Raw genomic sequence first — 57671 nt, 5'->3', positions numbered from 1 at the left:
CTTTAATGATTTTAGCCATTACACTTCATAATATCCCTGAAGGACTTGCGGTAGGTGTTCTTTTCGGGAGTGTTGCTGCAGGGATTCCAGAAGCGACAATTGCTGGGGCTGTCATCTTGGCGACTGGAATAGGTTTACAAAATTTCCCTGAAGGTATAGCAGTCGCAATGCCACTAAGAAGAATGGGAATGAGCAGACGAAAAAGTTTTTTCTACGGACAAGCATCCGCAATTGTAGAACCAATTGCCGGTGTTTTGGGAGCAATGGCAGTAGTTACTTTTACACCCATACTTCCTTATGCACTAGCATTTGCGGCCGGAGCCATGATCTTTGTAGTCGTAGAAGAAGTTATACCTGAAGCGCAACAAAATAAAAATTCAGACATCGCAACAATCGGATTTATAGGAGGTTTCATTTTAATGATGACTTTAGATGTAGCCCTAGGATAAAATTCAATTAAGCATAAAAAAGGATCAAAATAATAAATTTTGATCCTTTTTTATTGTCGCACCGGAAATCTCAAAGAAAATAGGATAAAATAACCCACAGCTAAGCTAAAGATCATCGGTTAATTAAATAATCAAATTTTGAATATAATCTACGGTAAAAGAATTCACAGTTAAACATGACTCTCAATTATTATACAAAAGCACTAAAACCTGTAATGCTACGTCCTACAATCAATGAATTAATTTCTTTAGTCCCCTCATATGAGTAAATAGCTTCCGCATCTGCTAAAAATCGAGCAACATTATATTCAAGTAAAATTCCATTTCCCCCCATCACCTCTCTAGCTTTAGACACAATATCACGTGTTCTTAATGAGCAAAAAACTTTTGCAAGTGATGCGTGCTCATCTTTTAAGTCGCCGTTATCCTGCATTTCAGATAAACGATAAACCAACGTCTGCATAGCCGTTAAATTAGATAGCATTTCAACCAAATGATTTTGAATCAACTGAAAAGATGCAATAGGTTTTCCAAATTGCTCTCGCTTTCGGGTATAATCAAGCGCATTTTCATAAGCTCCTCGTGCACAACCTACCGCCATCCAGGCAACTCCAGCACGTGTCATCTGCAACACTTTAGCAGTATCTTTGAAACTATTAGCATGCTGCAATCGGTCCGATTCAGGAACGACACAATCCGTCAATGTAATCAAACCATTCTGAACGATTCGCAAAGCCATCTTTCCTTTTATTTTTTCGACAGCAAAACCTGGATTTTCCCTTCGCACGATAAAGCCCTTCACTTGTCCATCATCCAGATCTCTAGCCCAAATTATCGTAATATCTGAAAAAGTACTATTTCCTATCCATTTCTTTTGACCATTCAAAACCCAGCCAGATTCAGTTTTTTTACAAGTACAAGTCAATCCCCCCGCAGCTCCGGATCCTACTTCAGGTTCGGTCAGTCCAAAAGCTCCGATCACCTTCATCTGCTGCATACGTGGTAACCATTCCTGCTTTTGCTCATCAGATCCACATATATATATTGACCCCATTGCCAATCCACTCTGTACCCCAAAAAATGTCGCAATTGAAGCATCGACCCGGGCAATCTCTGCTGCAATAACGCCCTCCATCAAAGAACTTCCTCCAGCACAGCCATATCCATCATAAGTATATCCGCATATATTTAAAGCTGCAAACTTTTCAATAATTTCAAAAGGAAACTCATCCCGTAACCAATAGTTATTAACAATAGGACTGATCTCCTTCTCCATAAAATCACGAACTTTCAATTGCGTAATCTTATCAGCGGTCGACAATTTTTCTTCAATATGATAAAAATCTCCATTGATCGGAGGCAACTCCTTTTTCTTGCTTGTTGCCGTCAGTAATTTCATAGCACTCTTCAATTGATTATCATCCATTTTCGAAACAGCATTCAATACCTGACCCAAGTCAATTTTTTGAGAAATCTTTTGCAATTGTTCTAAATCAACAGCTTTTAGCAGATCTAGTATATTTTTCATTTTATCAAACATAGCATCATTCTTTTAGTAACAGTTGTCTACAATTTGTCTTTTCAATATACACTATTTAAAACAGAATGTTCTATAACATCGAAAAAGACCAAATAATAATTAAAAATAAAAAACTGATTTACAAGTCATTACATAATTTTAAAAAAATAATATTTTTTTCAGGTTACCTTTTAACTTTCTAAGTATTAATGTTTAAATAACAATTTTGTTTCCATTAATTTAGAAAAATCAAAATGAAAAATTCATTCAAATTCGCTTTCTTAGGATTAGCTTTAACTGTAGCTTTCGCTTCTTGTGGTGGTGCTGAAACTAAAACTAATGCTACTGCTGACTCAGCTGCTGCTTTAGTTGATTCTGCTGCTACTGTTTTAGATTCTGCAGCTAACAAAGTTGACTCTGCTGCTGCAAAAGTTGATTCTGCTGCTGCGAAAGTTGATTCTGCTGTTACTAAAAAATAATTTTAGTACTGTCCGAAGACATAAAAGCTTGCATTTTAACGATGTAAGCTTTCTTTTAAAAAAAAGATAAAATAAACGGGTTACCTTTTCAATTTTAAGGTATAAACCTTTAAATAAAGAAATTTTAATAAAATTTAATAAAATCAAAATGAAAAATTCATTCAAATTCGCTTTCTTAGGATTAGCTTTAACTGTAGCTTTCGCTTCTTGTAATGGTACTGCAAACAAATCAGAAACTGCTTCTGATTCAACTGCTATCGATTCAGCTAACACAGTTATCGATTCAGCTAACACAGCTATTGATTCAGCTAAAACTGTAGTTGATTCAGCTAAAGTTGCTATTGATTCAGCAAAAGCTGCTCACTAATTTCAGGGAACTGATTTTAAAAATATAAAAAGCCCCACATGTTGGGGCTTTTTTTGTTATATACCTCGCATTTAAATTGATAAGCTCCTCTCATTTTTTTACCTTTGCACAAACAAAAATGTATTATGGCCTTATCATCACTTACCGCCGTATCTCCAGTAGACGGTCGCTATCATAACGCAACGCAAGAATTAGGCGCTTATTTTTCAGAATTTGCCTTAATTAAATATCGGGTTTTAGTAGAAGTTGAATATTTCATCGCTCTTTCTCAATCAGGAATTGAACAATTAAGTCATTTTGACGGCTCGTTGAATGAAAAATTACGTGATCTATATAGAAACTTTACTGAAGAAGATGCTATTTGGATAAAGAATACTGAAAAAGTAACGAACCATGATGTCAAAGCAGTTGAATACTTTTTAAAGGATCAATTTGAAAAACTTGGCCTACATGACTCTTTAGAATTTATTCATTTTGGCTTAACCTCTCAAGATATAAACAACACGGCTATTCCATACTCATGGAAAGATGCGATCGCAGCTGTCTATACACCAGCGATAGAAGAGTTGATCCAAGAATTAACAACATTATCTAGTGATTGGTCCAATGTATCCATGTTAGCACGTACACACGGCCAACCCGCGTCCCCAACACGTTTAGGAAAAGAAATCAAAGTTTTCGTGGAACGTATCCAACGCCAATTTGATCAATTAAAAGCGGTGCCTTACTCCGCAAAATTTGGTGGAGCTACTGGTAATTTCAATGCACATCATGTTGCATACCCACAGACAGACTGGGTAGCCTTTGGAAATAAATTTGTTAATGAATCTCTGGGCCTAAGTCGTTCACAAACAACCACCCAAATTGAACATTACGACAATTTTGCAGCAAGCTGTGATGCTTTCAAACGCATTAACACGATATTAATTGATTTGTGCCGCGACATCTGGACTTATGTGTCAATGGAATATTTCAAACAAAAAATTACTGCTGGTCAAATAGGATCCTCAGCAATGCCACATAAAGTAAATCCGATTGATTTTGAAAATGCAGAAGGAAATTTAGGAATTGCAAATGCATTATTTGAACACTTAGCAGCAAAATTACCTATTTCTCGTTTACAGAGGGATTTAACAGATTCAACAGTATTGCGTAATATCGGCGTTCCTTTTGCGCATACACTAATTGCAATCAAATCTACTTTAAGAGGTTTACGAAAATTGATATTAAATGAGCAGGCATTGCAAGCAGATCTAAATAATAACTGGGCAGTTGTTGCAGAGGCAATTCAAACAGTATTAAGAAGAGAGGGCTACCCTAAACCATACGAAGCTCTAAAAGATTTAACACGTACAAACACGCATGTAACGGAAGAAACAATTGCTGAATTTGTGGACAATTTAAATGTTACAGATAAAGTTAAGGCTGAACTAAAATCAATAAGCCCTTCTAGTTACACAGGTGTAAGTCTATAAGCTTTTACGCTTTAATGACTAACATCACCTGATTTTTAACTTATATTTGTCATTCGAAATAGACAAAGATTAATATGGCAACAATTAACGTATATACTGAATCCACTCCGAATCCATCGACGATGAAATTTTTGGTCAATAAGTTATTGATCAACGGCAGCTTGGATTATGCGGATAAGGATAAAGCACAAGAATCAGCTTTTGCAAAAGAATTATTCAAATTTAATTTTGTAAACGGTGTATTTTTCGCAAGCAACTTTGTTACAGTAACCAAGAGTGAAGATGCTGAGTGGACTGATATTGAAGCATTATTAAAAGACTTTATAAAAGGTGCAGTAGAGTCTGAACTTGCAGTAAAACCTATTGAACATACCGAAGATGTAGCTTTTGAAGGTTCTGATATTGAAATTAAAATTCAACAGGTATTACATGACTATGTACGTCCTGCCGTTGAACAAGATGGTGGTGCTATCGCTTATAAATCATTTAGTGATGGCGTTGTAACTGTTGAGTTACGCGGATCTTGCAGTGGCTGTCCGTCATCAAGTATCACCTTAAAATCTGGGATCGAAGGCTTACTAAAACGTATGGTTCCTGAAGTCGAAGAAGTTGTAGCTGAATCGATGTAAAAGATACAGTTATCTAAAGTAAAAAGCCGTTCTATTATGAACGGCTTTTTTTTTGAATTCTTAATTTATAAACGTGATATTCATATCCATAAAATATGCATGCGATATAATTCTTGCTTATAAAAAAATGAACCATAGCCACCATACAATCAAGCTGATAACTATTATAACACACATACATAATTGGATAAGTTCATTATTTATGACTCATGAGTTAAATAAAAAACACATCTTCTAAATAGAACAAACTAGAAGACAATTTTGAATCGTTATTTTGTCCCTAAAATTTACAATTTATAACCCCTACTCTATTAAAAATGACTAACTTTACGGCTAATTGTGAAATCAATATATTAAAATGAGTGCAGATATCAATAAACTAGAACAAATTGCATCACAAGTAAGACGTGACATCGTACGTATGGTACATGCTTGCCAATCTGGCCACCCAGGTGGATCATTAGGTTGTACGGACTACTTAGTTGCTCTTTATTTCAATGCAATGAAACGTAATCCATCTTTCGATATGGATGGCATCGGTGAAGATTTATTTTTCTTATCAAATGGCCACATTTCGCCAGTTTTCTACAGTACACTTGCACGAGCAGGATACTTTGAAGTAAGCGAATTAGCTACTTTCAGAAAAATCAATTCTCGTCTTCAAGGACACCCGACTACACACGAAGGTCTTCCTGGAATTCGTATTGCATCTGGTTCACTAGGCCAAGGACTTTCTGCTGCAATTGGTGCTGCTCAAGCTAAAAAATTAAACAAAGACACAAATTTAGTCTATGTTTTAATGGGTGATGGTGAATTGCAAGAAGGTCAAGTTTGGGAAGCAGCAATGTATGCTCCTCATAATAAAGTAGACAATCTGATTGCAGCGGTTGATTATAACCGTGCTCAAATTGATGGTTCTACAGATCAAGTTCTTTCATTAGGCGATCTTCGCGCTAAATGGGAAGCTTTTGGATGGGATGTATTAGAAGTAGCAAAAGGTAATGATATGACCTCCGTAGTTGCTGGACTTGAAGAAGCAAAATCTCATACAGGTAAAGGTAAACCAGTAATTATATTATTACATACTGAAATGGGGAATGGTGTTGATTTCATGATGGGATCTCACAAATGGCACGGTGTTGCTCCAAATAATGATCAATTAGCTTCGGCTTTAGGTCAGTTAACAGAAACTTTGGGCGATTATTAATTATATTAGATATTAGTATTTAAAACATTAGTATTTAGAAATTGACCCACAAACGTCATTTGAAGAAATCTAAGTACGAGCTATTCTATACTAACTACTCCATACTAGTAAAAAATGAAAAAATATACTTTCACAGAATCAAAAGATACCCGTTCAGGATTTGGTGCTGGATTATTAGAAGCAGGTAAACAAGACGAAAATGTTGTTGCTTTATGTGCTGATTTAATCGGATCATTAAAAATGAATGATTTTATAAATGAATTTCCAGAACGTTTCTTCCAAATTGGTATTGCTGAAGCAAATATGATGGGAATCGCAGCTGGTTTGACAATTGGTGGTAAAATTCCTTTTACAGGAACATTTGCGAACTTCTCAACGGGTCGTGTTTACGATCAAATTCGCCAATCTATCGCCTATTCTGACAAAAATGTTAAAATTGCTGCTTCACACGCTGGATTAACATTAGGTGAAGATGGTGCTACACACCAAATCTTAGAAGATATTGGTTTGATGAAAATGTTACCTGGAATGACAGTTATCAATCCTTGTGATTTCAATCAAACTAAAGCTGCAACAATTGCTGCAGCAAAATTTGAAGGTCCTGTTTACTTACGTTTTGGACGTCCGGTAGTTCCTAACTTCACTCCTGCTGACCAAGAATTTGTAATTGGAAAAGCAGTAACACTAAACGAAGGAACTGATGTAACAATTATCGCAACAGGACATTTGGTATGGGAGGCTATCCAGGCTGGTGAGCAATTAGCAGCGTTGGGCATTGATGCTGAAATCATCAACATCCACACCATTAAACCTTTAGACGAAGAAGCTATTTTAAAATCAGTTGCTAAAACAAAATGTGTAGTAACTGCAGAAGAACACAATCGTTTAGGCGGTTTGGGAGATAGTGTAGCTCAAGTTTTAGCTAAAAACTTACCAACTCCCCAAGAATTTGTAGCAGTAGATGATAGCTTCGGCGAATCAGGTACTCCTGCTCAATTAATGGAAAAATATGGTTTGAATGCGGCAGCAATTGTTGCGGCAGCACAACGTGTTATTAACAGAAAATAAAAAAACAAACATCACAACGTCAATATATGGAAGATGCTTTAATTATTTCAAAATTTGCTAACGAAAGTACGCGCGAAGAAGCATTTAATCAGCTGCTGACCAAATATCAGCAAAAAATATATTGGCATGTGAGAAGAATGGTCATTGATCATGATGATGCAGATGATGTTGTCCAAGACATATTCATTAAAGTATGGCGAAATCTGGCGAACTTCCGTGAGGATTCCCAATTATATACTTGGCTGTACCGCATTGCGACCAATGAATGTATTACATTCTTGAATAAGAAAAAACTTAAGCAGAACGTATCGTTGGATGACGATAGTTCTGCTTATTTAGCAGACTCTTTATCAAGTGGTAGTTACTTTAGTGGTGATAAAGCACAAATGAAATTACAACAGGCTTTATTAACACTTCCAGAAAAACAAAAACTTGTTTTTAACATGAAATACTTTGATGATATGAAATATGATGAAATCTCAGAAGTACTAGGAACAAGTGTTGGTGCCTTGAAAGCATCATATCATTTAGCTGTAAAAAAAATAGAAGCTTTTTTTCATAACAACGATTAAACCTTTTTTGATTTAGGTACTCTAATGATTTATAATGAAGGAAAATAACACATATCATGAGGGAATGGAAGCTAATAATCTACCCGATTCACTGCGTGTAAATCCTTTTGACGTGCCCAAAGATTACTTCAAAGATTTAAATGAATCTTTGATTGCTCAAGTCAAATTGGAATCATCACCAAAAGAAATCCGAGATGTACCCGTTGGCTATTTTGAAAAACTTCAACAAAATATCTTAGGCAAAGTAGCTGAAGAAAAGCTAAAAGATCAGATTAAAACCGATGGCTTTAGTCATCCAGATGATTACTTTTCGTCTTTACAAAATAATATATTACTAAAAGTAACGGAAGATAATTTAAAATCTAAAGTGACTCAAGATGGATTTGAAACCCCATCTTTATATTTCAATGAATTTAACGAGCAGATAGCCGCAAAAATAATTACGGACAATTTAAAACAAGTAGTTATTACAGATGGTTTTGAAGCTCCTAATAAATATTTTGAATCATTAACGGCTAAAATTACTAAATCGATTCATGCAGGCTTGCCATCAGATCTTCCAGCTGAAGTTCCTATTCATTCTATTAAAAGGAAAATTCCTTGGAATAAATATGCTGTAGCAGCATCTCTAGTGGCCATTTTGGGTATTGGAAGTTATTTTGGATTCCAAAATAGCACTCAAGAACAGAAGAATCTTACACATGTGTCAGACCAGGAAATCATTAATTACCTAGCACAAACAGGAAATAGTGATGATTTATTATATGTTGCAAAATATATCGATGATGAAGACATAGTAGGAACAAATGGTAAAATTAAGGACAAAGATATTGAGGATTATCTTAAATACACGTTATAATGATGTCAAAGATTAAGAATATAATTATCATATTTTGTTTCTGTATTGTAGGTCTATCAACCACTTATGCACAGGACAATGAACGTTTTCAAATCATTGAAAATGAAAAAATTGCTTTTATTACAAGAGAATTAAATCTATCACGAAAAGAAGCTCAAGATTTTTTTCCTATTTATAATGAATATTCAAAGGAAATGTGGAATGTTAAAAAAGCTAAAACAGGAAATAGTCCTTCGAGAAATAATCTCCGTGGAAATTCTCGCGATGTTATCGCTTATGATGCAAAAGAACTAGAGATCAAGAAAAATTATCGTGAAAAATTTTCCAAAGTTATTGGAACTTCACGCTCCTCTCAATTTTTTCAAGTCGAACAGGAGTTTCGAGAATACTTGATTAAATCGCTCAATAATCGAAAAAACAATAATTAATACGCATATAAGAAGAAGTCCAAAAGACTTCTTCTTTTTTTTAAACAACTAATAAGATGCTAAATAATCGGGAACTTTTTCTGCTAAATACGGCTCAAACATCAAATTCACCAAGGATGATTGAAATAGCAAAAGCAGAAGGAGTCTATTTATATGGACCAAATGGTGAAGAATATATGGATTTGGTTTCAGGATTCAATGTCAGTAATATTGGGCATAGAAATCCAAAAGTTATCCAGGCAATCAAAGATCAGCTTGAAAAATACTTACATGTTACTGTATATGGTGAATTTGTACAAGCTCCACAAGTTGAATTTGCAACTGACTTATTAGCTGTACTTCCAAAACAATTTGAATCAGTCTATTTTACCAATTCAGGCGCAGAGGCCGTCGAAGGAAGTATGAAGGTAGCAAAGCGCTTTACTGGAAGAAGACAGATTATAGCAGCGAAAAAAGCATATCACGGCAGTACACAGGGAGCATTAAGCCTTATCGGAAATGAAGAATATCATACTGCATACGCACCATTACTTCCCGAAATAGAATTCATAACATTCAATAATAGTGATGACTTATCGCTGATCACAGAAAAGACTGCAGCTGTAATTATTGAAGCTATACAAGGAGAAGCTGGAGTACGTGTTCCTGATATTTCATATATGCAGGCTTTACGTAAACGTTGTAATGAAACAGGAACATTGCTAGTCTTTGATGAGATTCAAACAGGCTTTGGTAGAACTGGAAAGTTATTTGCATTCGAACATTATGATATCGTACCTGATATTCTCATGCTTGCCAAAGGTATCGGTGGCGGTATGCCTTTAGGAGCATTCGTTGCATCGAAGCAAGTGATGGATGTAATCAAAGACAATCCGATGCTCGGTCATATCACGACTTTTGGCGGACATCCTGTTAGTTGTGCGGCCGCAAAAGCATCTTTAGAATTCATCAGAGAAAATCAATTGGTAGAACAAGTTGCTGAGAAAGAACAACTATTCAGAACACTATTACAACATCCTAAAATTATAGAAATTAGAGGAAAAGGATTGATGATGTGTCTACAGCTTGAAACTTTTGACCAGGTTTATAATGTGAGTAATTATTGCGCACAACAAGGAATCATGATTGATTGGTATTTACATTGTGAAACAGCATTGCGTGTAGCTCCTCCTTTGACCATCACAAACGATGAAATTGAAAAAGCTTGTAAAATTATCCTTGATGGTATAGAAAAATATACTTAGTTTTTTTATATTTAGTCTATCAACGTATAACTAAATATGAAAACGAATCGCAGATCATTTATTACAAAAAGTATTATTGGCGCTAGTTTATTAACTAACGCCAATTTATTTTCTGCTCAGGCTGAAAGCCTGGACAACCTAAATAAATCAAAAAGAATAAGTATAAGCAAAGACGATGTAATCTTATTTCAAGGAGACTCAATCACGGATAATGGTCGGGATAGAAAAAATAAAAATGCAAATGACAACTGGGCGTTAGGTTCTGGTTATGCAAATCTAGCCGCCGCGGTGCTGTTAGAAAAATATGCCGATAAAAATCTCAAGATATACAATCGCGGTATCAGTGGAAATCGAATACCAGATTTGCAAAATAGATGGCAAGAAGATACCATCGATATTCAACCCACTATTCTAAGTATTCTGATCGGTGTAAACGATTTTTGGAGAACAAAGGATAGTGGTGCAACAAATACACCAGAACAGTTTAAGAAACAATACCAGACTTTATTACAGCAGACGCTATCAAAATTACCGAACGTAAAGCTGATTATAGGAGAGCCATTCGGCGTTAAAAATGTACAACATGTTACAGAGGACTGGTTTCCCGACTTCGCAGGTTACCAACAAGCTTGTGTTGATATCTCAAAAGAATTTAATGCTTCATTAATTCCATATCAATCAATATTTGATAATGCCGAACAAAAGGCCTCAGGCTCTTATTGGACAACAGATGGAGTTCACACTTCGTTAGCTGGAGCCAGTTTAATGGCAAAAGGATGGCTCGATGTTATAAAATAAATAAAGCGCTCCATGGAGCACTTTATTTATTTTATGTAAAGCAAAGAAGATTTACATCACATCTTTATAAGGTGTTTTTTGTAGATTCGGCAAGAAATATGCAACGACGCCAATAAGCGGTAGATAAGAACATACATGATAAATAAACTCAATCGATGTATGGTCCGCCTGCCAGCCTAATAACGCTGATCCCAAACCACCCATACCAAATGCGAAACCATAGAATAAGCCAGAAACCATACCTAATTTTTTAGGCAACAGCTCCTGTGCATAAACAATGATAGCTGGGAATGCCGATGATAAGATTAAACCTATAATAACCACTAATACACCAGTCATGGTATAATCTGCATAGGGCAATAGTAAAGAAAAAGGCGCGACTCCCAAAACTGAAAACCAAATCACATACTTTCTTCCGAAACGGTCACCAAAAATTCCACCTAACAATGTGCCCGCCGCAACAGCAATTAAGAAGTAAAATAGATACACTTGCGCTTGAATTTCCGTTAAACCAAACTTCTCCATGGTATAAAACTGAAAATAATTAGTAATACTAGCAATGTAAAAGTACTTCGAGATAATTAATAGCATCAGGACAACAACCGTTAGCACTACACGAGCTTCCGATAGATCCGGTATACGCATACCAGCACTTGCATTTTTAGCTCTATTTTTAAGCTTTTCACTATACCAACTGCCAATATAATAAGAAACAATCTGCCCTATGATTCCAATAACACAAAACCAGGCAATAGATGATTGTCCTTTCGGTAAAACAAGATATGCGACGATAATTGGAGCCAGCGCAGTACCTGCATTACCTCCGATCTGAAAAATAGATTGTGCCATACTTCGTTTTCCGCCAGATGCCATATAAGCAACTCGGGAAGATTCAGGATGAAATATCGAAGAACCTATCCCAACCAAAAATACAGCACACAAAATCAAAGCATAACTTGGCGCATAAGCAAAAAGTGCCATGCCCGAAATCGAAAAAGTCATACCGATAATCTGCGAATAAGGCATTGGTCGCTTATCTGTAAACGAACCTACAACAGGTTGAAAAATAGATGCCGCGATCTGATATACAAGCGTTATAATTCCAATCTGAGAAAAACTCAAATGATGTTCTTCTTTTAATAAAGGATAAACTGACGGAATAACACCCTGAATCATATCATTTAATAAATGAGCGAAACTAACTGCGAGTAAAATAGAAAACTCGGGCCTAATCTTATTATTTTGTACTTCCATAACGTAAAAAAGAGGTTCCCCACATTTAGAAACCTCTTTTATTTTTTTAAATAACTCTTACTAATAATCCTTTTAAATATTCCCCTTCTGGGAATGATGCTCTTACCGGATGGTCATCTGGTTGATGAAATTGTCTAATAAACTGTATTTCTTTGCCGGCATCCAATGCTGCCCATGCCAATACTTGCTTAAAAGTGTCAATGTCCATAGCAGAAGAACATGAAAAAGTAGCCAATAAACCTCCCGATTCCAAAAGCAATAATCCTCTTCTATTCAGATCCTTATATGCACGTGAAGCACGTTCTAACGAAGATCTTGAAGGAGCATACTTTGGTGGATCTAATACAATGACATCAAATTTTTGCTGCTCTTCAGCAAATACCTTCAATTGCTTATTCACATCAGATTGGATAGCAACATGTGCTTCTTCACTATATCCATTTAACAGAATATTACGTCTCAACGTTTCAATTGCTAAAGCAGAACTGTCCACAGAAGTAACGCTTGCCGCCCCTTCATGGAAAGCATTTAAAGTAAAACCGCCAGAATAACAAAAGCAATCCAGCACCTTTTTACCCTTCACATATTGAGCTGTTAAAGCTCTATTCTCTCTTTGATCACAATAAAAGCCTGATTTTTGGCCATCTATAATATTCACCTGATAACGAATACCATTTTCAATAATCTCAACAAACTCAGGTGGAAGTTCTCCAAAAAGTAAACCGTTTGTATCCGGCAATCCCTCATGCTCGCGTGATTTAAGATCTGAACGCTCATAAATCCCCTTAGGACTTAATAATTTGTTCAGCTCATCAATAACCACATCCTTGATTCTTTCAACCCCTGCAGCATGAACTTGTATTGAGATATAATCAGCATACTTATCCACAATCAATCCAGGAACAAAATCTGCCTCAGCAAAAATCAACCTTGCAGTATCATTCTTTCCTTCAATCAATAAATGACGGCGTGCTTCAACAGCCTTTTGAATACGCTTGCGCCACCATTGTTCGTTGATCTGTTGATCAGGATGCCATTCTAATAAACGAACAGCTACACGAGATGAATCGTGAAAAAGTCCGAAAGCAATAAACTCATTTTCTGCATTAAAAACAGTAACAACATCCCCGTTATCGGGTGCACCATCTATACGCTTTATTGCACCAGAAAAGACCCAAGGATGAAGTTGCCAAGCTGCCTTATCTTTTCCTTTATTCAGAATAATTTTTTTCATCGGAACAAAAGTACAGGTTTTCAACTTATTTGAAACATCTTGCCACCTAAATTTATCATAAGTTTAAATCTCGATGTTTATCTAAAACTCTTCAAAAAAAGAATATAAATTAAATAGGCCCATTTAAATGAGCCTATTCAACTATTTATGCGTGATTAAGTAATTTTTAAAAACAGCATAATCAACAGGAAAAGCTTCTACAACCTTATCTTTATTGTGTAATTGTTCAACGCCTAAAGGCAATTTAATTTTACTGAATACCTGCTCCGAAATAGCATCCGGAAATTTACAAGGGTGTGCTGTAGATAAAAATACAGATCCATAAGAACCTGGATGTTCACCACGGTAAGCCTGTGATCCCAACCAAGCAATAGCCGTATGCGGACAAGCCACATAATGATAAGTATGGTGCAACTGTTCCATCGCTGCCCGAGTTTCCTTATCTGTATACGTGTATGTGGTGATCATGCCTTTTAAATTATCCAGATTATAATCAAATAAATCTTGAATACGAACCCAGTTACTCGGATCCCCGACATCCATCGCATTTGCTAAAGTTTGTACAGATGGCTTGGGTTCATATTTTCCAGATTTAATAAAACGTGGAACAGTATCATTTGCATTTGTAGCCGCAACAAACTGCTCTACAGGAAGTCCCATTTTGAAAGCCAATAAGCCGGCACCGATATTACCAAAATTACCACTTGGCACCGTAAACACAACTCTGTCCGAGCCTTGCGCTTTCAATTGTGCATAAGCATAGAAATAATAAAATGTCTGCGGGATCAGACGTGCAATATTAATGGAATTAGCCGATGTTAATCTCAGTTGTTCATTAAGCTCCGGATCATTGAAAGCTCGTTTAACCAATGCTTGACAATCATCAAAAGTTCCATCAATTTCAATGGCTCTTATATTTTGGCCATTAGTAGTTAATTGTAACTCCTGAATATCAGACACTTTACCTTTTGGATACAAAATGGTAACACGTGTACCTGCAACACCCAAGAAACCCAAAGCAACTGCTCCGCCCGTATCTCCAGATGTCGCAACCAGTACATCCAATAACTTATCATCTGCACCCGAAAAATACGCCATAACACGACTCATAAAGCGCGCACCAAAATCTTTAAAGGCATAAGAAGGCCCATGAAATAATTCTAATACCGCAGTATCAGAACTCAAAAACTTAACAGGAGCATCAAAATTAATAGCATCGGCTATAATATTTCTAAGCACATCAGCAGGGATATCATCTTCAATAAAAGCTTGAGCTATTGTAAATGCAATTTCTTGAAGCGAATATTGTTGTATATTTTTGATAAAATAGGGATCCAATTGTGGAATCTCCAGAGGCATATAAAGTCCTTTATCTGCAGGTAGTGAATTAAAAACTGCATCTTTAAAAGAAACACGTAATGCTTTATTATTGGTACTGTAAAATTTCATAATAATCTTAATTTAATACTTTAGGTCCATCAACATTAACACCCGATACATATCCATAACTTTCAATCTCTGATTCAGCTAGATGAGCCTTGATCTGTTCAACGATCTGCTTCGCCATAGCCTTATCCCTTGTGATTGCCACAACAGAAGGACCTGAGCCAGAAATGCCAAAACTCAATGCACCATTTTCTAATGCAATTTGCTTCATTTCATAAAACTGAGGAATCAAAATGGCCCGAGTCGGTTCGATCAATACATCCTGCATACTTCGCGATATGAGATCATAATCATTTTTAAAGAGCCCTGCTACAAGTCCTGCAATATTCCCCCATTGAATTACGGCATCTTTTAACAACACCTTTTCTTTAATCAATTGGCGTGCGTCACGGGTAGGAACATCAACCTGTGGAAATACCACAGCAGCAACTAATTCTTCCGGTACAGGCAAAGGAATGAGATCCAGAGGATCATGTCCTCTAATCAAGGTAATACCGCCAAATAAAGAAGGAGCAACATTATCAGCATGACCATGTCCACATGCTAATCGTTCGCCTTCCACACAAAAAGGTAATAGTTCTTCTTTAGAAAGGGGATCGCCCAGCATTTTATTAATAGCAAATAGACCTGCCACAGTACTCGCAGCACTTGATCCCAAACCTGATCCAATAGGCATATGCTTATGTAATTCAATTTCGACTCCCACTCGATCTTCTAAACCCAGATGCTGCAATAGAAACTGTACACAAGCGGACACCGTATTTTTGTCGGCATCCATCGGAAGACGTCCATCATCACCTGTGATTTTAGTGATCACAACTCCTGGTACACTCGTTTTTCGCATGATTACTTCATCTCCTGGTTCTTCTAAAGCAAAGCCCAAAATATCAAAACCACAAATCATATTCGCGACTGTCGCCGGAGCGAAAACATGAATGTGATCCAACATATTATCCAGATTTATCTTTTTCTTCGATAGAGAAGTTTTCATATTTAATATTTATTACTGTTATCCAATGCAATAACAGGTCTAGTGAAACTTTTGATTATGCGCCAACATTTACTAAATCCGCAAATACTCCTGCAGCTGTTACTTCAGCTCCGGCACCAGGTCCTTTGACCACCAGTGGTCTTTCCTTATAACGTTCTGTCGTGAATGAGATAATATTATCACTTCCAGACAGTGCATAAAAAGGATGCTTGTCGTCTACAATCTGTACAGAAATAGAAACAATTCCATCTTCTAATTTTCCAATATAACGGATCACTTTATTTTCAAGACGAGCCTTTTCTTTTAATGCTTCAAAATAACTGTTCTCGTTTTTAAGCTCTTCATAAAAAGACTCCACTGAATCTGCTTTCAAGCATGGTTCAGGTAATATTGCGCCTAAATTGACATCTTCAGCTTCGATTGGATAACCTGCATCACGTGCTAAAATCAACATTTTACGCATAAAATCAACTCCACCTAGATCATCACGAGGATCCGGCTCAGTATAACCTAGAGCCTGCGCTTGTTTTACCACATCATAAAAAGATGCCTCATCTTTAAAATTATTAAAGATGTAAGAGATTGTTCCAGAAAGTATCGCTTCGATTTTAACAATACGGTCACCACTTAACATCAGGTCTTTCAAAACACGCACAATCGGAAGACCGGCACCAACGTTGGTCTCATAGAAGAAATCAACACCATGCTTATGAGCCGTCTCCCGCAATGTTTTGTATTGTTCATATTTTCCTGAATTAGCAATTTTATTACAGGTAACAATTGAAATATTAGATTGGAAAATACCCTCATAATAACTAGAAGGCAATCGACTAGCAGTATTATCTATAAATACACAATTAGGAAGATTGAAACCTTTCATACGTTCCACAAATACCGCTAAATCCGCATCCTCGCCCTGTTCCAAAAGTTCACTGTCCCAATTTGCCAAATCAATACCATCTAGATTAAACAACATTTTCTTACTGTTTGAAATACCAACCACCTTGATTTCAAGATCATTTTTACTAAGTAAGAAATCGTATTGACTCTCCAATTGCTTGAATAAAGTAGAACCAATATTTCCAGTTCCCAGATTAAAAACATAAAGTGTCTTCTTAAGTTCAGCAAAAAAAGCATCGTGAACAGCATTCAGGGCTTTTGATAAATCATTCTTCGAAATAATAACAGATATATTATATTCCGAAGATCCTTGTGCAATTGCACGCACATTAATTCCATTGCGGCCCAATGAAGAAAATAATCTTCCTGACATACCTGGAGTTTTCTTCATATTCTCACCAACAATAGCCAATACAGACAGGTCATTTTCGATTTCCGGATTGATTAATTTATTAGCCTGTATTTCAAGTTCAAATTCATTTTCAATTAAACTCTTAGCACGTAATGCATCTTCTGGATTGACCGCAAAAGTGATACTATGTTCGGAAGAAGACTGGGTGATTAAGACCACATTAATCTGCTCTCTCGCTAATAAAGTAAATAACCTGCCACTAAATCCAGATTTACCGATCATTCCCGAACCGCTCAGGTTAATAACAGATATTTCTCCTATCGAAGAAATACCTTTAATTGGTAAAGTTGTTTTTCCACTTTCAAACTGAATAAAAGTACCTGCGAAATCTGGCTCAAACGTATTACGGATCACAATAGGTATCTTCTTTAGAAAAGCAGGAATCATCGTTGGCGGATAGATGACCTTGGCGCCGAAATAAGAAAGCTCCATAGCTTCTGTATAAGAAAGAACAGGCAACGAAAATGCTTTTTTTACAATCCGTGGATCCGCAGTCAGCATACCATTAACATCTGTCCATATCTCGATTGCAGTAGCATTCAAAATAGAACCAAAAATAGCGGCAGTATAATCTGATCCTCCCCTACCTAAGGTTGTCATACGTCCGTTCTCATTAGAAGCTATAAATCCAGTGACGAACATAAGTTTATCATTGTTTGTTAAATACAATGACTTAACAAGTTGTTCTGTCAACTGATCGTTAACATGAGCATGTCCAAAATGAGAATCTGTTTTAATATAATGAGATGCATCAACAAATAAAGATGCTTCTAAATCCTGTTCCGAAATTTTAGATACCATGAAGGTAGAGCAACGTTCACCATAACTTACAATCAAATCCTTACTTTGCTCACTTAACTCTCTTAATGCATAGATGCCCTGCAATAATTCTTCGATCTCGTTGAAAAACAATTTGAGTTTAGTAAAAACAGGATTTTGGTGTCGCACAACTATTAATGCCTTAATAACATCGAAATGCTTAGTTTCTATCAAAGCTAAATCTTCTTGGAAAGACTTGCCTTCAGAAGCATCAATAGCCATTTTACAAAGTAAATTAGTAACTCCTGACATGGCAGACAAGACGACCAACGGTTGCTCTCCGGAGTTGTACGATTTCTTCACAATGCTAAGTACTGCTTTGATACTAGCTGCAGAGCCCACCGACGTTCCTCCAAATTTTAAAATCTTCATAATATATACTGTTTGTTTGTTTGTTTGTTTGTTTGTTTGTTTGTTTTAAGCATAAAAAAAAACGCCTTCACTCTGAGAGGAAGGCGTTTATGAAATATCTTGTCTACATTTCTATACAACGAAACTACCTCCTCCTAAGTTTTATCCCGGTGGTAATAATAATCGATGTAATAATTATAGAATTTTTCATTGCTGTTGCTTTACTTTCGTAAATATAATGCATTATTTATCAACTATCAAAATAAAATCTCATTTTTTTGATATAAATTTAATAAAACACCTTCTTATATATGAATAACACATTACTACAACAAATCTAGGCACGTATCATTTATCATCACTGTAGTTTAAAGTTTACAATTTACCCATCGGAGTTAAATTGCATCTCAATAAATAAAGTGTTAAAAACGTTAAAAATTCGTTAAATACATGTCATTTTTTTTGCAAAGTAAGATGAGTTGTATTATATTCGCAACAGTGATGTCCAAAATAGTTAACATCCAACAACAAAAAAGAATAAGTTTAAAGTTGTACAAAAAAGCGATTTAATGAAAACAAAGAAAATATTAGCAACAATGCTATTTATAGGCTTATGTCTAGTGTCGCAGGCACAATCAACCAAAACCCAATCTAAACCGGAATCAGACCCGGACAATCTAGCTAAAGAATACTTCTCCCAAATAATGGGTGTTGCGGTTTCAGCAACTACAAATACAAAATTATATCAGTTTGTTTATGAATGGTTAGGAACTCCCTACCGATTAGGAGGTGACTCCAAAAGAGGAATCGATTGTTCTAAATTCTCATTTGAATTATACGAAAAAGTATTCAATACAACATTAGGATATAACAGCCGTAACCAATACTCTCAAATTAAACCTGTTAAGAAAGATGATCTAAAAGCAGGAGATTTAGTATTCTTTAAAATCCGAAGTAAAAGCATTACACATGTTGGAGTTTATATTGGCGATAACAAATTCGCACATGCTTCTTCGAGCAAAGGTGTAATGATAAGTAATTTAGGAGAGGCATATTGGAGACGTTATTACTATGATGGTGGTAGACTACCTGATGACAACAAATCGCTTACAGCCGAAATTATAAATGCTGAGAAATCTGAAAAATTTAATTAATAAATTTTTCTAAATAATATTTTCAAGAGTCCGAATGTCATGACATTCGGACTTTTTTTTGCAAAGAATTTAGTACTTTTACCCGTATATAAATTTAGTACCACTATGTCGTCAAAGAAAACGCTCATATTAGATAAAGAACAGATTAAACAAAAATCGATACGTATCGCTTATCAGATTTTAGAAGATAATTTTGAAGAAAATACGCTTGTATTGGTCGGTATTGCTGATAGAGGTTATGTTTTTGCACAGAGACTGCAAAAGATTCTAGAAGAAATATCGGATAAAGATATTGAGTTACTTAAAGTGACGATGAGCAAAACAAGCCGTTCCCTAAAAGCTGAAACAGATCAACCCATCGAAAATGTTAAAAATAAAACGTTAATACTAGTTGATGATGTACTGAATAGCGGAAGAACGCTTGCATATGGTTTAGGCGTATTTTTGAATGTCCCTATTAAAAAGATGAGAACTGCAGTTCTTATTGATAGAAGTCATCCAAAATTCCCCATTGTAAGCGATTATTATGGGCTAAAATTATCAACGATATTAAAAGAACATGTGGAAGTTAACTTACTAGGCTATGAAGCAGAAGATGATGCTGCATGGCTGGTATAACATCATAAAGCTATAAAAAATAAGCGTCCAACTTTTTATAGAGTTGGACGCTTTATTTTTACAGAAACTTAGGTCGAAATTTATCCCCGATTAATCTTCAATTTCATACCAGGCTTTAACCTCGAATGTGATAAATTATTATCAGCCTTCAACTTAGATAATGACACCCCTTTATTATTTGCGATCTCTGATAGCGTATCACCTTTTTTTACAGTATAAAAAGCAAAATTCGACTTTCTTTGAGTTTCAGCACTTGTTTTCTGAGCTAAACGCGTATTGACACCACTACTGCTAACAATTAATGAAGCACCAGTCTTTACAGAAGATCCCTTTACGTTATTCCAAGCTTTTAAATTTTGAACACTCACATCATATTTCTTCGCTATAACAGCTAAAGTTTCACCTCTTCTAACACGATGTGTACTTGTTTGAGCGCTTCGCTTATTACTCACACGCACATCATCATTCGCTAAAGCCACTACTTGACTAGGAGTTTCTACTGTTGTATTTAAAGCAAGATAAAGTTTATCCTTATTCATATCAGCTGCTAAAGCAGGAATGATCAAACGACGATGTATTTCATCAGAGCCATTAACGATCCCTTTTTTATATGCTGGATTTAACACTTTTAAACTCTCCTCAGAAACGTTTATCGCTTTAGCAACCTCTGCTATCGAAATGAATTTATCAATCTCTAATACCTGCGTATTTAAGGCAATGTCTCCATCCTTAGCTTCAATACCATGATCTTGTGCATATCCTAAAGTATAAGTCATAGCGATATATGCAGGAATATAATTTCTGGTCTCTTTTGGCAGAAAAGGAGCAACTTCCCAAAATGAAGGTTGAATTTTGCCAGATCTTAAAATAGCTCGTTTCACACCACCTTTTCCACAATTATAAGAAGCTATCGCCAACAACCAATCCCCAAATTCAGCATACGCTTCCTTCATATATTTTGCGGCAGCATAGCTTGAAGCAATTGGATCTTTACGTTCATCAACATAATTGTCCATTGTTAAATTATAGATCTTTGCTGTCCCATACATAAATTGCCAAGGCCCTGTAGCACCAACGCGAGAAACATCATGTGGATTTAACGCAGACTCTATAATGGAGAGGTATTTAATTTCTTTTGGAACTCCTACTTCAGCAAGAATACGTTCATAAAGCGGAAAATAATACTGCGCCAATCCTAACATGCGGGACATATGCCCTGCATAATTCTTAGAATTATAAAGATCAATATATTTTCGAACATGTTGGTTATAGTCTAGAGGGACTTCACGTTCTAAGGAATTTAGTTTTCGAACGACAGTTACATCTTCGATATCAAATAAAATTCCTTCTACTTCTTTTTCACCGGCATTTACAAATTTGATACTATCAAGCTGCTGCAGAATAGATGCATTTTCACGATCTATACTCGCTAACATGATTGCTTGAGTAGAATTTCTCATCTCTTCAATAGACTTTTCTTGTGCAAACAGACAACATGTCGTAAATGCTAAGCCAATCGTCAAGAGAGTCTTCTTGCTTTCAATCATCTTTTTTAATTATGGTTGATAAATAGAACCTAAGTAGTCCTTATTACAAAGCATGTATTTTACTACATACCCTCATTAACAATACTGGAAACTGTACAAAATGAAATAAGATTTTACTGCTGTAAAATCTTATCCCTCAAAAACAACATAAATTACTTATTATCAGTTGTTTTCTCTTTAGTATCATCTGTAGAATCCTCTTTCTGTCCGTCTTTGAATTCTTTTACACCTTTACCTAATCCACGCATCAATTCAGGAATCTTTTTACCGCCAAATAATAATAATAATATTACAACGATTATAATTAATTCCTGACCTCCAATACCCATTATTAATAACCCTGATGTCAACATAACTTATAATTTACTGTTTTTCAATATTCACTTTAAGTATATACACTTATACCCTAAAAACAAATGTACATAATAATTTTTATTTCTATATTTTTTTAATTCGCTAACCATGATTGCGGATTCATCGGGATTTGTCCTTGCCAAACCTGGAAATCTAAAACTGGCGCATCTAAATCCGGATCATTAGCTACTGTTCCAATAGCCTGACCTGCTGACACTTTCTGTCCTTTAGACACACTAAAACTAGCTAAATTACTATACACCGAGAAGAATTCACCATGTGAAATAATAATCACCTTCAATCCATTTAAAGTTAACGTACTTGTTACAGTTCCAGAAAACACTGCCTTAACAGTTGCGCCACTAGAAGTTTGTAATTTTAATGACTCATGACTAACTGAGACGTTCCGACCTGTTCTATCCGTACCAAAACTTTGTAATATTTTAGCATTGGAAACCGGCCACGGAAGTCGACCACGGTTGGATCTAAAATCTGCCGAAAGTCGAGCGGCCTCTGGAGTAGCACGTAATACCTCTGAATCCGATTTACGTGATGTAGATTTAGAAGTTTCCTTATCATCAACTTTAGTGTCATTTTTCTTCGCGCTCCTTGCTGCAGCAGCTTCCGCAGCTCTACGAGCAGCTTCTTGTCTTCTACGCTCTGCTTCAATTTCTCTCTTAATGATAGCCTGAATTGCAGATCTTAACTTACGTTCTTCTTTTTGCTTCTGTGTAATATCGCGTTTTACACCTCGTTCAGTCGTAATTAATGAACTCAATTCATTAGAGAACACAGCACGTTGTTGTGCAATAGTTTTCTTCTCTTGCTCTTGCTCATTCAATAACTGCTTATGCTTATTACGATCAGCCTGTAACTGTGCTATTTTTTGCTCAATCTGCTTTTTAGTTCCTTCAATCTCACTTGCTTTCAATTTTCGAGAATCATTGAATTGCTGCAAATATTTTACACGACGAAAACCTTGATTAAAATCCTTTGAAGCAAAAATAAACATCAACTTATTATAGGCATTGCGGTTACGAAAAGCGAACATAATCATCTTTTCATAATCATTACGCATTTTCTCCAACTCCGCTTTCAATTTATCTACAGCGCTGGTATTCGTATTAATCTGGCGATTAATCAAGCTTAATTCAGAACTTATCGTTGTAATTTTCTCTTCACGAAGATTAATCTGACTACTTAAAGCACTGACCTGCTTCTGCGTCAAAATCTTTTCTGTAGTCGTTTCTTTTAGCGTTTTTTGCAATTCCGCTATTTCACGATTTATTTTTTCACGTTTTTTTTCAAGCTCTGCACGAGTCTGCGAAAAACCGATTCCCAGCATCAAAAAAAACGCAGTTAGACTTAGTGTTATTTTCTTTAAATTCATCTATAGTAATCTTTTACTAGCAGTTGAGTCTGAATATAATATGTTCAATTAAATATAGTCTCAAATGCGAAAGTAATAAATCTTAAGGATTATCGTACTAACATTAATTAATTACTTTGTATTTATTGGAGATAGTAAAAGGCATTTCAATAGCTTCATTAAATGAAATTCTGCTGTAATTGAAGTTTGCTTTAATATTCATATCGCCTCCTGAAATCAGTAATTCTAGACCCATCGGAAACAATTGTCCACCTCCATTTGAATAATCTGCATAACTAGCCTCCAATTTCTGTCCTTTTTCAGGCTGCTCCAAACGAAATGAATCTAATCTATTCTGTTGATTAACTAAATATAAGTAAGTCAATGCATTCTTTTGACCACGCAACTGAATTGGTACACTCGTTTGATCAACCTCAAAGTCGGTTGTATTTAACAAATTCGTTGAAAAATTGGCTAAAAACAAATCTTGAACATTTGAAAAAGTTAAATCCTCACTTGCATATTGATACAAGTAACTAAAGGGTTTTGCTATATATTCCCCCTGAAATTTATTTAATATCTGAACACTATCTGGAGTAATCAAAACCCGGCCTATTTCTATACCCAATAATGCCGTAATAGAAATCCAGATTCTTTTATCTTTTTCAATCCTTATATTAGCTGTCACATCGTATGATGACTTTCCTAAATCTATTTTGCTTTTAGCTTTGCCAGAGAACGTAGTAAAGTCCAGATTTGACAACAAAAATTTCTGAACTACCGCATTTTTAGAATCTTCCTTACTGATCGTTTCAACTACCTCAGGCTTACTCTCTACTTTACTCATTTTTTTCTTAGTACTGCAGGATGCCAATACAACAAGCAATAAAAGTGTAACAACAGATTTATTCCACATACGATTTCTTATTTATTTTCTCTCTCAACTTCTCCATATTGGTTTCAGTAGATCCCCCCATAGCCAAAGCACTTTTCCATTGCTTCATCGCTTCTGTTATTTTTTTATTTTTAATCAAAATATCACCATAATGCTCCAATAGGACTGTTGAAGGCGATTTTGAATTTTTTATTGCCTTTTCAATCCAAAGCAATGCATCAGCATATTTACCCTGTTGAAATAAAACCCATGCATAAGTATCTTCCAATGTCGCATCATTAGGTCGTAACTTATTTGCTGTCTCTGCAAAATGAGCCGCATCATCTAAATCCTGATTTCTTAACGCTAAATAATAAGCTAAATTGTTCATCGCACTTACATTTGTACTATCTAAGTTAATAGCCTCTCTATACGCAACATCTGATGCTGCTTCCATTTTAAGCGAATGATAAATATCGCCCAGACCACTATAAATATTTGATTGAAAAATGGCATTCTCATTTTGACCATTATTCAAAGCTGCCTCCATCAAATTTCTAGCTAAATCATAATTTCCTTTCAATGTATATGCGATTGAACTGAAGTACAAAATAACAGGATTATTGGGAATATTGTGTAAAGCTTCACCGCCATGTTCTATAGCTTGATCATATTGCTCCAACGCCAAATCAACATTCATGAGCATACGCCATGCATCAATTTGATAAGGATTGATACCTACTGCAATAGAAAAGGAAGACTGTGCCCCAACTAAATCATTACGCATCCAATTCACCTGCCCCTTAGCCACATGACTTTCTGCTACGCGAGGATGTACATCAACCAATATATTAGCTAATTCTTGTGCCTGGTCGAATGAAAATCCACTATTAGGAGCTAATAAAGATAAGATAATTCTATTTTTTTCCGAGAAATCAACACTTTTAGATAAAAAGGCTTGTTTTAAGTAATCATAAGAAAGCTTAGCCTTCCCAGACAAACGGTACTCATCAGCCAGATCTAAAAATAAGTAATCGTCTTTCGCATTCGCAACACCGGTATTTAATATCGCAATAGCTTTTTTAGGATCTTTAATTCCACGATAAGCCTGTGCCAATTGACTGTACACCTGTGCCAAAGGAGATTTTTTAATTGCCCAAGGTTCAAGAACCTGGATTACAGCAGGAAAATCATCTTTTGACAATAGCAAAGTAGCACCTATAACGTCAAGCGTATCGGTAGCTCCCGCTCGCTCTCTAACATCCTTATATAAAGCAAAAGCCTCATCTTTTTTGTCACTGTTAAACAACAACATAATCTTCTCGCGATTCAAGGCCGCAATGTTGACCTTCTCCTTTGTCATCAGCAGATCCAATGAACGGATCGCACTAGGGAGATCACCTTTTCCTTTATTAACATCGATATTGAAACTTAAATATTCATTTTTAGGATTAATTTCCAAAGCTTTATTTACTTCCTCCAAAGCACGATCAGCATTACGCATCTGTCCAAATAAAACGGCTTTAGTAAAATAAGCATCATCAGCATTAGGATATCGCGTAGTAATGGCATCCAAAGAATCCATGGCCTGCTTGAAATCACCGTTCCTCAAAAAAACTTCAATATTTTTTAATTGTTGCGAATAAGGTTTTTCTTGCTTGCTCTCCTGTGCTGAAACCCTTTGTCCAACCGTAGTTAACAATGTTACCAATAGCGCGTATTTCAAATATTTCTTAAACATAAATAATCCTTCTCGTTCAACAATTACTGTATTAATATGTTGCAATATACTAATAATGGACAACTGTTAAATAGTGCTATTGCATTTCAATAGGTTATTTTTTGATGATTATGACATTACCCGGCATTTAAATTAATCTTAAGTGCTTCAGATTAAAATGAAACTGTCTAAAATAAAGTAAAATAGATTTTCGTAATCAAGAAATTAAAAGTACCTTTGCAGACCCTTGAGACACAGGGAAAAGAAGTGAATAAAATTTTATTAATTATTTAATTAAAAGCAAGTGAATACGTTAAGTTACAAAACTGTCTCTGCCAACAAGAACACCATCAACAAAGAATGGATCGTTGTTGATGCTGAAGGCGAGATTTTGGGGCGCTTGGCAAGCGAAATTGCGAAAGTAATTCGCGGAAAGCACAAGCCATCGTTTACCCCTCACGTAGATTGCGGAGATAATGTTATCGTTATCAATGCAGAAAAAATTAGATTGACAGGTAATAAATTGGGTGACAAAACTTACGTTCGCTACACGGGATACCCGGGTGGTCAACGTTTCATCACTCCAAAAGAATTATTGGCAAAACACCCTGAGCGCGTTATTGAAAAAGCTGTTCGTGGTATGCTTCCTAAAAACCGTTTAGGTCGTCAATTGTTTAAAAACCTTTATGTTTATGCTGGAACTGAGCACAAACAAGAGGCTCAAAATCCAAAACCAGTTAAATTTTAAGGAGAATCGACATGTCAACAACTAATACTTCAGGAAGAAGAAAAACTGCTGTTGCCCGCATTTACTTAACTGCTGGTAGCGGAGTCCTTACAATCAATGGTAAAGACTACAAAGAATATTTCCCAACATTGCCTTTGCAATACATTGTTACTCAATCATTAGAAGTAGCAGGTCAAGCAGGGAATTTTGATGCGAAAGTGAACGTTAATGGAGGTGGTGTAAAAGGACAAGCTGAGGCTGTACGTTTAGCTATTGCGAAAGCATTAGTTGAATTAGACCCAGAAGTTAAACCAGCTTTACGTGCTAAAGGTTTAGTTACACGTGATGACCGTATGGTTGAGCGTAAGAAACCAGGACGCAAGAAAGCTCGTAAGAGATTCCAATTCAGTAAACGTTAATCAAAGGAGGATCAAAAAATGGCAAGAACAACTTATCAAGACTTATTGGATGCAGGTGTGCACTTTGGTCACCTTACACGTAAATGGGATCCGAAAATGGCTAAGTACATTTTCATGGAACGTAACGGTATCCACATCATTGACTTGAACAAAACGCTTACGAAATTGGAAGAAGCTGCTTCAGCTATCAAACAAATCGTAAAATCAGGTCGTAAGGTTTTATTCGTAGCAACGAAAAAACAAGCAAAAGAAATCATCGCTCAACAAGCGAAAGCAGTTAACATGCCTTTCGTTACAGAAAGATGGTTAGGTGGTATGCTTACAAACTTCACAACAGTTCGTAAGTCCATCAAAAAAATGTCTACTATTGACAAAATGCAAAAAGATGGTACATACGATGTATTATCTAAAAAAGAGAAGTTGATGATTCAACGTGAGCGTATCAAATTAGAGTCTCTATTAGGAGGTATCGCTGATTTGAACCGTTTACCGGCTGCTTTATTCATCATCGATGTGAAAAAAGAACACATCGCTGTTACTGAAGCAATCAAATTGAGCATCCCTACTTTTGCAATGGTTGATACAAACTCTGACCCTTCAAACATTGATTTCCCAATCCCTGCAAATGATGACGCTAGTAAATCTATTAGCTTAATCGCTGGTATCATTGGTCAAGCAATCCAAGAAGGTTTGGACGAGCGCAAACGTGATAAAGAAGACGAAGCAGAAAAAGAAGCAGCTGCAGCTAAGGCTAAAGTTGATACTACTGAAGCTTCAGAAGCTAAACGTCCTCGTAAAGCGAAAGACGGAGAATAATATTTTTTATTCCAAACCGGATAGCGTAGCGTTGGTTTCTGGAAAAGAATTCTTTTCTTAGACTGACCTATCTGTCCGGTTTTTTGGTTTATCATTTCTCGAATAAGAAATGATAAACTTTATATTAGCTTAACAATAGTTATGCTAATATTGTCAAGAAAATAATAAGTCAAAAATTTAAAAAGAATATATCATGTCAGTACAAATTTCTGCATCAGATGTAAACAAGTTGCGTCAACAAACAGGCGCAGGTATGATGGATTGTAAAAAAGCGTTAGTTGAAGCAAACGGTGATTTCGAAGCTGCTGTTGATTACTTACGTAAAAAAGGAGCTAAAGTTGCTGCTAGCCGTCAAGACCGTGATTCTAACGAAGGTGTTATCATTGCTAAAGCTGCAACTGATGGTAAATCAGGTATCGTAGTTGAAGTTAACTGTGAAACTGATTTCGTAGCTAAAAATGCTGACTTCGTGGCTTTCGCTGATTCAGTTGCTGAAGTTGCTTTAGCAAACAAACCTGCTACTTTAGAAGACCTAAAAGCATTAGAAATTGGCGGTACTAAAATTGCTGATTTATTAATCGAGCAAACTGGTAAAATCGGTGAGAAAATTGACGTTTCTAAATACGAAACTGTTTCTGCTGAGAAAGTTGTTGCTTATATCCACGCAAACTACCGTCTAGGTGTATTAGTTGGTTTATCTGCAAATGTTGATGGTGTTGAAGAAGCTGGTAAAGATGTAGCTATGCAAATCGCTGCAATGAACCCTATTGCTATTGATAAAGATGGTGTTGATGCGCATACAATCGAGCGTGAAATTGCTATCGCTAAAGAACAAATCATGGCTGAAGGTAAACCTGCTGAAATGGCAGAAAAAATCGCTGCTGGTAAATTGAACAAATTCTTCAAAGAAACTACTTTGTTGAACCAAGAATTCGTGAAAGATAACTCTAAATCTATCGCTCAATTCTTAGATTCAGTTTCTAAAGGCTTAACTGTTACTGCATTCAAACGTGTTCAATTAGGAGCATAAATGCAAGAGAACATGAGTTAGCTCATGCGTCTTAAACATATAATCATAAAAGGCTTGTCTCAATGAGACAGGCCTTTTGTTCTTTAAATAACTTACTCCCCCTCCCGTATTTCCAACCACCAGGAACAAAGTTTATCAAAGACATTAAAAAGCATATCATAAATAACTCGAAAAGGAAGATTTTTTTTTTGTAAATTGGATGATATAATTGATTACAAACACTAAATAATATCACATGAGTACAACACAAGGAATGCTTCGTGAGGATGCACTAATGGGAAAAAACATATTGATTACCGGAGGTGGAACAGGTCTTGGTAAAGCTATGACCCGATACTTTTTACAATTAGGGGCACAATGCATCATCACGAGTCGAAAAGACGATGTTATCCAACAAACCGCAGCAGAGCTTAGTAAGGAAACTAATGGTAAATGTATAGCAATTGCTTGTGATGTTCGCGATTATGACCAAGTAGAGAAAGTTATTAATTATGGTATTAAACAGCTTGGCTCAATTGACATATTAGTGAATAACGCCGCCGGAAATTTCATCTCGCCGACAGAAAGATTAAGCCACCGTGCATTTGAATCTGTTTTAGGAATTGTACTTCAAGGTACCATAAACTGCACACTGGCACTTGGAAAAATTTGGATTGCAAACAAGGATAAAGATAAAACAGTACTTAATATTGTAACGACCTACGCAAGTACCGGTTCAGGTTATGTCGTACCCTCTGCTTGTGCTAAATCTGGAGTATTAGCGATGACAAGATCGTTAGCAGTTGAGTGGGGACGCAAAGGAATTCGATTAAATGCAATTGCTCCCGGCCCTTTTCATACAACTGGCGCTTTCGACCGCCTCTTTCCAAGTAACCTAAGTGACACCCTCAACCCTGTCAACAGGATACCTCTTGGAAGAACTGGTAACTTACAAGAATTAGCCAATTTGGCTGCATACCTCGTTTCCGACTATTCAGCATACATCAATGGTGATGTGATCACAATCGATGGCGGAGAATGGTTAAAAGGTGCTGGAGAATTTAATGGACTCGATGCCGTTTCAGAGGAACAATGGGACACGGTTGAAAAATTGACCAGAGGAGCAAAAAGTACTTAATACATCCCTTAAAAATTACTGTATTTCTTATATTAAGACTATACAATTGCTGTTTTATTTAGATATTTGAATATAATCTCACAAATGAATGAAAAAAATAGCTTGTATAGCTCTTCTATTTTTTAGCAGCACTTCTTTATTTGCACAGCATATACAAGAAAGTGTCGTAGACTCCATTGTCCAGAAAACATTATCAACCTTTAATGTACCGGGAATAGCCGTGGGTATCGTAAAAGATAACCAGGTAATATTCGCCAAAGGATATGGTATTGCCGACTTAAATAGAATGAATAAGGTCTATGCTTCAACGAACTTTGGAATTGCCTCCAATTCAAAGGCCTTTACAACCACTGCCCTGGCTATTTTAGTAGATGAAGGTAAATTAAACTGGGATGACCACGTACAAAAATACCTCCCGGAATTCAAGATGTATAATGATTATGTAACTAAAAACTTCACGATTCGTGATCTGCTAACTCACAGAAGTGGTTTGGGACTAGGTGCCGGAGATTTAATGATATGGCCCGATGGACATGACTTTACTCCCGATGACATTATCCATAACATCCAGTATTTAAAACCTACATCCGATTTTCGCACAAAATATGATTATGATAATCTGCTATATATTATAGCTGGAAAAGTTTTAGAAAAAGTATCAGGCCAAAGTTGGCAGACATTTATTCAGGAAAGGATATTTAAACCGTTGGCAATGAATCATTCTGCACCAAATTGGAACATGTTGCAAGATCGCCAAGATGTGATCGCTCCACATGTACCTCTAGATGGTATAAATCATGTCAGTACACGCTATACCAATACCATTTTGGATGCAGCCGGAGGCATATACTCCAATGTGGTCGATCTCAACAAATGGATGATTTTTCACCTCAACAACGGCGAAAATAATGGACATCAGCTGATCACCAAGAAGCAATTAAAAGAATTGATCACACCACAGACAATCATGCCTGTCAGTACTGTTCCTCCTTACAACTCGATATTCAGAGCATATGGCCTTGGCTTTCGTCTGACAGATATGGCGGGTAAATTAGAGGTTTCCCATACGGGTGGATTAGAAGGAATTGTCACACAAATCGTTATGCTTCCACAATTAAAACTGGGCATTGTAGTGCTCACCAATCAGCAAGAAGGTGCAGCATTCAGTGCCATCAGTAATACGATAAAAGATTTTTATTTAGGTATTAACGATCAACACTGGATTACCACCTATCAAACTTCAATTGCCAAAAACAATGCTGAAGCTGATCTCATAACACAGAAAACGTGGCAAATCGTAGAAGAGAATAAAAACATTCAGGACAAATACCGGCAAACAATACCAGGTAAATATCTTGACAACTGGCTTGGAGAAGTATCAATTAAAGCTGAAAATGGACGATTAACGTTCGCTTCAAAACGTTCTCCCCAACTCACTGGTGAACTTTACTATTATCAAGACAGCACGTATGTTGTCAAATGGTACAATCGCTTGATGTATGCAGATGCATTTGTACACTTCACTATTCAAGACAAAGAAATAGCTGGTTTTACAATGAACCCGGTATCACCACAGACAGATTTTAGTTTCGACTTTCAAGATCTAAATATTAAAAAACACACAAACAATGGAACAAAAAAATAACCCACTTCACGGAAAAAGACTGGATACAATACTAGAATATCTAATTGCTTATTTTGAAGGTTGGGAAGGATTAGGTGAACGGATCAATATTCGCTGTTTCAACGAAAACCCCAGTATTAAATCATCGCTAGCTTTTTTAAGAAAAACACCGTGGGCAAGAAAAAAGGTCGAGGAATTATATCTTAAAATTTACGAATACGAAAACAAGTAGTTATCATTAAAGATGATTATTTCTAAGCCTATTCAATTCATTTATAAAAAAGGTTATTTACAAAACTCTTCCGTTAACGAAGCCGTAAATAACCTTTTCTTGTAATCACGCTTATCAAACAAATAATCATCTCTAAAAGTAAAAACCATCTTAAAAAATAGTTGTTATACCTGTTATAAACTTAATACATATGCATCATAAAAATATAGGTTGGATCGGATTGGGAAACATGGGATTTCCAATGGCAAAAAATCTAGAAAATGCAGGATTTCCCCTTTCCGTCTTCAATCGAACCCCAAGTAAATCAGAACCATTCACAGATCTTTCAGAAGTTTATATAAGTGCCATCGAATTAGTCAAAAACTGTGATATTATCTTCACCATGGTTTCGAACGATGCGGCAATAATAGATCTTTATGAAGATATATTTCATCTTGAAGATATATCAGGAAAGATATTTATCGATATGAGTACGATTTCCAAAGACCTTACTTTAACGATAGCACAAAAAATTCAAGAAAAGCAAGCTCGGTTTATGGATGCACCTGTAGCAGGGAGTACTGTGCCTGCTAAAGAAGGAACATTGATTATCATGGCTGGTGGAGAAGAAAAAGACCTGCAAGAAGTATTACCCTATTTAAATAAATTAGGCAAGGCAGTAAAGCATGTTGGACCGGTAGGAAGTGGCATTTCAGCTAAACTGGCTATAAATTATTTTCTCTCTATCATCTATCAGGGCCTTGCCGAAACAGTTTTATTTGCTGAAAAAAGTGGAATTAAAACAGAAGACATGTTAGAAATAATCAATGAAAGTGCCTGTGGAAGTGGAGCCACTAAAGTAAAAACTCCACTCCTATTACAGCAAGATTATCCACCCGCATTTGCATTGGACTTCATGTTAAAAGATCTAAACCTCGCAAAAAAAGAAGGTGTTAACACCCCAATGAATACAGTGCTACTGGAAACGTATCAAAAAGCACATGATGCAGGATTAGGAAAACAGGATGTTATCAGTATTATTAATTATTTAAAACAGATTCAGTAATACCCGTTATGAAAAATCAAATATCTGTAGAAGCTCAAATGTTAATTAGAAAACCTGTTGAACAGGTGTTTCAAGCATTTATAGATCCTGCAATTACTGTGCATTTTTGGTTTACCAAAAGCTCCGGAAAACTAGAAATAGGAAAAACAGTTATTTGGGAATGGGAAATGTATGATGTAAAAAGTACTGCTACAGTACAGGATATCATCACCAATGAAAAAATTACAGTACTATGGGGACCACCCGAAACTTTAGTAGAGTTCAAATTTAAATCACTGTCTCCAGATCGTACGTATGTCACAATCCATCAAAAAGGTTTCCAGCAAACAGGAGATGAATTATTGCAGGTATTAATAGATTCTACCGGAGGATTTACAACAGTACTGGATGGTTGCAAAGCATACCTTGAACACGGTATAAATTTAAATTTAATTGCAGACAAATTTCCCAAAGAAGCGATGTTATAAACTACTAAAACTACCAATATGAAAATTCTAAAGAAAATAGTTATTGTATTGCTTCTCATAGTGGCAGTACTTTTAATAACAGCTCTATTTCTTAAAAAAGATTATGCTGTTAAAAGAGAAATCACCATTAACAAACCAAAACAAGAAGTATTTGATTATATCAAATACCTACGCAATCAAAATAACTTCAGTAAATGGGCAATGATGGATCCTTTGATGACAAAAACATATCAAGGTACAGATGGAACTGTTGGATTTATTTCAGCTTGGGACAGTAAAGCAGATAGTGTAGGAAAAGGGGAGCAGGAAATTGTTAAAATCGAAGACGGTAAAAGAATTGATTTTGAAATTCGATTTATTAAACCATTTGAATCCAAAGATAAGGCTTACATGATCACTGATTCAATATCTCCAACTGCAACAAGAGTAATCTGGGGATTTGATGGACACATGAGCTACCCGATGAATCTCATGCTGCTCTGTATGGATTTTGATAAAATGTTAGGCGGTGATTTAGCGACAGGCTTAGAAAGGTTAAAAACAAAACTAGAAACGGAGTAAATAAAAATACCATGACAACAATCAATCCTTATTTAACATTTGAAGGCAACTGCGAGGAGGCATTTAACTTCTATAAAAATGTTTTCAAGAAAGAATTCCAGTACATAGGTAAATTTGGTGAGATGCCTACAGCTGAGGGACAAACACCGCTATCACCAGAACAGAAAGATAAAATCATGCATGTTTCATTACCCATACACGGAGATAGTATTTTAATGGGTAGCGATAGTATTGATGGTAATTGTGGAAATTATATAAAAGGAACGAATATTACACTATCAATTAACAGTACAGATAAAGAAGAAGCAGATAGGCTCTATGATGTACTTTCAGTCAATGGAATACAGTCTATGAAAATGACTCAAACATTCTGGGGAGCATATTTTGGCATGTTAACAGATCAATTTGGCATTAATTGGATGATCAATGTTGATAATAATACCCCGGAATAGAAAATTATTATATTAATTTTAGAAAGCTGAATGATCAATTCAGCTTTCTAAATACGTTAATATGGCAAAAGAACATCAATACAAGCAAAAAGTAATCTGGACGGGAAATACTGGAAAAGATACCGCTTCCTATAAAGACTATAAACGTGATTTTGAAATCAGCATACCGCACAAAGCAGTAATTGCAGGATCTTCAGATCCTGCTTTTTTAGGTGATCCAACAAAACATAACCCAGAAGATTTATTCCTAAGTTCACTATCAACGTGTCATATGCTTTGGTATTTACACTTTTGTGCCGAATCGGGTATACAAGTAGTACGATATGAAGATCAACCGATAGGTATTCTAACAGAAGAGAAATCTGGGGCTGGTCAATTTACAAAAGTTACACTCCAACCAACCGTCTGGATCAGAAATCCAGAATTGATGACACTTGCCACAGAATTACATACTAAGGCCAATGCATATTGTTTTATTGCAAAATCAATTCGGGTTCCTGTTCATCATGAACCCATTATTCTCATAGCTCTGTAGCATCTTATGAACTGATAAAAATAAATAAAGAGGACTATTTATAACATATTCCTAAATTAAAATTTCTATTTTTGGATATGACCGCAGCATATTACGAAGGAGAAAAAATAACTTTCATCGATTATAAAAAAAATAACTTTGAACAAGCAGAATACGATAATTGCCGTTTCGAAAACTGCGACTTTTCAAACAATAAATTAAACAATAGCATTTTTGCAGATTGTACATTTATAGATTGTAATTTCTCATTAGCCGAATTATCCGGAACAACATTCCAACAAGTCCGATTTAAAAACTGTAAACTATTAGGCTTACAATTTCAGCAATGCAACCGCTTCGGTTTATCTTTTACTTTTGAAAACTGCAATATCGATCATGCTTCATTTTATCAATTGAAGCTAAAAAAAACAACCTTTAGAAGTTGCCAATTACGGGAAGTAGATTTTTCTGAAGCAGATCTAACAGGGTCATCTTTCCAAAATTGTGATCTAAATCAAGCAATATTTGATCAGACCAATTTGGAGCAGGTCGATTTTCGAGATGCACAAAATCTGATGCTATCACCGAATAAAAACAAATTAAAAAAAGCAAAGTTTTCACTCCTAAGTCTGCCGGGCCTACTTAGCGAATATGATATCAGAATCGAGTCTTAATTTTAAACTTTTCTAGTGTTCTTTTGTTCTCTTTATATATAGAAAGGAGAATTTAAAATGTCTAAAAAGAAAATCGCGAATGAAGATGAACTTCAAAATTCAAACGCAGACCAATTAGCTTACGATCCAGATAAACAATCATTTTCATTAGATGTGGAAGATAGCGACCCTGATTACGATCACCCAAGTGATTATGATACTGTCGCTGAAGGGGCTGCAGATGACGATTCAACTTACGACAATTCAAACCCCTACGTTGGAGATGAATATGCAGATTTAGACGAACTCATCGAAGACGATCTCGAAGAAGGTGGAATGCGGATAGAAGGAGAAGTAAAATTAAAGCCAATAGATAAGAAACTAGCCGAAACACCGGAAGATTTACGCGATGATTTAGATGAGGAAGGCTATCCCATTAATTATGATTAAGGGATCTAGCGTAAATTTCTAGAAACATATACAAATGAATATACCACAGATTCATTTTAGAAATGGATATCGTTAAATACTCTCTATAATACGATATCCAAATCTTAATTTCTTAAACCATTTTAATCAAATATTTCTTTCTCCATAAATTAGTATCATTACCCTTTCAAATTTTATATCTTTAGCTCAGAATAATTTATTTATGGATGTGAGCAAACCAATTATCCGAATTTCAAATCTTAGAAAATCATACGGATCAAAAGAAATATTAAAGGGCATAAATCTTGATATTTATCCCGGTCAAGTAATCGGTTATATTGGCCCCAATGGTGCCGGTAAATCCACTACAGTTAAAATACTTACTGGTCTGATCAATGATTTTGAAGGAGAAGTTTTTATTAATGATATAGATATTAAAGAAGATCCGCTTACCGTAAAAAGTCAAATCGGTTATGTACCAGAAAATGCAGAACTATATGATGTATTGACGCCTATGGAATACCTTGATTTTGTAGGTAAATTATATGGTATGGAAGATACATTAATTCAACAAAGGGCACAACAATTACTTAAAGCTTTTGGTCTTGAAGAAAATTTAAATAACAGGATGGATACATTTTCTAAAGGTATGCGCCAAAAAGTATTATTAATTTCAGGTATAATACATAATCCCCAAATTATAATTTTAGATGAACCATTATCCGGATTAGATGCTAATGCTGTTATTATTGTAAAAGAATTGATTTCCCTTTTGGCTAAAGAAGGTAAAACAATATTTTACTGCTCGCACATGATGGACGTTGTCGAAAAAGTATCCGATCGCATTATGTTAATCTCAGAAGGTAATATTATAGCTGATGGAAGTTTCGAGCAATTAAAAACGAACCAATCGGATACGTTGGAACAAATTTTCTCAAAACTCACAGGAAAAGAAGATGGAAACATAGATGCATCACATATTATTTCAGCAATTCGATAAAATAATATGCAGAAATTAACATTAAAATTCATTTTGCTTTTCAGCAAATTATGGACAAGCATAGGTATCGATGTTGCCCAATTAAGGATAATAATTGAAACAAAATTAACAATAGATGATCGTCGTCCTTTAGCCTCGTTCACGAAGAATCAAAATAAGAAACCAGCTAAAAATTCAACCTGGTTTCAATTTTTTATTTTCTCCCTTATGGGGCTCATGTTCTTATCATTTGTTATTATCATCCCCGATAAATTCTTAGCGACATCATTATTCTTAACATTTATATTATCCATATTATCATTATCGCTGATAACAGACTTCTCAACAATTCTGCTTGATAACAAGGACCAATATATCATTTTACCAAGACCAGTGAATGATAAAACAGTTGCTTTTTCAAGAATATTATACATGCTAATAAAGATTTCTACGCAATTACTGCCCATAACATTACCGGCATTAATCTATGTATTTATCAGTTGGAATATTTTTGCGGCATCGATGTTTCTTATTCAAATTGTAATAGCAGCTTTAATAGCGGTTTTCTTTGTCAATATTTTCTATTCCTTATGTCTACGTTTTCTGTCTATTCAAAAATTTAAAGATACAATCAGTTACATCCAGATATTCTTTTCCATTTTTATTTTTCTAGGTTATCAAATTGGCCCTAGAGTAATGCAAAGTTTTACAGAAGGAGAAAACAGTATTTATCATCTTAAATTACTATGGATTTCTCCAGGAACATGGATCGCATCTTTTCAAGCCATGCTAGTTAAAGATTTCAGTGGTTTGACACTTATTTTTGCTTCTCTTAGCATCATTTTACTTATTGTGGCCATTTTAGGGTCATCACAATTATTTTCGAAAGATTTTAATAATAAAATAGCACAGTTAGCTATCGGAGACAGCCCAGTTAAAAAAGAAGAACTATCACAAGAAGGGAAAATTTCGTTTTATAAAAAAATAGAAAAAATATTCACAAATACACCATTGGAAAAAGCTGGGTTTTCTATCATTTGGTTGATAACTTCACGTTCTAGAGAATTTAAAATGCAACTGTATCCCACAATGGCTTACTTACCGATCTACTTCATCTTTCTATTTCTGCAGGGGAAAAATAATACATTGGCTGAACAAATTGACCGTGTGAATACATCAGGACTTTATATTATGATTTTCTATCTATCGCTTTTTACAGTATTAACTGTTTTCCAACTAATCACTAAAAGTGAAAAATACAAAGCGGCATGGATCTATTACGCAGCCCCTATTCAACAAACAGGAGAATTAATGTCAGGAGTTTTAAAATCAGCATTCTTAAAATATTTTGTTCCCTTCAATTTAATTTTTCTAATCATTTGTGTCCCCCTTTTTGGTGCACATGTGACCAATGATATTCTGCTAGCAACAGCCATAGGAGGTATAGAAAGTGTTCTTGTTATGTTATTCCTAGTCAAATCTTTTCCCTTTTCACAATCTATAGAAAACGGAAAAAGTAGAACAATCATCAACCTGTTTATATTAGGACTTTTAGCATTAGTAGGTTACTTACATATCGTTATTCACGAATACGAAATTATAATTTGGGTGATTACCATTATAGCGTGGATTATATTTTTAATCATGATTAAATATCTGAAAAAAGAAAATTGGAAAAGTCTAGCTTTTGATGATAATTAACAGGAAATTTCAACCTGATAAAAATATTAATTACCTTTATACTAATTCCTTATAAATTACAAATTATGTCAACAATTACAGTCAGTGCCGATATAAATGCCCCCTTAGAATATGTGTGGAAACTATTTATCAAACCAGAGCATATTATTCACTGGAATGCTGCAAGCGATGATTGGGAAACAACAAGCGCAACCAATGATTTGCGAAATGGAGGTCGATTCAGTTTTCACATGGCCGCAAAGGATAAAAGTTTTGATTTTAATTTTGAAGGACAATATGATGAAGTGAGGCCCCTTAGGCACATAGCATATACGCTTGGAGACAACCGAAAGGTAAGTACTACATTTTTTGAAAACAAAAACGTGGTAACAATCGTTCAGAGTTTTGATAGCGAAACCTCACATTCCGAAGAACAACAACACTCGGGGTGGCAGGCCATCCTCAATAATTTTAAAAAATACGTTGAAACACAATTTCAGCAAAAAGATGCTTAACCCTAATTAAGCATAAAAGAATTACGGGGGCTATGGCCCCCGTAATTCTTTTATTATTCAAAACATCCTATCTTGGATCCTGATTAACTTCAACAAATAACCACGTAGCTTAAATCTATAGATCCTGAATAACATTACTCTATTCTTTCACTCCTTATTAAGGATACTCATGTGTACTAATCTTAATTAACCATCATCTTTTCTATTTTGATAAAGAAAAAATAAAGATGATCATCAATAAAAAACTATTAATACCTTAATTTTATTAAGTTTAAAAAATTAAAACAGGTTATTTTCAACTTTTCAAACTTTTTAATAAAATGTTTGGAAAATTGAATTTGTATTTATAACTTTAGTCTAAGCAATATGAGTAAGAAAGAAGAAGTAAAGAAAAAAATTGGTAAATCAGCAATGGAATGTTTTGCGAAATTCGGTTTGGACAAAACAACCCTTGAAGACATTGCCAAAGCTGTTGGTCTCAATAAAACATCATTATACTATTACTATAAAAGCAAAGAAGATATATTCATTGAGGTAGCACTAGAAGAAGGCGAAAACTATATTCATTCGCTACAAAGTGCTACGGTTGAGAAAGAAGGAATTGAAAATAGAACAGCATTTTATCTCGAATCACGATTCAATTATTATAAAAATGTATTGAACATGAATCGTGTTTCGGTAGAATCAATGGGTAAGTTACTTCCGCGATTCTTCGAGCTATATGATGCCTTGATGATTCGAGAAAAAGCATTCCTCACACAGCTATTGGAAGAAGCAGTTAAAGAGGAAGAATTGGAATTAAAAGATCCAAAAAATACAGCTTCCGTATTGATCAATTTTTCCAATGCACTAAAACACAGTGTGGAACAGCAGGCTATACTAAAACAAGAGCCTGAAATTGATTATTCGCAAAGTCTGCAAGATACCAAATTTTTAGTGTCTTTGATTTTTAAAGGAATTAAAAAGTAGCCGCAATGTAGTATTCGATAGAAACTAGAGAAAGGGTAAAAGCTATTTTTGATATTTTTTAATGTTGTTGCTAAAACTAACCAATTATAAATATGAAAAAGGTCCTTTTACTCAATCTGATCCTTTATCTCTGTATGCCCGGCACAGTCCTCGCGCAGAGCTTTATTAAAGGAAGCATTAAAAACAGTACCACCAATGAAGCCGCATACGCAATCTCGATTCGCGTTAAAAATGGCACCGATGGCACCTATAGTGACGATCGGGGTAGGTTTCAATTGAAAACCTCTAAATCACTTCCGATTACATTATTGATTTCCTCAATAGGTTATGAACCTCAAGAATTCATCGTAGAAAGTTTTTCAACTCCATTAGAACTACTTTTAAAACCAGCTCAGATTCTTGGTCAAGAAGTCGTCGTCTCGGCAAGCAGAACAGTACAAAATAAACTGTCGTCTCCAGTTACCATCGAACAGATCAGTGCCAAAGATGTCGTTAACTCCCCGCAACTCAATTACATGGATATGATGCAAGGACTAAAAGGAGTAGATGTAACTGTCTCTAGTCTGGGATTTACCAGTGTAACAACTAGAGGTTTCAATACAAGCGGTAATACTAATTTCACCCAAATCGTAGATGGTATGGACAACCAGGCACCTGGGTTAAATTTCCCGCTCGGCTCCGCAATTGGTCTAACTCAGCTCGATGTGGATAATATTGAACTTCTTTCAGGAGCATCCTCTGCATTATATGGTTCAAGGGGATTAAATGGAACCATGGTTATGACAGGTAAAGATCCATTCAAATACCAAGGAATTAGCGTGTTAATCACTCAAGGGGTCAATCACATCAATAATAAGAAAAAAAATGACCCCGTATCGCCTTCTCCCTATTACGATTGGACAATTCGTTTCGCCAAAAAAATAAATGATAAAATCGCCTTCAAAATAAATACACAATATACTCAGGCTAAAGATTGGGTCGCCAATGATGCTAGCAATAAAAATGGACCAGGAACCAGCCTAACTGATCCCAACTACAATGGCGTAAATTTTTACGGAGGCTCTACCTCCACCGATATTTCGCCCTTTCTACAGGCGGCTCTTGCCGGAAATCCGGATCTAGCCCCTATTATAGAACCACTACTGAGCAAACCCAACTATGTTGCTCGTACCGGATATCCAGAATATGGATACTTAGACAATACCGCCAAACTTTTTAAAATAAATGGAGAATTACGTTATAAGATAAGCCCAAAAATAGAAGCCATAGCATCAGGAACTTTCGGCACTGGAAATATCGTTTACACCAATGATACCCGATATCAACTAAAAGGTTTCAAAGTAGGACAGTACAGACTGGAATTAAAAAGCGACAACTGGTTTGTCCGAACCTATACTACCCAAGAAAATTCTGGCCGTACACTAGTAGCAGGACCTACAGCACAATACATTAATGAGTCTTGGAAAACAAGCTATGATGGAGAAGCCGGTGGTTGGTATCCTGAGTATACATACCAGTTGATCAATTCACTTGCCGGAGGAGCAGCACTCAATGATGCACACTTAGCTGCGCGATCATTTGCAGATCAGGGACGAGCAGAGTTAGGCACTCCGCTATTCAATCGACTTAGAGATAGTATCACAAGTACACCTATTTCAGAAGGGGGCACACTCTTTCTTGATCGTAGTAAATTATACAATACCGAAGCCCAATACAACTTCAGTAATCAAATCAAATTTATGACTGTGATTGCCGGAGTCAATTGGCGTTTATATAATTTAAACAGTAAAAACACCCTATTTCCTGATAAAGATAAACCCATAAATGTAAATGAATATAGTGCATACGTGCAAATGGCTAAAAAAGTAGCTGAAGAACGATTGAACATAGCAGCTTCATTTAGATATGATAAAAACACGCTGTTCTCCTCACCAAAAGTTACATCACGGGCGTCCCTGGTTTTCGAAGCAATGAACCAAAATTTCATTCGCTTCTCCTACCAAAATGCCTATAGCTTTCCTTCCAATATACAAGCCTTGCAAAATACTTTAAATGGATACAACAGCTATTCATCTGGAGGTTCATCACGCTTACTAAACGATAATTATCAATTTGACAAGTACCCACCATATGTCTATGAAAGTGTACTCAAGTTTCAAGAAACAGGTGATCCAGGTGTACTTAAAAAATTTCAATATGACGACATCAAACCGCAATCAGTAAATGCTTTTGAATTGGGTTATGCTGCCTTATTGGGCAATAGATTTATGATTGATATCCTAGGATATTTCTCCACTTGGAAGAATTTCATTGGCTATGCCAATGTAGTAAACACACCAGGGACTGATGATGTTAACGCCTTAAAAAATCACAGCACTTACATACAGTATAACATTGCTTTTAATGGAGGTGAGACAGTAAATACCTATGGTTATGCCGCCAGTCTAAGTGTTGACATGGGATATAACTTTTTGGGTAAAATTAATTACTATTCCGACTACCTGAAAAATAAAAATGATAGTCAGATCAATAATTTTAATACACCAAATTATCATATCAATATGGAATTTGGAAACAGTGGCTTTGGTAAAAAACAAGTTTGGTCATTCAATACCAGTTTACGGTACAAACCCGGATATCATTATGTCGTATCGGGAGGATTAGCTTCGGGAGAAGTACCAAGTTCTGCAGTAATAGATGCACAAATTAGCTATAAGTTGATCAAAGCACGCTCAGGAATTCGTCTCGGTGCAACTAACATAACCAATAAATACTATTCAACTGGAATCGCAAATCCCAGAATTGGAGCAGTATATTATGTCACCTATGCTTATAATATATTATAACCAACCCTAACCTTTAAACTTATAAACCATAACCATTATGAAACAATCATTTTATCTAAAGCTTACTTTACTATTTATGATAGTAGGAATGATAAGCTCCTGTAAAGGAACAAAAGAACAGCAGGACAACTATGCTAATATCTTGACTTTTAAACCTGGCGAAGAAGCAAAGATTGAAGAGGCATTCTTATCAATAAAAGACAGTACAAGTATTTTACTTCAGGCAGGTAATTACAAATTTGACAATTTAAGTATCGTACAGGTCAAACATATTTTAATTCATGGAGAAGGCCATGATAAAACGGTCCTCAATTTTTCCAGTCAAACGCAAGGCGGAGAAGGTATCCGAGTTACCGATGTCAAAGGATTTACTATCGAGAACATGACCATTCGTGACTCTAAAGGTGATTTGTTAAAAATCAGCAATAGTAGTGATGTGAAAGTTGCAAATTTACATGCGCTATGGAGTCAAGCAGATTCGACAAGTGGAGGCTATGCGATTTATCCTGTGCTCTGCAAAAATGTCCTTGTTGAAAATTGCTATACAGAAGGTTCTTCAGATGCAGGAATCTATGTAGGCCAAACAGACGGCGCAATTGTTCGCAATTGTAAGGCAGCCAAAAATGTGGCCGGATGTGAAATTGAAAATACGTCAAATGCAGAAGTATATAATAATGAATTTTATAACAATACAGCAGGGTTTCTAATTTTTGATTTGCCAGACTTATCGAAAAGGGGTGGTAAAGTAAAAGTTTATAACAACAACATTTATGACAACAATTTTAGAAATTTTGCCAAAAGCGGAAGTTTTGGGACCTCTTGGGGAGTAGGAAATGCTTCGCCCGGAAGTGGTATTATCATCCTGGCAGCTTCAGATATTGAAATCTACGACAATAAAATTACTGGAAACAATACCGCAGCAATTACAATTGCATCAGGCTTTGCAACAGATGACAAAGCTGCAGAAAAAATTAATGCCAACTATTCTCCTATTTCCAAAAACATTAAAATACACAGCAATAAACTTGAAATGGGACCAGAATTTCCAAAACCCGCATTCGAACATCGAATTGGACAAGTATTAGTTGCAACTCAAGAACAACTAAATAAATTGGACCCTAATCGCAAATTTAAAAGAATTCCATTAATCGTATATGACGGTTTCAGTAGTAATGTATTAACAAAAGGAACAGCATTAAATCCAGATTCTATCTGCATCAATCAACCTGAAGAAAATCTATTTGTAAACGCTGACTTCCAAAATGCTGCAAAGCCGGAAAACTGGAAACCAAATACGGATAGTGCACCATTTCAATGTAAATGATCATGCAAAAGTCTTACCTTTTAACCATAAGCATCTTGCTCGGCACATTCCTAATTTTGCTCATGCATCAAGGATGCAATAACACAAATAAAGCAAAATCCGATAATAGTAGTGAAGGGTTTACATTTAAGGAAAAACTTTCAGATTACGGATTTTTTAAAGGAAACCTTAAAAATTTAGAACCAGTAAAAGGCGTTACCAGATATGATTTAAGTACACCCTTATTTACAGACTATGCTATAAAAGATCGATTTATTGTACTTCCGCACGGAAAGCAGATCAACTATAGGGCTAGTGGCCCCTTAGAATTTCCAGATTCAAGCATTATCATCAAAAATTTTGCTTATACTAATGAGGCGCACCAAAAGATCATGATTGAAACCCGGTTATTAGTGAAAGATCCCAAAACTAAAAAATGGATAGTCATGAATTACCTTTGGAATAAAGAACAGACCGGTGCCATTAGACACATTACAGGAGCTAAAGTACCGATTACTTTACTTGATGAAAATGGGAATAAACATGTCACTAATTATATGGTTCCAAATACAAATGATTGCAAAAGGTGTCATACTAACAACGGTACACTAACACCAATAGGTCCAAAAGCAAGAAATTTGAACTTTATTCCTAAAGATCAAATGAACAACCAGCTAACAAAATGGACTTTAGAAGGTAAACTCGTTGGCTTACCCGAAATTTCAAAAGTATCACAGTTACCAGTATGGACAGATAATAAACATTACAGTTTAGAGAAGCGGGCACGTGCATATTTAGATATTAATTGTGCACATTGTCATACAAAAGGTGGCGATGCATTTAATACTGGTCTATTTTTGGATTATGAAGAAAATAATCCAAATCATTTAGGCATAAAAAAAGCACCCGTTTCAGCTGGTGGAGGAGCTGGAGGATTAGATTTTGATATCATTCCCGGAAATCCAACGCAGTCTATTCTACTACATCGCATGAATAGTGTAGAACCTGGAACAGCAATGCCAGAACTCGCGCGTACCATCATTCATAAAGAAGGAGTTGCATTGATCCGAGAATGGATACAGCAATTGCCACAATAAAAATAACTTTTGAAGCATAGCTTATAAACATACTTGACTAATGACAGATCATATCCTAACCATTTTTGAACTTCAGCAAAAAAACAAAGCTGTACTCCAATGGAGTACAGCACAACAACGTATATTAAAATTACGTCGATTAAAAACTGCAATTGAAGAATTTGAAGAACAGATCTACGATGCATTACAGACTGATCTAAGAAAAAGTAAATTTGAGTCCGCCCTTACGGAAGTATTTTTCGCACTCAGTGAAATTGATTTTGCCATCAAGAATTTAAAACAATGGATGAAGCCAAAAAGGGTCCGCAGGACATTGACAAGTATATTGGCAACAAATCGCATATATCAGCAACCAAGAGGCGTATGTCTAATCATTGCACCGTGGAACTATCCATTTCAACTGATTATGAGTCCATTAATATCTGCAATTGCAGCTGGAAACTGCATCATATTAAAACCTTCAGAAATCAGCTCTGCAACGAGTAATGTCATCACGCAATTAATTAAAAATACTTTTCAAGAAGAGGACATAGCTTGCTTCGAAGGAGATCGTGCTATTTCAGAATTCCTACTTCAGCTTCCTTTTGATCACATATTCTTTACAGGAAGTACTACGGTAGGAAAAGCTGTTATGCAGGCAGCTTCCAAAAATCTAAGTACCGTTACACTCGAATTAGGAGGAAAATCACCAGTCATCATTGACGAAACCGCCGATATAAAAGATGCTGCTTCAAAAATTGCTTGGGGCAAGCTCATCAATGCAGGTCAGACCTGCATTGCACCTGATCATGTATTTATACAAAGATCCAAACTTGAAGAGTTTATACAGCAGTACAAAGAAGCTGTTACCCGTCAGTTTTTTAATGACCAACAGCAACTGGATATGGCACAATATAGTAAGATCATCAATCGACAACATGCCGAAAGATTAGTAGGATTGATCACTGATGCTGTAGACAATGGGGCCTACATAGCTTGGGGAGGAGAAGTACTGTGGCCCGAATTGACCATTTATCCTACCCTCCTATCTCATGTACCGCTAGACAGCAAAATTATGCAGGAAGAAATCTTTGGCCCAATACTCCCCGTTATTCCCTATGACGATCTAGAGATGCCATTAAATATCATCAATAGCAAGAGTAAACCTTTGGCCCTATACATTTTCAGTAAAAATAAACTTACCGTAAAACGCTTGTTAAAAAGCACGAGTTCAGGTGGCGCGTGTATAAATGATGTTGTCATCCATGTATCTAACCCAAACCTTCCTTTTGGTGGCGTAAATGGTAGCGGAATGGGAAGTTGTCATGGCATTTTCGGCTTTAAAACATTTTCACATGAAAGGTCAGTAGCTTTTCAATCAGCATTCAACATGTCGCAACTTATCTATCCTCCTTATACAAAAAAAGAATGGGTGATGAAATTACTTCGAAAATTTATGTAAGGATAAGAATATTCACTTATTTTTTTACGAGCTGATTATACACTATCTTTAACAGTCAAAATTAGCTTTGATTCCTGTATGTTAAACTTCTTAAAATCAAAAATTACAATGGTACCCACAAAGTGCCATAAATCAATTCATGTCCTTTTCCATTTCATTTTACTAATCGGCTGCTTATCATGTACAGCCTCGCTTGCTCAAGAAATAGATAAAACTCAACTTAAACTTCATTATGAATCTGCTACAAAACAGTTCAATACTTATGAGCAAAAACATCGCAGGACTACAAAGACTAAAAATGTAAATTTATCCTATCTCCAATGGGGCGACAATCAAAATAAAACTAAAGTGCTAATATGGCTCCATGGCAGTCTAAGTAACGCTTACGAATTTGCTCCTTTTGCATTAGACCTTGTCAAAATCGGTTACCGTATTATTTCAATAGATCAATATAATGCCGGAAAAACTCCTCTGCCACCATTTGATGCTTCATTCGATGATCTCTGTATTGACATCAAATCATTAATGGACACTTTACAAATTCAACATGCTGTTATAGGAGGATTTTCCCGTGGAGGCTACCTAGCAACAAATTTTTATAAACTGTTTCCTACATATGTCGCAGGTTTAATACTGGAGGATGGCGGATCAGTAGCCTTTAATACCAGCTACTTCAAGTTGAATAAAAGACAATTAGAACAAAAATTACAAGAAGTCAATCTCCCTGCTGACATAGAAGAAAAGTATTTCGGCTTTTATAACGATCAATTTGCTGCCTATAAAAGCCTTTATGATGACAGCAATAAATCAGATCAATTTGAAATCTTAAGTTTTTTGAAACCGCTAGATCAAAAATGGATCACCTACCGCGGACAACAAGAATACTATCATATGCGAGACAGTCTACAGATGTCAGAAGCAATATTCGGCAATCCCAATGTCAGTAAATATGCTTCCTCCATTATAAAAATAGCTCCATTTGAAATATTTAAACAAGTAGACATTCCTGTACTCATACTAGATGCAATTTCAGTTCACGATCCTATGCCTGTTGATGCAGAAAACAAAATACTTGCTGAAAAGCATTCCAACTTCATCAAACATATTGCTTTTGAAAATGTGGATCACAATATTCATTTCGCATATCCTGAGCAATTTCTAAAAGTTATTACTAAATTCTTAAACGAAGTAAAATTAACTACAGACTGAACTAACAGTGGTAAAGAGCATGAAACTAGAATAGGATCCGGAAATATACTACTACCGCTTGCAAGATCATTGTACAAATGGTATTCCCGGCTGTAGTGCACCGCCAGTCATTCCCAATTTAAACTGTTTTGATATGATAGCATTTTTTCAGTAACAATAATGAAGTAGACATCATATCGCTAAGTTTATGGCATAAAAAAAGGAGACAACTAATATATAGTGTCTCCTTTAAGTAGCGGGGAGCAGGATCGAACTGCCGACCTCAGGGTTATGAATCCTGCGCTCTAACCATCTGAGCTACCCCGCCGTTTTTCGGTATGCAAATATAGCAATAACCCTTCAAATAAAAAGCTTTTTTTTATTTTTTTTCACTGTTTTAGCGCCTTAGCGTACAAAAAAAACGCAATTACTTTATAATGAAACAAATAGTAACCATAAAAAAAACAAATGTGAGAACATAAAATATCAGCAGCTTAAGCATGCAATATTTTTAATTTTTAAAATCGAAAAGTTTTTTGTAAAATAATTGCAAAGACAAAATAAATATGTATTATTACAATAATATATATAAGTATAACCAATGCACAGTTAGAAAGTATGTTAGAGTTTTGTAGCGGGGAGCAGAATCGAACTGCCGACCTCAGGGTTATGAATCCTGCGCTCTAACCATCTGAGCTACCCCGCCGTTTTTGGGAATGCAAATATAGATTTTTTTAAGTAAATAAAAAATAAATATTCATATAATATGGCTGAAAAAATAAAATTGAACTTAGAATATATAGTAAATTCTTCACCTAGGATTTTATTCCCCTATTTACAGGAGCCAAATGCCTTATCACAATGGTTTGCCGATGATGTCAATTACCGCGAATCTATTTATGAATTTATTTGGGATGATGAAGGTCAAAAAGCCAAAATTGTAAATGTTAAAGAAAACAAACTAATCCGCTATAAATGGCTTGAGGACGAGCCTTATTACTTTGAACTAGAAATTGATCAGGACGAATTAACAAATGATGTAGCACTCCGCATTACTGATTTTGCAAAAGAAGAAGATGTAGAAAATCGCAAAATGATCTGGAATAATTCAATTGAGTATCTCCAAAGTGTAATTGGAGGATAAAAAAGTATATCTTTGCATCTTAATAAGGTCTATTAAATAGATCTCTAAAGCTTCAAAAAAAACATAGCTTTAGAAAGGAACATATGATCGGATGAAAAAGATTTATTTACTTATTCTTAAATCCTTTATAAAGCCATTTTTCGTCACTTTTTGTATTGTGATGTTTGTGCTTTTAATGCTTTTCTTATTTAAATACATAGATGATTTAATAGGTAAAGGTTTTGAATGGTATGTCATACTGAAACTAATCGGCTATCAATGTGCGGTTCAGATCTCTATGGCTATGCCGCTTTCTATGTTATTGTCATCCATTATGACTTTTGGTAATCTTGGAGAGAGTTACGAACTAGTTGCCATCAAAGCAGCAGGAGTTTCACTCAGAAGAGCCATGACTCCTTTATTCATTTTAGTAGGTTTTTTCAGTTTAAGCTCATTTCTCTTTTCGGATTACATTTTACCTATCGTAAATTTAAAGATGGGGTCATTATTATATGATGTCCGTAATAAAAAAGCTGATTTTTTAATAAAACCTGGTATTTTCAATAATACTATTCCAGGTTATTCAATACGAGCAAAAGGTAAAAATGAAAATGGTACAATCCTGTACGATTTGATGATTTACGATAATCAAGGTGGAAATGCTGGCAATACGGTTTTAATCGCTAAAGAAGGATTTATTTATAATTCTCCTGATAATAGCTATATGATCTTAAAACTTAAAGACGGTATTCGCTATGAAGATGCACGCGTAAAAAGTTCTAAAAGCTACGATCCCCGTCAGCAGTTCACGAGATTTAAATTTAAAGAAACTGAGCAAAAATTTGATATGGAATGGAATAAGATGCAGCGAACAGATGAAAATTTGTTTAAGAGCCATCACGCCATGTTAAACTTAAAACAGTTAAAAGTGTATACCGATTCTAATAAAATGAAATTAGACAGTCTTAAGCACTCTCTCTCGCTGACTGTAGATAATCGTTTTAATCTATATTCTCCATATTTTAATACCCAAGAAGGGGGCAAAAAGATAAAACCTGCTTCGGTAAAACCGTTTAATAATTTATTAGAAGATCTTGTTCTTCCCGAACAGCGTGCACAAATTACAGGAAATGCGTTGAGTCAGTTAAACTACATGAAAGACGATTTGAGTAACAAATTACCTGATTACAAAGATTTAAATGGCAAAGACATCCGGTACCGCATTGAGTTTCATCGGAAATTTACATTAGCTGTCTCATGTCTTTTATTATTTGCTATTGGTGCGCCTTTAGGAGCTATTATTCGTAAAGGTGGACTTGGTCTACCTGTTATCATGGCTATTATATTCTTTCTTATTTACCACATTATTTCTACCGTAGCAGAGAAATCAGCAAAGGATGGTGCAATTTCACCTATTTTAGGGATGTGGATGGCCATTATCATATTATCGCCATTAGCTGGATTTTTAACGTATAAATCAACCACTGACTCGGCCTTATTTGATATTGATCAGTACAAAATAAAAGCTGAAGCTGGATTGAATTGGATTAAAAGTAAGATTGGTAAAAAGAAGGCAAAATTGCAATAATAAGCTCATTTTGACTTGCACATTATAATTAAAAGAGAATACTACACTACCTTTGTATAAATACATTTAAGATATCAATGGATTTCAAATTAAACACGATTGAAGAAGCAATCGAAGATATAAAAGCTGGCAAAGTGATCATCGTAGTGGATGATGAAGACCGCGAAAATGAAGGTGATTTTGTTACAGCAGCCAGAAATGCAACACCGGAAGTGATCAACTTCATGGCAACTCACGGAAGAGGGTTAGTCTGTGCACCTTTAACAAAAGAGCGTTGTGATGAATTGAATTTAGAATTAATGGTAGGTAAAAATACCGCTGTTTATGAGACTAACTTCACTGTTTCAGTTGACTTACAAGGTTACGGTTGTACAACAGGAATTTCTGCATCAGATCGTTCAAAAACGATCAAAGCACTTATTGATCCTAATATTGACCCTGTTGAGCTTGGCCGTCCAGGACATATTTTTCCACTAATTGCAAAAGATGGTGGTGTTTTACGTCGTACAGGACACACAGAAGCTACTGTAGATCTAGCTCGCCTTGCTGGTTTCGAACCTGCAGGTGTATTGGTCGAAATTTTAAAAGAAGATGGTGAAATGGCTAGACTTCCGGAATTAATGGAAGTAGCAAAGCGCTTTGATTTAAAAATTGTAAGTATTGAAGACCTAATCGAATATCGTCTTAAACATGATTCACTTATCGTCGAAGAAGTTCAAGTGGATATGCCAACAGCATTTGGTGATTTCAAATTGAAAGCTTACACCCAAAAAGATACAGGAGAACATCATCTCGCGCTTTATAAAGGGGAATGGACAGAAGATGAACCAATTCTAGTACGCGTACATAGCTCTTGTCTTACAGGTGACATCTTTGGCTCATGCCGTTGTGACTGTGGTCCACAGTTACACAAAGCAATGGAAATGATCCAAAAAGAAGGTAAAGGGGTTATTGTGTATATGAATCAAGAAGGTCGTGGAATAGGCCTTGTTAATAAATTACAAGCCTATAAACTGCAAGAAAATGGAGTTGATACTGTTGATGCTAATACACAATTAGGTTTCAAAGCCGATTTACGCGATTATGGAATCGGAGCACAAATCTTACGCAATCTAGGAGTAACAAAAATGCGTTTAATGTCTAACAATCCTGCAAAAAGAGCTGGATTAGTAGGTTATGGATTAGAAATCGTGGATAATGTTGCTATAGAAATCAAATCAAATCCTTATAACGAGCAATATTTAAAAACTAAAAGAGATCGAATGGGACATACCATTATGAAGAATCTTTAATCATACTTGTAAAAGGGAGTTCGGAAGTTCTCCCTTTTTATTTATAATTTCAATTGATGAAAGCAGCTATTAAACAGCTTATTTTATTTGATGGGGTCTGCAATTTTTGCAACAATACAGTCAATTTTATCATCAAGAAAGACAAAAAAGATCAGTTTAGATTTGCTTCCCTACAGTCGAAAATTGCACAGGATTTTATCATCGGTCTGCCGTCAAATACAGACTCCATTGTATACGTTAGAAATCAAAAGGTTTTAGTAAAAAGTACTGCGGCATTATATATCGCAATGGATTTAGGATACCCCTTTAAAATCCTTGCTATTTTCAGGTTGATACCAACTTCCTGGCGAGACAGTTGTTATGATTATATCGCGAAAAATAGGTATCGCTGGTTTGGTAAAATAGATCAATGCGAAATACCAACAGAACAAAACCGCAAAAAATTCATCACATAAATATAAAAGCTATGAAAAATCCCTTATTGCTTAATCAAGCATATATAAATGGAAAATTCATTTCCCACACAAAGACATTCGATGTTATCAATCCTGCCACAGGAAATCTTATAGACACCGTTCCAGATTTAGAAATCGCTTCATGTAAAAAAGCAATAACCGCAGCAGAAAAAGCTTGGGTGACCTGGCGTAAAACAGCTGCAGTGGACCGATGCAACCTTGTTAGAAAATGGTACGAATTAATCCTAAAAAATAAAGTCGATCTAGCTGAAATTATAACGCTAGAAAGTGGAAAACCGTTAAAGGAATCCTTAACTGAAGTTGACTATGGTAATTCTTTTGTCGAATGGTTTGCCGAAGAAGGAAAACGTGCTTATGGAGAAACAATACCAATTGCTCAAAATGGAAATCGAATGATGACCATAAAGCAAGGCATAGGTGTTGTAGCTGCCATTACACCCTGGAATTTTCCTTTAGCGATGGTAACACGTAAAGTAGCACCGGCGCTAGCGGCAGGATGTACTATTATTTTAAAGCCCGCTTCACAAACCCCGTTCTCAGCAATTGCATTGGCAAAATTAGCCGAAGAAGCAGGTATTCCTAAAGGTGTATTTAATGTGGTAACAAGTAAAGACAGTTCTGGTTTTGGCAAAGAACTAGCGACCAACACGACCATACGAAAACTCTCATTTACAGGTTCAACCGAAGTAGGAAAAACATTAACAATTCAAGCCGCCTCTAATATCAAAAAAATATCTATGGAGTTAGGGGGCAATGCGCCATTCATTGTTTTTGATGATGCAGATATAGATGCAGCGGTAAAAGGAGCAATTGCAGGTAAGTTTCGTAATTCAGGCCAGACCTGTGTATCCATTAATAGGTTCTATATTCAGGAAACAGTATATCATGCTTTTGCTGAAAAACTTACAGCAGCAGTGAAAGAATTGAAAGTAGGTAATGGACTGGATAAAGACGTACAAGTCGGCCCACTAATTAATGAAAAAGGTTTAGAAAAGGTAAAACAGCACATTTCAGATGCCCTAAAGCATGGCGCAAAAATTACAACAGGAGGCAACCCTTTAACTGGACTTTTCTTTGAACCTACAGTACTTACAGATTTACCTCATGATGCACTTATAGCACAAGAAGAAACCTTTGGCCCCATATGCGCCCTATTTAAATTCACCACAGAAGAGTCCGTTATTCAATTAGCCAATAACACACCATTTGGTCTAGCCTCATACTTCTACAGTCAAAACATCAGCCGCTGTTTTCGTGTTGCCGAACAATTAGAAGCAGGAATGGTCGGTATTAATACCGGATTAATTTCAAATGCTGCGGCACCATTTGGAGGAGTTAAAGAATCAGGAGTCGGTAGAGAAGGATCCAAACATGGATTGGATGAATACATGGAAATAAAATATCTTTGCATCGCTGAATAATAAGAAGGACATTAACATGCAAATAAATTAAAAAAGAAAAGCACGAATCAAAATGACTCGTGCTTTTCTTTTTTATAATTCAGTAGACCTGATATACTATTTAGCGTAGCTAGCTTGCACATATGGTGCGGCTAAAAGATAATCGATACTTTCTTTCAAGCCTTTTTCCAAATCAACAGAAACCTCTTCGAGTTCAACAAATATATGCTTCACTCCTGCAGTTTTAGCATTCTTAAAGATTGCATCAAATCCAACCATACCACTTTGACCAATTTCACGGCGATCTTTGATATGAAGAGCAGTAAATCTTCCTGGATATTTATTAAAATAATCTACAGGGCTAGATCTACCAATAACTGTCCAATAAACATCCATTTCAAAAAATACATCTTGCGGATTTGTATGTTCAATCATATAGTCCAACATGATAACTTTATCTTCCACTTTCTGAAACTCATGAGCATGATTGTGATAGCCATACTTAAGACCATTTTGACGACATAATTTACCAACCTCATTTAGATATTTACATTGCGTGTCTAGATCTTTAATTGTTTTTGGAACTTCCATCCATGGAGTAACAATATATTGCATACCAGCCGCCTTATGTGCCTCTATCGCTTTACTCCACCATTCCAATGCTTTTGAAAAATCTCCAGAAGCTAATTCTTCATTGGAAAGATTTCTAGTGGCATGGGATGAAACAACTTTCATTCCCGCCTTCTCAACTTTACTCTTAAAATCCTGTGGAGAGTTATTATAAAATTTCCCGTCGCTAAATCCTGCGGCTTCAACTGCCGTATATCCCATGGCCGACAATTTTTTCAATACAGGAAAGTAATCTGCATCATTTTTAATCAAACTTCGAACAGAATACAATTGCAAGCCAATATCTTTCTTTTTCAATGTTTGAGCAACACTGTCGAATCCAGTAAGACTAGATCCTGCCATCAAAAGGACAGCTACTAAAAATTTTAATTTCTTCATAATTTATTTTTCTAAAAATCTTCCGTAAAAACATTATTGAACTTTATTAAATAATGTTTATTCATTGTAAATAGTAATAAAGACTATCGGAAGATTAAATGTAATATTATACATTATTTCAAAAAAATACAACAACAACATTTAAAATTTAGATAACAATTCAGGTACAATCATGACAAATAATATCGCATGATTACTAATCTCATCTATAAGTAGAAATAAATCTTAATACATTAATTCCTCAGATATAATAAAGTAAGGACTTCATAAAGACCAATTTTAAGAGCTTATTGATCGTATTGAAAACATTGATGAATGAAATTTCATTGAAAAATCATACTTTAGAAAAAATGTTATATCCCTAAATCCAATTGGATATAATAAAACAAGCTTAATAAAATCTAATCCATAAATAATTATAAATGAAAATTTACCTTACTGTTGTACTAAGAACAAAAGAAGCATATCGCGACCAAGTAAAAAAGACACTGCAGGAAATGGTTCGTTTAACACGACTTGAACCAGCCGCCGAACTGTATAATTTACATCAAGGCATAGAAGACCCGAATGTATTCACATTTTATGAAATTTGGAAAGATCAAGCAGGTCTTGATGCCCATAATGCCCAACCCTATATCAAAGATTTTGGACCAAAATATGGCGTATTTTTACAAGAAGAACCAACACTGATTAAGACGGTTATGATTTAAATGAGAAAAAATATTATCAATAGCATGCTGATCTATAATCTATCTTCTTCCTCTTTCCATATAATTCACCTATAATCATGCTTAACATATTATTTATTTGCAGCCGCAACCGCTGGAGAAGCTTAACTGCAGAAACAATTTATAAAAAACATAAAACTGTTCGCGTTAAATCTGCTGGTACAGAAAATAATGCAAGAATTAAAGTGAATGCCAAACATCTAAACTGGGCAGATATCGTATTTGTCATGGAAAATCATCACAAAGAGAAAATAATACAGCAATTTCCAAATGAATGTAGTAATATAGAAATCGTAATACTAGAAATACCTGATGAATATAAGTACATGGATAAAGAACTCATTGAAGAAATACAAGATCCCGTTTCATGTTATATTTCCGATAAAGCATAAGTAACCTTGATTATCAAAAAAACAGATTTAATCTATGCTAGCCTTTTTTCCGAGCATTTTTCACTCCATAAAAACATATTGTTACCTAATAACAATATTATTCACTTTAAGTTGCCAGCCTAGTGCGGTCAATTTTCCTGCTAAACATTATCGGGCAGTTTCAAAAAGAGATACAGCATACCTTCAGCTTACTAAAAATGAAAACCATTTTTACGGACACTATACGATCCAATATGGTAATAGCGGTAAAGACTCCGGAGAAATTAGAGGAAATATAAAGGGAGACACATTAATTGGAGACTATTTTTATATGCCACATAGTGGAGGAGTAAAAAAAAGAACACCATTTGCACTACTGCAGGATGGAAAAATGCTACGATTAGGAAATGGAGCGATAGTAAGATTCCTGGATATTCCCAGTTACTCTCCAGATGTTGCAATCAACTATGATAGTGTCAAGTTTGTCTTCACAGAAATTGCACATTAAACAAATAGCCCGCTAAAAAAGCGGGCTAATAAATTAAATTAATAACCGTGCAGATTTACTTCATCTGTTGGTTTAATATCGACCTTTTTGCCCATTTTCCTCTGAATAACAGAAAAATGATGCAACTCCTCATCTGTTAATAAGGTAATAGCAGTTCCTAAATTATTTGCACGACCAGTTCTTCCTATACGATGAACATAATCTAACGGAGAACGAGGTAATTCAAAATTAATAACGACTGGTAGAGAATCGATATGAATACCACGGCCGATCAGATCTGTAGCTACCAAAACCTGTGCATCTCCTTTTTTAAAATAATCGAGATGATCCTTTCTATTACTTTGCGATTTCTGACCGTGGATAGAAATTGCTCTAATTTTATTTTTCAATAATTTATCTGCCAATTTATCTGCCGTACGTGTAGAAGATACAAATACAAGTACTTGGTTCATCTTTTGCTCTTTGATAAGATAACGCAAAAATGGACCTTTAGTCTCCGCAGTTACATGGTAAGCGATCTGTTCTATCTGATCAATATTGGCTTCTTCACTTTCAATCTCTACAACAACAGGCTTGATTGAAAGAAGATTATTTATTTCAGTTATTTTATCATTTAATGTTGCAGAAAACAAGGTAATTTGTTTCTTCTTAGGCATTAAAGCCAAAAGTTCTCTGAGCTCATCTTCAAAACCCATTTGAAATAACTTATCAGCCTCATCAATAACCAAATGTTGAATATGACTAATGCTCAGCGCCTTGTTCTTAATTAAGTCCAATAAGCGGCCTGGAGTTGCTGTTAAAACTTCTACCCCAAGCATACCTTTCATTTGTGGATTAATAGATACACCACCATATACCGCCATAGTTTTTATCTCTCGCTTTAGATTACCAGTAAAGGCTCTAAAAACTTCATCAATCTGAATGGCTAATTCTCGG

58 protein-coding genes and 2 tRNA genes (2 of these 60 cut by a window edge) are annotated in these 57671 nt (G+C 35.4%); 45 read left to right on the top strand and 15 right to left on the bottom strand.

Going from position 1 to position 57671, the window contains the following annotated elements:
* Positions 1-449: the 3' portion of a ZIP family metal transporter gene (locus WH188_RS06485; protein WP_132770948.1), read on the top strand. It extends 370 nt beyond the left edge of the window; 449 of the gene's 819 nt are visible here — the last part of the coding sequence; its start codon lies beyond the left edge, outside the window; it ends in the stop codon at positions 447-449.
* A gap of 190 nt (positions 450-639) precedes the next feature.
* Here the strand turns inward: WH188_RS06485 and WH188_RS06480 are convergent, their stop codons facing one another.
* Positions 640-1989 carry an acyl-CoA dehydrogenase family protein gene (locus tag WH188_RS06480; RefSeq protein ID WP_132770949.1) on the bottom strand — a complete coding sequence of 450 codons (1350 nt, stop codon included), beginning with the start codon at positions 1987-1989 and terminating at the stop codon, positions 640-642.
* A 233-nt stretch (positions 1990-2222) separates the two neighbouring features.
* On the opposite strand from WH188_RS06480, the gene WH188_RS06475 reads away from it, so the two are divergent.
* The 11 genes from WH188_RS06475 (at position 2223) to WH188_RS06425 (ending at position 11094) form a co-directional block, all read left to right on the top strand.
* The gene (locus WH188_RS06475) at positions 2223-2447 is read left to right on the top strand and encodes a PG1828 family lipoprotein (protein ID WP_021192479.1); all 225 of its coding nucleotides are present in this window, start codon (positions 2223-2225) and stop codon (positions 2445-2447) included.
* Between the two features lie 148 nt (positions 2448-2595).
* Complete coding sequence (locus WH188_RS06470) at positions 2596-2814, top strand: hypothetical protein (protein ID WP_021192480.1); 219 nt, start codon at positions 2596-2598, stop codon at positions 2812-2814.
* A gap of 125 nt (positions 2815-2939) precedes the next feature.
* Positions 2940-4289 carry an adenylosuccinate lyase gene (purB, locus tag WH188_RS06465; RefSeq protein ID WP_132770950.1) on the top strand — a complete coding sequence of 450 codons (1350 nt, stop codon included), beginning with the start codon at positions 2940-2942 and terminating at the stop codon, positions 4287-4289.
* A 74-nt stretch (positions 4290-4363) separates the two neighbouring features.
* Positions 4364-4918, top strand: coding sequence for a NifU family protein (locus WH188_RS06460; protein ID WP_021192484.1), 555 nt, complete (start codon positions 4364-4366; stop codon positions 4916-4918).
* 358 nt (positions 4919-5276) lie between these two features.
* Positions 5277-6125 carry a transketolase gene (locus WH188_RS06455; RefSeq protein ID WP_021192485.1) on the top strand — a complete coding sequence of 283 codons (849 nt, stop codon included), beginning with the start codon at positions 5277-5279 and terminating at the stop codon, positions 6123-6125.
* A 114-nt stretch (positions 6126-6239) separates the two neighbouring features.
* Positions 6240-7193, top strand: a complete 954-nt coding sequence (locus WH188_RS06450; RefSeq protein WP_132770951.1) for a transketolase family protein — start codon at positions 6240-6242, stop codon at positions 7191-7193.
* 26 nt (positions 7194-7219) lie between these two features.
* Positions 7220-7765, top strand: coding sequence for an RNA polymerase sigma factor (locus tag WH188_RS06445; RefSeq protein ID WP_021192487.1), 546 nt, complete (start codon positions 7220-7222; stop codon positions 7763-7765).
* Positions 7766-7799: 34 nt separating this feature from the next.
* Positions 7800-8624: a hypothetical protein gene (locus WH188_RS06440; RefSeq protein ID WP_021192488.1), complete on the top strand. Its 825-nt coding sequence runs from the start codon at positions 7800-7802 to the stop codon at positions 8622-8624.
* Positions 8624-9052, top strand: coding sequence for a hypothetical protein (locus WH188_RS06435; protein ID WP_021192489.1), 429 nt, complete (start codon positions 8624-8626; stop codon positions 9050-9052). The genes WH188_RS06440 and WH188_RS06435 overlap by 1 nt, the downstream gene beginning before the upstream one ends.
* Before the next feature lie 56 nt (positions 9053-9108).
* A complete protein-coding gene (locus WH188_RS06430; RefSeq protein ID WP_132770953.1) occupies positions 9109-10296 on the top strand; it encodes an aspartate aminotransferase family protein in 1188 nt (395 codons plus the stop codon).
* A 36-nt stretch (positions 10297-10332) separates the two neighbouring features.
* A complete protein-coding gene (locus WH188_RS06425; RefSeq protein WP_021192491.1) occupies positions 10333-11094 on the top strand; it encodes an SGNH/GDSL hydrolase family protein in 762 nt (253 codons plus the stop codon).
* A 51-nt stretch (positions 11095-11145) separates the two neighbouring features.
* Here the strand turns inward: WH188_RS06425 and WH188_RS06420 are convergent, their stop codons facing one another.
* From WH188_RS06420 to thrA, 5 genes are all read right to left on the bottom strand, one after another.
* A complete protein-coding gene (locus WH188_RS06420) occupies positions 11146-12348 on the bottom strand; it encodes an MFS transporter (RefSeq protein ID WP_168127121.1) in 1203 nt (400 codons plus the stop codon).
* A gap of 46 nt (positions 12349-12394) precedes the next feature.
* Positions 12395-13582 carry a class I SAM-dependent rRNA methyltransferase gene (locus tag WH188_RS06415; RefSeq protein WP_132770955.1) on the bottom strand — a complete coding sequence of 396 codons (1188 nt, stop codon included), beginning with the start codon at positions 13580-13582 and terminating at the stop codon, positions 12395-12397.
* 141 nt (positions 13583-13723) lie between these two features.
* Positions 13724-15031 carry a threonine synthase gene (gene thrC, locus WH188_RS06410; protein ID WP_021192493.1) on the bottom strand — a complete coding sequence of 436 codons (1308 nt, stop codon included), beginning with the start codon at positions 15029-15031 and terminating at the stop codon, positions 13724-13726.
* Between the two features lie 7 nt (positions 15032-15038).
* Positions 15039-16019, bottom strand: coding sequence for a homoserine kinase (locus WH188_RS06405; protein ID WP_168127120.1), 981 nt, complete (start codon positions 16017-16019; stop codon positions 15039-15041).
* 55 nt (positions 16020-16074) lie between these two features.
* The gene (gene thrA / locus WH188_RS06400; protein WP_168127119.1) at positions 16075-18522 is read right to left on the bottom strand and encodes a bifunctional aspartate kinase/homoserine dehydrogenase I; all 2448 of its coding nucleotides are present in this window, start codon (positions 18520-18522) and stop codon (positions 16075-16077) included.
* Positions 18523-19070: 548 nt separating this feature from the next.
* Between thrA and WH188_RS06395 the strand changes: the two genes are divergently transcribed.
* Positions 19071-19655 (top strand): C40 family peptidase, encoded by a 585-nt coding sequence (locus WH188_RS06395; protein ID WP_021188582.1) that lies wholly within the window; start codon positions 19071-19073, stop codon positions 19653-19655.
* A 105-nt stretch (positions 19656-19760) separates the two neighbouring features.
* Positions 19761-20273 carry a phosphoribosyltransferase family protein gene (locus WH188_RS06390; RefSeq protein WP_132770958.1) on the top strand — a complete coding sequence of 171 codons (513 nt, stop codon included), beginning with the start codon at positions 19761-19763 and terminating at the stop codon, positions 20271-20273.
* An 80-nt stretch (positions 20274-20353) separates the two neighbouring features.
* Here the strand turns inward: WH188_RS06390 and WH188_RS06385 are convergent, their stop codons facing one another.
* The 5 genes from WH188_RS06385 to WH188_RS06365 all read right to left on the bottom strand — a co-directional run bounded on the left by WH188_RS06385 (position 20354) and on the right by WH188_RS06365 (position 26158).
* On the bottom strand, positions 20354-21820 hold the full coding sequence (locus tag WH188_RS06385) for a lytic transglycosylase domain-containing protein (protein WP_168127118.1): 1467 nt from the start codon (positions 21818-21820) through the stop codon (positions 20354-20356).
* 152 nt (positions 21821-21972) lie between these two features.
* Positions 21973-22173 carry a Sec-independent protein translocase subunit TatA/TatB gene (locus tag WH188_RS06380; protein WP_031287456.1) on the bottom strand — a complete coding sequence of 67 codons (201 nt, stop codon included), beginning with the start codon at positions 22171-22173 and terminating at the stop codon, positions 21973-21975.
* A gap of 95 nt (positions 22174-22268) precedes the next feature.
* A complete protein-coding gene (locus WH188_RS06375; protein WP_132842951.1) occupies positions 22269-23564 on the bottom strand; it encodes a murein hydrolase activator EnvC family protein in 1296 nt (431 codons plus the stop codon).
* A 103-nt stretch (positions 23565-23667) separates the two neighbouring features.
* Positions 23668-24459 (bottom strand): DUF4292 domain-containing protein, encoded by a 792-nt coding sequence (locus WH188_RS06370; RefSeq protein ID WP_132770961.1) that lies wholly within the window; start codon positions 24457-24459, stop codon positions 23668-23670.
* Positions 24449-26158: a tetratricopeptide repeat protein gene (locus WH188_RS06365; protein WP_132770962.1), complete on the bottom strand. Its 1710-nt coding sequence runs from the start codon at positions 26156-26158 to the stop codon at positions 24449-24451. The genes WH188_RS06370 and WH188_RS06365 overlap by 11 nt, the downstream gene beginning before the upstream one ends.
* A 283-nt stretch (positions 26159-26441) precedes the next feature.
* On the opposite strand from WH188_RS06365, the gene rplM reads away from it, so the two are divergent.
* The 23 genes from rplM to WH188_RS06250 all read left to right on the top strand — a co-directional run bounded on the left by rplM (position 26442) and on the right by WH188_RS06250 (position 48262).
* On the top strand, positions 26442-26885 hold the full coding sequence (rplM, locus tag WH188_RS06360) for a 50S ribosomal protein L13 (protein WP_021188576.1): 444 nt from the start codon (positions 26442-26444) through the stop codon (positions 26883-26885).
* An 11-nt stretch (positions 26886-26896) separates the two neighbouring features.
* On the top strand, positions 26897-27283 hold the full coding sequence (gene rpsI / locus WH188_RS06355) for a 30S ribosomal protein S9 (RefSeq protein ID WP_021188575.1): 387 nt from the start codon (positions 26897-26899) through the stop codon (positions 27281-27283).
* Positions 27284-27301: 18 nt separating this feature from the next.
* Complete coding sequence (gene rpsB, locus WH188_RS06350) at positions 27302-28099, top strand: 30S ribosomal protein S2 (RefSeq protein ID WP_021188574.1); 798 nt, start codon at positions 27302-27304, stop codon at positions 28097-28099.
* 193 nt (positions 28100-28292) lie between these two features.
* On the top strand, positions 28293-29129 hold the full coding sequence (gene tsf, locus WH188_RS06345; protein WP_021188573.1) for a translation elongation factor Ts: 837 nt from the start codon (positions 28293-28295) through the stop codon (positions 29127-29129).
* Between the two features lie 235 nt (positions 29130-29364).
* Positions 29365-30246: an SDR family oxidoreductase gene (locus WH188_RS06340; protein WP_021188572.1), complete on the top strand. Its 882-nt coding sequence runs from the start codon at positions 29365-29367 to the stop codon at positions 30244-30246.
* 88 nt (positions 30247-30334) lie between these two features.
* Positions 30335-31891, top strand: coding sequence for a serine hydrolase (locus WH188_RS06335; protein WP_339423547.1), 1557 nt, complete (start codon positions 30335-30337; stop codon positions 31889-31891).
* Positions 31875-32102: a VF530 family protein gene (locus WH188_RS06330; RefSeq protein ID WP_021188570.1), complete on the top strand. Its 228-nt coding sequence runs from the start codon at positions 31875-31877 to the stop codon at positions 32100-32102. Before WH188_RS06335 ends, WH188_RS06330 begins: the two co-directional genes overlap by 17 nt.
* 190 nt (positions 32103-32292) lie before the next feature.
* Positions 32293-33147, top strand: a complete 855-nt coding sequence (locus WH188_RS06325) for an NAD(P)-dependent oxidoreductase (protein WP_132842961.1) — start codon at positions 32293-32295, stop codon at positions 33145-33147.
* 8 nt (positions 33148-33155) lie between these two features.
* Positions 33156-33614: an SRPBCC family protein gene (locus tag WH188_RS06320; RefSeq protein WP_132842963.1), complete on the top strand. Its 459-nt coding sequence runs from the start codon at positions 33156-33158 to the stop codon at positions 33612-33614.
* Positions 33615-33632: 18 nt separating this feature from the next.
* Positions 33633-34175, top strand: coding sequence for an SRPBCC family protein (locus tag WH188_RS06315; protein WP_168127116.1), 543 nt, complete (start codon positions 33633-33635; stop codon positions 34173-34175).
* A gap of 11 nt (positions 34176-34186) precedes the next feature.
* The gene (locus WH188_RS06310; protein WP_132770966.1) at positions 34187-34627 is read left to right on the top strand and encodes a VOC family protein; all 441 of its coding nucleotides are present in this window, start codon (positions 34187-34189) and stop codon (positions 34625-34627) included.
* A 61-nt stretch (positions 34628-34688) separates the two neighbouring features.
* Positions 34689-35162, top strand: a complete 474-nt coding sequence (locus WH188_RS06305; protein ID WP_168127115.1) for an OsmC family protein — start codon at positions 34689-34691, stop codon at positions 35160-35162.
* A gap of 77 nt (positions 35163-35239) precedes the next feature.
* Positions 35240-35815, top strand: a complete 576-nt coding sequence (locus WH188_RS06300) for a pentapeptide repeat-containing protein (RefSeq protein ID WP_168127114.1) — start codon at positions 35240-35242, stop codon at positions 35813-35815.
* A 57-nt stretch (positions 35816-35872) separates the two neighbouring features.
* Complete coding sequence (locus WH188_RS06295; RefSeq protein ID WP_132842973.1) at positions 35873-36244, top strand: hypothetical protein; 372 nt, start codon at positions 35873-35875, stop codon at positions 36242-36244.
* A 202-nt stretch (positions 36245-36446) separates the two neighbouring features.
* Positions 36447-37223 carry an ABC transporter ATP-binding protein gene (locus WH188_RS06290; protein WP_132842974.1) on the top strand — a complete coding sequence of 259 codons (777 nt, stop codon included), beginning with the start codon at positions 36447-36449 and terminating at the stop codon, positions 37221-37223.
* A 6-nt stretch (positions 37224-37229) separates the two neighbouring features.
* Positions 37230-38903: a hypothetical protein gene (locus WH188_RS06285; protein ID WP_168127113.1), complete on the top strand. Its 1674-nt coding sequence runs from the start codon at positions 37230-37232 to the stop codon at positions 38901-38903.
* Between the two features lie 65 nt (positions 38904-38968).
* Complete coding sequence (locus WH188_RS06280) at positions 38969-39397, top strand: SRPBCC domain-containing protein (RefSeq protein WP_168127112.1); 429 nt, start codon at positions 38969-38971, stop codon at positions 39395-39397.
* Positions 39398-39763: 366 nt separating this feature from the next.
* Positions 39764-40366, top strand: coding sequence for a TetR/AcrR family transcriptional regulator (locus WH188_RS06275; RefSeq protein ID WP_132770972.1), 603 nt, complete (start codon positions 39764-39766; stop codon positions 40364-40366).
* Positions 40367-40458: 92 nt separating this feature from the next.
* Positions 40459-43212 carry a TonB-dependent receptor gene (locus WH188_RS06270; protein ID WP_339423546.1) on the top strand — a complete coding sequence of 918 codons (2754 nt, stop codon included), beginning with the start codon at positions 40459-40461 and terminating at the stop codon, positions 43210-43212.
* A gap of 37 nt (positions 43213-43249) precedes the next feature.
* Positions 43250-44536, top strand: a complete 1287-nt coding sequence (locus WH188_RS06265; RefSeq protein WP_168127110.1) for a parallel beta-helix domain-containing protein — start codon at positions 43250-43252, stop codon at positions 44534-44536.
* Between the two features lie 2 nt (positions 44537-44538).
* The gene (locus WH188_RS06260) at positions 44539-45612 is read left to right on the top strand and encodes an SO2930 family diheme c-type cytochrome (RefSeq protein WP_168127109.1); all 1074 of its coding nucleotides are present in this window, start codon (positions 44539-44541) and stop codon (positions 45610-45612) included.
* Between the two features lie 40 nt (positions 45613-45652).
* Complete coding sequence (locus tag WH188_RS06255) at positions 45653-47053, top strand: aldehyde dehydrogenase family protein (RefSeq protein WP_132842988.1); 1401 nt, start codon at positions 45653-45655, stop codon at positions 47051-47053.
* A 108-nt stretch (positions 47054-47161) separates the two neighbouring features.
* On the top strand, positions 47162-48262 hold the full coding sequence (locus tag WH188_RS06250; RefSeq protein ID WP_168127108.1) for an alpha/beta fold hydrolase: 1101 nt from the start codon (positions 47162-47164) through the stop codon (positions 48260-48262).
* Positions 48263-48495: 233 nt separating this feature from the next.
* Here WH188_RS06250 and WH188_RS06245 read toward each other — a convergent pair.
* Positions 48496-48569 (bottom strand) — tRNA-Met (locus WH188_RS06245).
* Between the two features lie 304 nt (positions 48570-48873).
* Positions 48874-48947: transfer RNA gene (locus tag WH188_RS06240), tRNA-Met, on the bottom strand.
* Positions 48948-49007: 60 nt separating this feature from the next.
* Here WH188_RS06240 and WH188_RS06235 point away from each other — a divergent pair.
* The 5 genes from WH188_RS06235 (at position 49008) to WH188_RS06215 (ending at position 54141) form a co-directional block, all read left to right on the top strand.
* Positions 49008-49385 carry an START-like domain-containing protein gene (locus tag WH188_RS06235; RefSeq protein WP_021192118.1) on the top strand — a complete coding sequence of 126 codons (378 nt, stop codon included), beginning with the start codon at positions 49008-49010 and terminating at the stop codon, positions 49383-49385.
* A gap of 91 nt (positions 49386-49476) precedes the next feature.
* On the top strand, positions 49477-50952 hold the full coding sequence (locus WH188_RS06230; RefSeq protein WP_031289548.1) for an LptF/LptG family permease: 1476 nt from the start codon (positions 49477-49479) through the stop codon (positions 50950-50952).
* Between the two features lie 77 nt (positions 50953-51029).
* Entirely contained in the window at positions 51030-52244 is a 1215-nt protein-coding gene (locus WH188_RS06225; protein WP_021192116.1) for a bifunctional 3,4-dihydroxy-2-butanone-4-phosphate synthase/GTP cyclohydrolase II, read from the top strand.
* Between the two features lie 56 nt (positions 52245-52300).
* Positions 52301-52699, top strand: coding sequence for a thiol-disulfide oxidoreductase DCC family protein (locus WH188_RS06220; RefSeq protein ID WP_339423545.1), 399 nt, complete (start codon positions 52301-52303; stop codon positions 52697-52699).
* A gap of 11 nt (positions 52700-52710) precedes the next feature.
* Positions 52711-54141 carry an NAD-dependent succinate-semialdehyde dehydrogenase gene (locus WH188_RS06215; protein ID WP_339423544.1) on the top strand — a complete coding sequence of 477 codons (1431 nt, stop codon included), beginning with the start codon at positions 52711-52713 and terminating at the stop codon, positions 54139-54141.
* A 96-nt stretch (positions 54142-54237) separates the two neighbouring features.
* Here WH188_RS06215 and WH188_RS06210 read toward each other — a convergent pair whose 3' ends face one another.
* Complete coding sequence (locus WH188_RS06210; RefSeq protein ID WP_132842998.1) at positions 54238-55128, bottom strand: sugar phosphate isomerase/epimerase family protein; 891 nt, start codon at positions 55126-55128, stop codon at positions 54238-54240.
* Between the two features lie 422 nt (positions 55129-55550).
* On the opposite strand from WH188_RS06210, the gene WH188_RS06205 reads away from it, so the two are divergent.
* From WH188_RS06205 to WH188_RS06195, 3 genes are all read left to right on the top strand, one after another.
* Positions 55551-55838, top strand: coding sequence for a putative quinol monooxygenase (locus WH188_RS06205; RefSeq protein WP_132843000.1), 288 nt, complete (start codon positions 55551-55553; stop codon positions 55836-55838).
* 77 nt (positions 55839-55915) lie between these two features.
* Positions 55916-56248, top strand: a complete 333-nt coding sequence (locus WH188_RS06200) for a low molecular weight protein tyrosine phosphatase family protein (RefSeq protein WP_339423541.1) — start codon at positions 55916-55918, stop codon at positions 56246-56248.
* A 34-nt stretch (positions 56249-56282) separates the two neighbouring features.
* Entirely contained in the window at positions 56283-56735 is a 453-nt protein-coding gene (locus WH188_RS06195; RefSeq protein ID WP_339423540.1) for a hypothetical protein, read from the top strand.
* A 38-nt stretch (positions 56736-56773) separates the two neighbouring features.
* Here WH188_RS06195 and WH188_RS06190 read toward each other — a convergent pair whose 3' ends face one another.
* A protein-coding gene (locus WH188_RS06190) for a DEAD/DEAH box helicase (RefSeq protein ID WP_339423539.1) crosses the window boundary here: on the bottom strand, positions 56774-57671 show its 3' portion. 245 nt of this gene lie beyond the right edge of the window; the window shows 898 of its 1143 coding nt (coding positions 246-1143); the start codon falls outside the window, past its right edge — the gene reads right to left on this strand; its stop codon occupies positions 56774-56776.

Source organism: Sphingobacterium sp. MYb388 (assembly GCF_037479535.1).
GTDB classification, from domain to species: Bacteria; Bacteroidota; Bacteroidia; order Sphingobacteriales; family Sphingobacteriaceae; genus Sphingobacterium; species Sphingobacterium anhuiense.
The sequence above is the reverse complement of the archived record's forward strand: the minus strand, read 5'-3'. Positions and strand labels throughout refer to the sequence as shown.

Excerpts from the sequence above, each read along its gene's own strand:
- WH188_RS06480 (WP_132770949.1), bottom strand. The coding sequence starts at position 1,989 with ATGTTTGATAAAATGAAAAATATACTAGATCTGCTAAAAGCTGTTGAT.
- WH188_RS06475 (WP_021192479.1), top strand. The coding sequence starts at position 2,223 with ATGAAAAATTCATTCAAATTCGCTTTCTTAGGATTAGCTTTAACTGTA.
- WH188_RS06470 (WP_021192480.1), top strand. The coding sequence starts at position 2,596 with ATGAAAAATTCATTCAAATTCGCTTTCTTAGGATTAGCTTTAACTGTA.
- purB (WP_132770950.1), top strand. The coding sequence starts at position 2,940 with ATGGCCTTATCATCACTTACCGCCGTATCTCCAGTAGACGGTCGCTAT.
- WH188_RS06460 (WP_021192484.1), top strand. The coding sequence starts at position 4,364 with ATGGCAACAATTAACGTATATACTGAATCCACTCCGAATCCATCGACG.
- WH188_RS06455 (WP_021192485.1), top strand. The coding sequence starts at position 5,277 with ATGAGTGCAGATATCAATAAACTAGAACAAATTGCATCACAAGTAAGA.
- WH188_RS06450 (WP_132770951.1), top strand. The coding sequence starts at position 6,240 with ATGAAAAAATATACTTTCACAGAATCAAAAGATACCCGTTCAGGATTT.
- WH188_RS06445 (WP_021192487.1), top strand. The coding sequence starts at position 7,220 with ATGGAAGATGCTTTAATTATTTCAAAATTTGCTAACGAAAGTACGCGC.
- WH188_RS06440 (WP_021192488.1), top strand. The coding sequence starts at position 7,800 with ATGAAGGAAAATAACACATATCATGAGGGAATGGAAGCTAATAATCTA.
- WH188_RS06435 (WP_021192489.1), top strand. The coding sequence starts at position 8,624 with ATGATGTCAAAGATTAAGAATATAATTATCATATTTTGTTTCTGTATT.
- WH188_RS06430 (WP_132770953.1), top strand. The coding sequence starts at position 9,109 with ATGCTAAATAATCGGGAACTTTTTCTGCTAAATACGGCTCAAACATCA.
- WH188_RS06425 (WP_021192491.1), top strand. The coding sequence starts at position 10,333 with ATGAAAACGAATCGCAGATCATTTATTACAAAAAGTATTATTGGCGCT.
- WH188_RS06420 (WP_168127121.1), bottom strand. The coding sequence starts at position 12,348 with ATGGAAGTACAAAATAATAAGATTAGGCCCGAGTTTTCTATTTTACTC.
- WH188_RS06415 (WP_132770955.1), bottom strand. The coding sequence starts at position 13,582 with ATGAAAAAAATTATTCTGAATAAAGGAAAAGATAAGGCAGCTTGGCAA.
- thrC (WP_021192493.1), bottom strand. The coding sequence starts at position 15,031 with ATGAAATTTTACAGTACCAATAATAAAGCATTACGTGTTTCTTTTAAA.
- WH188_RS06405 (WP_168127120.1), bottom strand. The coding sequence starts at position 16,019 with ATGAAAACTTCTCTATCGAAGAAAAAGATAAATCTGGATAATATGTTG.
- thrA (WP_168127119.1), bottom strand. The coding sequence starts at position 18,522 with ATGAAGATTTTAAAATTTGGAGGAACGTCGGTGGGCTCTGCAGCTAGT.
- WH188_RS06395 (WP_021188582.1), top strand. The coding sequence starts at position 19,071 with ATGAAAACAAAGAAAATATTAGCAACAATGCTATTTATAGGCTTATGT.
- WH188_RS06390 (WP_132770958.1), top strand. The coding sequence starts at position 19,761 with ATGTCGTCAAAGAAAACGCTCATATTAGATAAAGAACAGATTAAACAA.
- WH188_RS06385 (WP_168127118.1), bottom strand. The coding sequence starts at position 21,820 with ATGATTGAAAGCAAGAAGACTCTCTTGACGATTGGCTTAGCATTTACG.
- WH188_RS06380 (WP_031287456.1), bottom strand. The coding sequence starts at position 22,173 with ATGTTGACATCAGGGTTATTAATAATGGGTATTGGAGGTCAGGAATTA.
- WH188_RS06375 (WP_132842951.1), bottom strand. The coding sequence starts at position 23,564 with ATGAATTTAAAGAAAATAACACTAAGTCTAACTGCGTTTTTTTTGATG.
- WH188_RS06370 (WP_132770961.1), bottom strand. The coding sequence starts at position 24,459 with ATGTGGAATAAATCTGTTGTTACACTTTTATTGCTTGTTGTATTGGCA.
- WH188_RS06365 (WP_132770962.1), bottom strand. The coding sequence starts at position 26,158 with ATGTTTAAGAAATATTTGAAATACGCGCTATTGGTAACATTGTTAACT.
- rpsI (WP_021188575.1), top strand. The coding sequence starts at position 26,897 with ATGTCAACAACTAATACTTCAGGAAGAAGAAAAACTGCTGTTGCCCGC.
- rpsB (WP_021188574.1), top strand. The coding sequence starts at position 27,302 with ATGGCAAGAACAACTTATCAAGACTTATTGGATGCAGGTGTGCACTTT.
- tsf (WP_021188573.1), top strand. The coding sequence starts at position 28,293 with ATGTCAGTACAAATTTCTGCATCAGATGTAAACAAGTTGCGTCAACAA.
- WH188_RS06340 (WP_021188572.1), top strand. The coding sequence starts at position 29,365 with ATGAGTACAACACAAGGAATGCTTCGTGAGGATGCACTAATGGGAAAA.
- WH188_RS06335 (WP_339423547.1), top strand. The coding sequence starts at position 30,335 with ATGAAAAAAATAGCTTGTATAGCTCTTCTATTTTTTAGCAGCACTTCT.
- WH188_RS06330 (WP_021188570.1), top strand. The coding sequence starts at position 31,875 with ATGGAACAAAAAAATAACCCACTTCACGGAAAAAGACTGGATACAATA.
- WH188_RS06325 (WP_132842961.1), top strand. The coding sequence starts at position 32,293 with ATGCATCATAAAAATATAGGTTGGATCGGATTGGGAAACATGGGATTT.
- WH188_RS06320 (WP_132842963.1), top strand. The coding sequence starts at position 33,156 with ATGAAAAATCAAATATCTGTAGAAGCTCAAATGTTAATTAGAAAACCT.
- WH188_RS06315 (WP_168127116.1), top strand. The coding sequence starts at position 33,633 with ATGAAAATTCTAAAGAAAATAGTTATTGTATTGCTTCTCATAGTGGCA.
- WH188_RS06310 (WP_132770966.1), top strand. The coding sequence starts at position 34,187 with ATGACAACAATCAATCCTTATTTAACATTTGAAGGCAACTGCGAGGAG.
- WH188_RS06305 (WP_168127115.1), top strand. The coding sequence starts at position 34,689 with ATGGCAAAAGAACATCAATACAAGCAAAAAGTAATCTGGACGGGAAAT.
- WH188_RS06300 (WP_168127114.1), top strand. The coding sequence starts at position 35,240 with ATGACCGCAGCATATTACGAAGGAGAAAAAATAACTTTCATCGATTAT.
- WH188_RS06295 (WP_132842973.1), top strand. The coding sequence starts at position 35,873 with ATGTCTAAAAAGAAAATCGCGAATGAAGATGAACTTCAAAATTCAAAC.
- WH188_RS06290 (WP_132842974.1), top strand. The coding sequence starts at position 36,447 with ATGGATGTGAGCAAACCAATTATCCGAATTTCAAATCTTAGAAAATCA.
- WH188_RS06285 (WP_168127113.1), top strand. The coding sequence starts at position 37,230 with ATGCAGAAATTAACATTAAAATTCATTTTGCTTTTCAGCAAATTATGG.
- WH188_RS06280 (WP_168127112.1), top strand. The coding sequence starts at position 38,969 with ATGTCAACAATTACAGTCAGTGCCGATATAAATGCCCCCTTAGAATAT.
- WH188_RS06275 (WP_132770972.1), top strand. The coding sequence starts at position 39,764 with ATGAGTAAGAAAGAAGAAGTAAAGAAAAAAATTGGTAAATCAGCAATG.
- WH188_RS06270 (WP_339423546.1), top strand. The coding sequence starts at position 40,459 with ATGAAAAAGGTCCTTTTACTCAATCTGATCCTTTATCTCTGTATGCCC.
- WH188_RS06265 (WP_168127110.1), top strand. The coding sequence starts at position 43,250 with ATGAAACAATCATTTTATCTAAAGCTTACTTTACTATTTATGATAGTA.
- WH188_RS06260 (WP_168127109.1), top strand. The coding sequence starts at position 44,539 with ATGCAAAAGTCTTACCTTTTAACCATAAGCATCTTGCTCGGCACATTC.
- WH188_RS06255 (WP_132842988.1), top strand. The coding sequence starts at position 45,653 with ATGACAGATCATATCCTAACCATTTTTGAACTTCAGCAAAAAAACAAA.
- WH188_RS06250 (WP_168127108.1), top strand. The coding sequence starts at position 47,162 with ATGGTACCCACAAAGTGCCATAAATCAATTCATGTCCTTTTCCATTTC.
- WH188_RS06235 (WP_021192118.1), top strand. The coding sequence starts at position 49,008 with ATGGCTGAAAAAATAAAATTGAACTTAGAATATATAGTAAATTCTTCA.
- WH188_RS06230 (WP_031289548.1), top strand. The coding sequence starts at position 49,477 with ATGAAAAAGATTTATTTACTTATTCTTAAATCCTTTATAAAGCCATTT.
- WH188_RS06225 (WP_021192116.1), top strand. The coding sequence starts at position 51,030 with ATGGATTTCAAATTAAACACGATTGAAGAAGCAATCGAAGATATAAAA.
- WH188_RS06220 (WP_339423545.1), top strand. The coding sequence starts at position 52,301 with ATGAAAGCAGCTATTAAACAGCTTATTTTATTTGATGGGGTCTGCAAT.
- WH188_RS06215 (WP_339423544.1), top strand. The coding sequence starts at position 52,711 with ATGAAAAATCCCTTATTGCTTAATCAAGCATATATAAATGGAAAATTC.
- WH188_RS06210 (WP_132842998.1), bottom strand. The coding sequence starts at position 55,128 with ATGAAGAAATTAAAATTTTTAGTAGCTGTCCTTTTGATGGCAGGATCT.
- WH188_RS06205 (WP_132843000.1), top strand. The coding sequence starts at position 55,551 with ATGAAAATTTACCTTACTGTTGTACTAAGAACAAAAGAAGCATATCGC.
- WH188_RS06200 (WP_339423541.1), top strand. The coding sequence starts at position 55,916 with ATGCTTAACATATTATTTATTTGCAGCCGCAACCGCTGGAGAAGCTTA.
- WH188_RS06195 (WP_339423540.1), top strand. The coding sequence starts at position 56,283 with ATGCTAGCCTTTTTTCCGAGCATTTTTCACTCCATAAAAACATATTGT.